Below are 56,434 nucleotides of genomic sequence, written 5' to 3' on the forward strand. Positions count from 1 at the left end.
GGCGACCGCCTGGCCCAGGCGTACTCGCGGGCCCTGCAGTACACCGTGTCCCGGGAGGACCTGGCCGCCATGGAAGACGTCCAGCGCGGCCTCGAGTCGGGTGCCATCAGTGACGTCTACCTCTCCCTCCAGGAGTTCGCGCTCCAGCACCGCTACGGACTCATCGACGAACTGATCGGAGACATTGATGAGACATCGAGAAAGGTATGTGGATGCCGTTCATCGGACTGACCGGGCGGGTCGCCGTGGTGACGGGCGCCGGCAGCGGCATCGGGGCCGCGACAGCTCGCCGACTGGCCGCTGAAGGATGCCTGGTGGCTCTCGTGGACCGTGACGATTGCGCGGCCCGCGCCGTGGCGAAGAGGTGTGAGGGGAAGCCCTTCGTGCTGCGCGCGGATGTCTCGAACGAGGTGGACACGTCCGCGTACATGGAAGCAGTGGCGGCCCACTTCGGCCGGATAGATCTGATCCATCTCAATGCGGGGATCCTCGGTTCCTTCGGTTCCTTCGAGGCAACAGAGGCGACGGAATACGACCGGGTCATCGCGGTCAACCAACGCGGCGTCTTCCTGGGCCTCCGCGAAGCGTTGCGCTACTTCCGGCAGGCGGGCCGTCGCGGTTCGCTGGTCGTCACGAGTTCCCTCGCGGGACTGCGGGCCAGCGCGGCCATCGTTCCGTACACCGCGAGCAAGCACGCCGTGATCGGCCTGGCCCGGAGCGCCGCCATCGAAGGCGCGCCTGCCGGAGTACGCGTGAACGTCGTAGCCCCGGGGTTCATCGAGGCCCCGCTCCAGAGCCATGCCCTGGACTTTCTCGGCGATCCGGACGCCGCCCGGGCGCTGCGCGCGCACAGCCCCGTCGGCCGCATGGGCACGGCAGACGAGGTGGCCGCCCTGGTCGCCTTCCTGCTGAGCGAAGAGGCACCGTTCATTACGGGCGGGGTGCATGTCATCGACGGCGGTGTCGATGTCAGCGACCCCATGCGAAGAGAGGCGTGAACGAGCCGTCCGTCCCGACCACACGCCACGAAAGGACCATCACCACGGACGTTTCGACGTGCGCAACGTCGTCAAGGCCCCCGACGCCTTGCTCGCGGTGACCGAGAACCCCCGTCATCGCGCGATCCTGCTGAACTTCCGTCGCCATGCGCTCCTGGAGCTGACGGGCCGCTGCCGCGAGGTCCTGCAGCCCCGACATGGTCGTGGACGACCCCTACTACCGGATCAACGAGAACGGCATCTCTCTGCACCTGCGCGGCGAGGGGCGGATCGGCCGCTTCTACGCGGGACTCACGGAAGCGGGACTCAACGTCTTCGGCCCCATCAGCGAGAACATCGCCGTGGCCGACTGGGGCCTGGCCATCGAGTCCTGCTTCGGAAATCACATACCGGGACGGGTTCTCGCCGAGCAGGGCGAGGACATCGACGATCCGGGCGCCTACTACCAGTTGACCCACTATGTGGCGTCCTTCCGGCCCTACGACGCCGACGCCCGCCTGATCGGGGAGCACATCTACGAGGACTCGGCCAGCAGACACATCGAGAAGATGGACCCCGCCGACGTCATCACCCCGGAGAGGTCCCGGGAACTGCTCACTCCACTGCTCGGCGCACAGCCGTGGGTGCTGTAGACACGGGCGCCGCGGCCGTCCGCCCGATGAGCAGAACAGTGCTGGTCGTAGAGGTGCCCTCGGCCTGGTGGCGCTGGGCCCGGCGGCGCCCCACGAGGCTGCCGGCCCAGCCAAGCAGGAAGGCGGCCGGGACGGAGACCAGAACAGGGGTGGGGTGATCGAACCAGGCGATGTCGGAGTTCGGCAGGAATGCCTGCGGGCCGCCCGAGGCGGAAGGCGAGGAGACCTGCAGACCCACGCTCAGGATGATTCCGCCGTACACGGTCCACAGTAGACCGGTTCGGTTGAAGCGGTCCCAGTAGAACGTGTAGATCAGAACCGGGGCCACGGTCGACGCGGCCACGGACGTGGCGAACTGGGCGAGGAGAGCGGCAGAGTGTCCCTGCGAGACTACGGTGAGAAGGATGCCGAGGCTGCCGAAGAGCAGGACGGCGACACGCGCCACCATCAGTTCACGCGCCGGATCCGACCGTCTGTGCTGGACGAGGTGGTGGTACGCGTCCCGGGCGAGGGTGCCGGCCGCCGCCAGCGTGATGCTTCCGACGACGGCGAGCACGCTGAGAAAGATCGCGCAGGCGAGCGCGGTGAACAGCAGGCGGCCCAGTCCAGCTCCCAGGCCGCCTTCGAGGCTGCCGGCCAGGAGCATCAGGGAGTCGTCCGCGTTCGACTGGGCACCGAGGATGGTGTGAGCGCCGACTCGCGCGGAAGCACCGAAGCCCAGAATGACCACCGTCACGCACACGAAGGCGACGACTCCGGCTGCGTAACGGACGGAGCGGCGTGCCGTGGCGGTGTCCTTCGCCGCGGCGACGCGGTTGAGAACGTGAGGCATGCAGGCTCCGCCGAGGATGGTCATGACCTGGCCGGCTGCGAAGTCCAGATGCGGTGTTCCGCCAGTGTTGAAGAGACCGCCCGAATTCAGGTACCGGCCTGGGCGGGTGCTGTGTGCGTCCGCGGAGGCGATGAGGGAGTCGACATCCCCGTGGAAGAGTCGGAGCACGGCCACGGACGCGAAAATCATGGCTGTGAGCGTGATGACTGCGGCGAGTACCTGTACGACGGTGATCCCCTTGGCGCCGCTCAGCATGCCGCAGGTGACCACCAGGCCTCCGATCAGCACGGCGCACATCTGTTGTATGCCGAGGCCGGAGAACCCGAGCAGAGCGGCGGTGACGCTGCCGGCGGCGATGAGCTGCGCCACGAGAAGGGGAGCGGTGACCACGAGAACGGTCACCGCGGCGGCCACCCGAGGGGCGATGCCCGGTGCCCGGAGCGTGAACAGGTCGCCGAGCGTGAGGGCGCCGCTGAGCTGAACGGGCCGGACCAGCAGCAGGAGCACACCCAGCGACAGAAGCACGTTGGTCGTGGTGGTGATGCCGTCGAAGCCGATGGTTGCCACGACACCGGTCACGCTGAGGAGAAGGGATGTGGAGACATAACATCCCGCCAACGCCAGACCGTTCTTCCATGCCGAACTCTGCCGGTCGCCGATGTAGAACTCCTTCGGGGCATCTCCGTTCAGGCCCGCGAAGACCGAGCCGAAGAGTGCGACAACCATGAAGAGCATGAAGGAGCTCAGGACCAGGGCATGGTGGTCTCCTGCTGCCGCGAGGACGGCGCGCTTGTCGTTCATCTCCGTCCCCGGATCTGCCCGACGGGCATGGTAGGCGCGTCCGCTTCCGCGGGTACGTGCTGCAGCGGGTCCAGCAGGCGTGCAGAGCCGCGGTCGAATCGGCGGGCCGTCGCCAGCAGGACCACGGCCTGGAGCAGGTAGAGCGACAGCCCGAGGGTTGCGTCGGTGCCGAAAAGCCGCGTGGCGAGTGGGTCGCCGGGAACCGCTCCCAGGACGACCGCAGTGCCGAAGCACGCGGCGTTGGGGGCGAGGAAGGTCCGGTCCAGGCGGACCGCCCGTCGGTGCGCTTCGGACAGCGGCGAGGGAGCGGGGCGATCGGTAAGGCCGTGGTGCTGCGGGGGCTGAGCGGAGCGTTGCATGCGCCACCTTCACGTGCTGGTCGGGGAGTGAGTCGGCAGGCGGCCGCTCTGGACGCGGACCCCGGACCGCGGGGCAGCGCTTTTCCAGGAGGGCGTCAGCGCGCGGCGGCCGGGCGTGGGGAGAGCGCTGTCGTCGTCGATCAGCTGGAGCGGCAGGCACGAGCATCACGGCGCCGCCGACGATGCTGCCGACGCAGACGTAGACGATACCGGAAGTCGTCCCATCGTGTCCTCTCATGTGAAACTTGAGTTCTGCTAGGCCGGACATTACGGTTCGGTAGATGTAGAGGGGGACGATCACTGCCCCATGAGAGTCCGGCACTCTCCGGCTGGGAACGGCGGCTACTGGCCGCAGTGCCCTGATCAGTTCCCTGCGTTCCTGACTCTCTTCAGTTCTGGCTTTCCTCCCTCCGACCTCCCATCCGGCTCGGTGAAAGTCGTGTCCTGTTCGCGATCAGCCCGTTGGAGCCGCACCCCCGTGTCCCTTCTCGCCTGATCCACCGGCCGGGAGCGGAGCGACCTCCCGTCCGGAGTCGGAGCCGCGAACGTGCTCAGGTCAATTTCTGTGTCAATGCCAGCAGAAAGTAGGTGTCCGCATGCCTTACCAGTGGAAGCTCGCCCCGGAGGACCTGTTCGCAGAGCGGTACCGGCAGATGGTGAGCAGCGGTCTGCCGGCCGAGGATGTCGACACCGTCCGATCCGCGGTCGCCGATATGTGGCTCGACCAGCCGGGGGGATGGGTGTACGAGTGGTCGCGACTCGCCGCCGGGTATGCCCGGCACCATCGGCACCAACGTGCGGCGCTGGCCTACGGATGGGCGAAGTTCCCCGCCTTGACGGACGACGCGAGGCGCACGGCGCTGGAGCGGCAGCTTGAGCAGTACGTGCTTGCCGTTCCCGGTTTCAAGGTCGGGTTCGAGCGCCGTATGGTCCAGGTGCTGGGTGAGCATGGGGGCACCGTCGTACCCGTGCACCTTCTGACACCGCCCGGCTGGTCCGGTGACGCCCCCATCCTGCTTGCCAGCGGTGGAGTGGACACCTGGAAAATGGACTTCCACGGGCTCTTCGAGGAGGTCGCCCTGCGCACCGGCATGGGCGTGCTGACCTTCGACATCCCCGGCACCGGTGAGTGCGCCGGGCCCATGGACTCGGAGGACGGCGCCGACATGGTACGCGCACTGGCCGCCGATGCGCGGGCGCTGGGCAATGGGCGCGTACTGCATCTGGGCATCTCCATGGGCGGGCATTTCTCGGCCTGTTCGGGCCTGGCCGGCGATGTCGACGCAGCGGTCGTCATCGGGGGTCCGGTCGAGGCGGCGTTCGCCCGGGGCCGGACCTTCGCGCACGGCATGGACGGCATCGTCGGCAACGCGTTGGGATTCGACCACGAACCGACCCACGCCGAACTGGCCCAGAGTTGGCCGTCGTTCGCACTGCGCCCGCTACTCGACCTCGACGTCAACGTTCCGATGCTTGTGATGAACGGTGCCGAGGACGTTCACGTCCCCCAGCACGACACTCTCGTTTTCGAGGGCCGCCGGGACACGGAAGTCCACTTGCTACCGGACACGGGACACTGTGCCGTTTCCAAGCTGCCCCAGGTACTCCAGTTGATGTTCGAATGGATGGAGCGCCACAAGGCCAGCCCCCGCTGATGCGCGACGACTGCGGCTCGCCTCGGCAGGCTGAGGGCCTTGCTCGCGTCGCGCCGCGAACGACGGGCCGCGCCTGAAACCCCTCGTGAACCACCCGTAGTCAGACGCAGACTCCGGGGGGGCATCGCGGTGACGGAGGCACCGAGAGCAAGCGGGGTTTACCGTTCACGTCGGCCTCGACGCAGAGCCGTCAAGGCGCTGGAGGCCAGCAGGGACACCGCCACGCTGAAGCCGATCCCGGCTGTCCGAAGGCCCACCACGTCGGCCATCACCCCGACGCCCACCACGGGCAGGGAGATCGCGACGTAGAGCACGATGAAGTACGTCGAAGCGATCTCCGCCCGCTGTCCACTGGGCGCTTCGGCGTTGATCGCGGTGAGTCCGGCGCGAAAGCTCACTCCTTGCCCGAGCCCGGCCGTCACGGCGGCGCCCACCAGGAGCACCAGCGACCCCGCGGCGAGTCCCGCGATCAGCAGGGCCATGCCTCCGATCAGCAGACCGCACCCGACGGGCAGGGCTGCTGGGCCCAACGGTCGTACGAGCGTGACCTGACCGATGGCCGAAGCAGCGAATACCGCGCAGACCACGGAGCCGGACAACGCGGCATTGTGCAAGTGCAGGAGATGCCCCAGGAAGGACGGTGCGACAGCCGTGAACAGCCCGAGCACCGAGAAGCCGGCGAAACCGGCGATCGATGCCCGCACGAAGGTGGCCCGCGCCTCCTCGGGCACCCGCGGTCGGGTCATGCTCAGCCGCAGCTGTCCGGTGACCTTGACCGGCTCCGGCATGAGCCACACCCCGACCGTCACCAGGGTGAGCATCCCGAGGTGCACCTCGAACGGCAAGCGCAACGGCATGGGGGCGAGTTGGGCGAGCAGCCCGGACAGCAGAGGTCCTGCACCCAGTCCGCCCATGTTCGCTGCCGTGGCCACCAGGGTGGCGCGTTCCTTGTCGTCCGCGTCGGCGAGGTCGACCAGTGTCGCGGTGGCGGTGCCGGTGAAGATGCCTGCGGAGAGTCCCGAGAGCACGCGTCCGGCGATCAGCAGCGGCAGGTTGTCCGCGCCCAGGAACAGCAGCCCGCTGAGTGCGGCGCAGGCGAGTCCGGGGAGCAGCGTGCGCCGTCGTCCGACGACATCCGAGGCACGTCCGAACAGCACCAGAGCGGTCAGAACCCCCACCGCGTACGCGGCGAAGATCACTGTGGTCATGGCGGTCGAGAAGCCCAGGCGATGCTGGTAGAGCACGTACAGCGGGGTCGGCAAAGTGGTGCCCAGCATCGTCACGGCGAAGGCCAGGGCCACCAGCCAGAACGCCGCCCCGCGTGGTGGGGCCGGTCGGCGTGGACGCTCGCCGAAGCGCGGCGGCCCGGATGTCTCGGGCAGCCGAGGACGAGTTCTCACGCTGCGCCCATCGCGTGGAGGAGCCGTTGGCCCGAATCCAGGAGCCGGTCCTTGACCTCGGCGATGTCCGGGTGAAGCAGGACGTGGTCACGCTTGCGCCAGCGTCCGGCGATCATGACCGCCTCGATGTTCGCGATGTCCGAGTGCAGGACAGCAGCAATCGGGTTGTGGGCGGGCCAGAGGTTGAGGGCACGGCTGTCGACGGCTACCAGATCGGCCTGCATGCCCGACTCGACGCGGCCGACCCGGTCGGCCAGGCCGAGCGCCTTCGCCCCTTCGACGGTGGCCCACTCCAGAGCCTGCTTGGCGGTGACCGACGGCCTGTCGGCGAAGGTGCCGGTGGTCTGGCGGTGCTGAGCGTGATCGAGGCTGCGCTGGTGGGCAAGGGCGACGCGGGCGGCGGTGAGGACCTTGCCGGGTACGACGGTGTCGACGTCGGTGCCGAGCGAAGGAGCCCCCCCGTGGCGCAGCAGGGAGCCGGTGACGGGGGTGCCGTGGCCCTGGCCGAGTTCGTTCTCGGGTGTGCTGGTGAAGGTGACGCCGGCCTCGACCAGCGTCCTCACCCAGCCGTCGGGCAGGTCCGAGCCGTGCACCACGTTGGTATGAGGGCTGAACAACCCGGCATCGCGTACGGCTTCCCAGCCGGGCGCGGGGCCCCCACCGCTCTGGTGGAGGGACACGACGAGACCGCGTTCGGCCGCGGCCCGGAAATCGGCCACCGCGGTGCTGGGGGAGGAGTATTGCGGGCCCTGGACGGCCATGCCGAGCGTGAGCAGGGCATGGCCGCGGACGGGGCCGTCAAGGAGGCGGTCCGTCTCGGCGAGCGGATGGGGCAGGTCCGGGTCCCGGTAGGGGGTGCCGTGCAGGAAGACGGCGCGTATGCCGGCTCGCACGAGCCCTTCGACGGCTGCGTCGGCGTGCTCGGGCGTCAGGCTGTTGTGGCACCAGTCGCCGAGAGTGGTAGTGCCGCAGTTGATCTGGTTCAGGGCACCGGCGAGATTGCTGACGTACATGTCGTCGGGCCTGTAGTGCTGGACGGCGCCTCCGTGCAGATGGGTGAGGTACTCCATGAGCGTCCAGTCGGCACCCACGGACCGCAGCCCGGTCTGCCAGGTGTGCAGGTGGGCGTTGACCAGGCCGGGGATGACCACCCGTCCGGTGAGGTCCACGGGTTCGGCATCGGGTGCGTCCAGATCCTCGCCGATCATGGCGATGCGGTCGCCTTCGACGAGGATGTCGACGCATTCGGCGTCGGGGCGGCCTGGCGCCATGGTGATGACCTGTGCACCGCGCAGCAAGGTGCGGCTCATTCGGCGACTCCTGTACGGGAGGAGGATTCCGACACGATGCGACTCCTTGCGGGAGGTGTCATCGCCTCGATGGCGGTGCGGGTACCGGTGAGGAAGTCCTGGGTCGCGATGTGGCCGATGTAACCGTCGGGGCGGACGAGCAGCAGGGCCTCCCCGGCGATCCCGTGCACCTGCCCGAGTGTCCCCGCGGAGTCGGTGAGGAAGTGGTCCGCGCTGTCGGCGGGGGAGCCTACGGCGATCCGCTTCACCTCTGCGCCGGCTGCCGGCCATTCGAGCCGGTCCAGGGCGTCGGCGGCGCGGCGGCCGTGGGCGAGGGCGGTGAAGTGCGTTCCGCGGAAGATGTCGAAGAGCCTGACCTGTTCCCCGTCGCGGCCCGTCAGGACGGCGTCCGGGGCGCGGTCACCGACGCGCAGCTTTTTGGTGCGGTCGCTGTCGCGGGGCGCGAGGGGGCCGCCGAAGTAGCTGAGGGCGAGCTGCTGTTCGTCCTTTCCGCGGCTGATGCTCGACGGGTCGAGCTTGGCGATGCCCTCGTACTTCTTCGCCGACATGCCGAGCACTCCGGCGGCGATCGGCATCCGTTCGGCCTCGTAGGTGTCCAGCAGCCCGGGGGCGGTGCCCGCCAGGACCTGGGCGAGCTTCCAGCCGAGGTTGTAGGCATCTTGGATGCCGGTGTTCAGTCCCTGGGCACCGGCCGGGGGATGTACATGCGCGGCGTCGCCTGCGATGAAGACCCGTCCCTGGCCGTAGTTCTCAGCGAGGCGGATGTTGGGCCGGAACACCGACGTCCACTGAATCTCGCTCAGTGTGATACGCCGGTTGCCGGTGGCCGAGCGGATCTGGTCGTTGAGCCGCGCCATGTCGGGCGCGGGCTCCTCGTCGATCGCCGGTCGGATCATCCACTGGAAGAGGTTACTGTGCGGCAGGGGGCAGGCGCCGACGAACTTCCCCCCGGTACGTGGCCACATGTGCCATCGGTCACGGGACAGGCCCGTGGTGACGGCGTCCACGACGAGCATCCGGTCCTGTTCGTCCGTCGATCCGGCGAAGCCGATCCCGAGCTGTTTGCGGACGGTGCTCGAACCGCCGTCGGCGCCGACGACATACCGGGCGGTGATCTCCTCGATCCCTGCGGGGCTCGACACCCTGGCGCTGACGAGGTCGGTGTCCTGGTCCAGTTCGACCAGCTCCGACGCGAACTCGACGTGGTGCCCGAGCTGTGCGAGGCGGTTGTGCAGGGCGCGGTCGGTACGGTACTGCGGTATCAACCATGTGTTGGGATACGGAACGTCCGTGCTCGGCTGCCGGTTGCGCATCATCGGCCACGGGGCTGCGAAAGGGCCGAGATGAATCCCGGCGAGCGGATAGGTGCTGCCGCCGGCGATGACGTCGTCGAGCGCTCCGAGGTCCTCCAGGACCTCCAGGGTGCGGGGCTGGATGCCCTTGGCCCGTGAGCCGTCGAAGGCGTGATCCGACTTGTCGACGATGCGGATGTCGAGGCCGCGGCGTGCGAGGTCGATCGCCAGCGTCGTCCCGGCAGGCCCGGCACCGATGATCAGGATGTCGAGAGGTTTGTGGTATTTCATGAGCCCTGCCTTTCCGTGCGCGTTGCCGTGAACGACGCGATCCGTTCGGCGACTTCCCGGGGCTGTTCATAGGGGGCCATGTGGCCGCAGTCCTGGATGACATGGCACTGCTGCGGCTTCAGCAGGGAGCGCGCGGCAGCGAGTTGACCGATGGGCGTGACTTTGTCGTCCTCGCCCCAGAGCAGCAACGTCGGTATCTCCAGCGTTCCCACGCGCTGGAACAGCTCGGTGCGGCCGGACAGCGGCAGGTGCTGGAGTGTGTCGAAGAACGCGTACAGCGAACCTTCGTAGCTGTAGGCTTCGAGAACCATCGCCGTCAGCTCGGCGGACCGCTCCGGATCACGCACGTTGTGGCCCAGGTGGCTCTCCAACAGCCGGCGCCCGAACCGCCGGGCCACGAAACCGGCCGGCAGGTCACTGGCGAGCAGTCGGTGCGGCGGCAGCTTCTGCCGGATGAGTCCCGCAGGTCCCGCCAATGTCAGGGTCGCCAGGGACTCCCGATGCCGCGTGGCGTACTGCATCGCGACAAGGGCGCCCATGGAGGTGCCGACGAGGTGCACCGGCTGGCCGATGCCGAGCCGGTCCGTCAGTTCGGCGAGCTGGCGGACGAACAGCGTTTCGTCGTACGTCGCCCGCACCCGGTCGGAGTAGCCGCGCCCGTAGGCGCTGCAGGCCAGGGTACGCAGCCCCCTGGTATGCAGTTCCGCCGCCAGGCCGTCCCAATAGAACAGCGGAACCGTCAGCCCGCCGGCAAGCAGGACCACCTCGCCGCCGTCGGGCCCGGCCAGCGCATAGTGGGTGACACCGTCGGACAGCTCGACGAAGCTACCGCGCAGGTCCTGCCGCGAGACCGGGTCGAGGCGGTGGTCCTCGCCGTCGGCTATGAAGTACTTCACGCTCGTTCTCCTTGTTCCTCGATGCCCTCACGGGAGTCGAGGAACTTCGCTATCGCGCCGCCGACCCATTGCGGGTCTTCTTCCGGCAACAGATGGCCCCCTTCGCTGTGGACCATTTCCTGAGCGCCCCGGATGTCACGGGCGAAGTGCTGGCCGTCGACGCTCGCGCTGCGCAGCACCAGCGTCGGCACCGCGATGCATGGGATGTCCGCACTGCGGTCGGGCTGGTCCGTATTGACGAAGTCGATGAAAGCCGACCGGTTTCCGGGTCGGCTCATGAGCTGGTGCGCCCGCTCCACCATCTCCTCGTCGACGATGTCCGAGTGCGGGCCGACGGCCGAGCGCAGGTTCCGCTCGATCACGCGGCGAGGCATTGCCAGGCGCAGCAGGGGACGCAGCAGCGGGTTGCGTGCCAGTCGCAGACCGGCCGGGACCGACTTCTCCGGGTAGCCGGTGGCGTTCACGAGCACCAGGCCGCTGACCCGATGCGGATGCTCCAGTGCGTAGTTCCAGGCGATGTTGCCGCCCAGCGAGTTGCCGACCACAGCACTGCTGCGCACGCCCAGCGCGTCCAGAAAACGGGCGACCGTCGCCGCGTACGTCGGGATGCGGTAGTCCCGGTCGGCGCGTGGTCCGGTGAGGCCCCACCCCGGCAGATCGGGACGGATGACGTCGAACGACGACGCCAGCGCGGCCGCCACGTCTTCGAAATGGTGCAAGGACGAGGCGCTGCCGTGCAGCAGCACGACCGTCGGCCCGTGTCCTGCGCGTTTGTAGTGGACCCGCAGATCGTCGACGACCACGAATCGCGAGTCGGATTGGGGTTCGGCCCAGAGCTTCATAATGGCTACAGTGTTGCCATTATTTTCGGCCCGGGTCAAGTGACAGGCAGCACAGGGCGAACTTGCGGATCCGGACGTGACGGGGGGCGACGAGTACGCCGACGGTTCGAGGTGGGGAGCCCGGGCCGGTCGGAGTCGCTCGGTGAGCTTGAGGACGGCGACGATCGCTGTGGGGTCCGCCGGCCCGTTCCTGCCTGGAGCGCGCGGAAGGGATCGTCCGGGCGCCGTCACGCAGACGGTCATGGGCGAGATCATGACCGGGAAGCCGCAGACGCTGCCCGGCATCCTCGGGTTCGTATGCATATGCCCTCGATCGGCGTAACGTCGTTGCCGTGGAGCCCACAGTGGACAGCGTTGTGTCCAGTGCCGTGCACGCGCTCAGCCTGGGAGCGGAGCGGTTGATTCACGACGTGGAGCGATGCCTGCAACGTGAGGTGCCCGAACTTTGGGAGGATCCGGACGTAGCGCGGCTGACCAGGGAAAACATAGTCAAGTACTTTGCTGCCGCGTTGCCCGGCCTTGAGCAGGGCAACGACCCGAGCGAGATCCCACTGCCGGCTATCGACGGGGAGGGTGCGCGTCGACTGGCCCAGCGGGGGAAGTCGGTCAGCTCGACGTTGCGGGGACTCCGGCTCGCGCAGAGCTGCGTCGTCGACAGGCTGCTCGAAGAGATCGCTCGACTCACCGACGACACGGAACTTGCCGGCGCGGCGATGCGCAAACTGGTCGCGCTCGTGGCCGCGTACGTGGACCGCTTCTCGGAGCAAGAGGTCATAATGTTCCACGAGGAGCGAGATCGCCACCTTCGGCAGCGGATGTCCGTGGTGAACGAGGCGGGCATGCGCGTCGGCACCACCCTGGACATCGTCCGTACCTCCCAGGAGCTGGCTGACCTGGCTACCGGGTATTTCGCCGACGCCGTCACCGTCGACATGCTTGACTCGGCCCTTGGAAACTGCCCCCAGCGGGGCGGGGTACCGGTCGTGCGCCGGGTGGCGCAGCAGTCGGTGATGGAAAACGGTCCGGAGCCTTCCATACCGCCGCAGCAGCTCCATAGTTTTCCGGACGGATCACCACTGGCTCTCGCCCTCGATTCCGGCCGGCCTTCGCGTCACATCCATGCGTCCCTGCTTGAGGACCGCCAGGCGGCGCGGTCGGCCCACGGCCCTGACACCGATGCTCAGCGGATCCACTCGACACTGGTGGTGCCGCTGCGTGCCCGTGGTAGCACGCTGGGTGTCGCACAGTTTTTCCGCCACCGCACCCCCGACCTCTACGACGAGCAGGATCTCCTCCTCGCTCAGGAGATCGCAGCCCGAGCAGCGGTAGCCATCGACAACGCCCGCCGTTACACGCAAGCCCATAGCACAGCTTTGACGCTGCAGCGCAGCCTTCTCCCAAGGGTGACGCCGTCGCAGTCCGCCGTGGAGGTGGCCTGCCGCTATCTTCCTGCGGCCGCTCAACTCGGCGTCGGCGGCGACTGGTATGACGTGATCCCGCTGTCCGGTGCCCGCGTCGCCCTGGTGGTGGGTGACGTGGTCGGCCACGGTGTCCATGCCGCCGCCACCATGGGCCGCCTGCGGACCGCCGTACGCACGCTGGCGGACATAGACCTGCCGCCCGACGAACTCCTCACGCACCTTGACGACGTCGTGCTCCGCCTGTCTGCCGAAGCCATGGCCGAACCGGACGTCGCATCAACGGGGGATATCGGCGCCACCTGCCTGTACGCCGTTTTTGATCCCATCGCCAGCTGCTGCACCCTCGCCCGTGCGGGGCACGTGCTCCCCGCCGTAGTCAGCCCAGACGGAATCGTGACCCTTCTTGACCTGCCGGCCGGCCCGCCGCTGGGCCTGGGGGGCATGCCGTTCGAGGCAGTGGAAGTCGACCTGCCGGAGGGCAGCCTCCTGGCCCTGTACACCGACGGCCTGATCGAGTCCGCGGACCACGACATCGAAGCGGGTCTCACCCGGCTGCGCCACGCCCTCGCCCAGCGCACCCCCTCGCTGGAAGCCGCCTGTGACACCGTCCTCGAAGCCTTGCTGTCCGCCGATCGACCGCGCGACGACGTAGCCCTCTTGCTGGCCCGCACCCAAACGCTCGGGGAGCGCCAGGTCGCCACCTGGTCCGTTGACGCTGATCCGGCCGCGGTCGCTCTCACTCGGGCGGACGTTTCCAAGCAGCTGTCCGTTTGGGGGCTGGAAGACCTGGACTTCACGGCAGAACTGATCGTCAGCGAATTGGTCACCAACGCCATTCGCTACGGTCGTCCCCCCATCCGTTTGCGGCTCATCCACGATCGCACCCTCACCTGCGAGGTCTCTGACGCGAGCAGTACCAGCCCACACCTGCGCAGGGCCCGTATCTTCGACGAAGGGGGACGCGGTCTGCTACTCGTCGCCCAACTCGCCGAACACTGGGGAACACGTCACGCCCGACAGGGCAAGACGGTGTGGGCCGAGTGTGCCCTGAGCCCGCCGGACATCTTCCCCAGCACACTTGGGCTGGATGTGTAGGGGCACCTCGGCTCAGCGAATCCAGGTGTGCAACAACCTGGTGGCCCCCGCTTCGGAGCGTTGGCGCACTGACATGACCGGAGAGACGCTCGCTTGCCACCTTCCGCGTTGTCGAGCTCAGGCGCTGTCGACGCGAGGTTCGAAACTGTCTCGTTTCCTCTGTGCCGGCATCGCTGAGATCCCGGCGTCACGGCACGGACGACCTGCCGATCCTCCAGGTGAGGTCGCCCCGTCGCGCCCGGGGTACCAGCGGATCGAGTACTCCCGCTCCTGGTCAGTCGACTCCTTCGGAGGCAATGGCCGCAAAGAACTGCACGCCAGAGGCCTCATGAATCTTCATCTCCCACGCAACGATGGCAGCACACGCAATCCGCGCCGACTCCCAGGGCCGGTAGCCCTGTTGCGGGGCCACGAAGGCGGTCGTGGGGAGCCGCAGCCGGATCCGGTAGCAAAGACCCCTTGTCGGGACAGATGGCCGGATGGAATTGCCTGGGCTCTTTGTGGCGTAGCACTATGTCGACGCACTGCTGGCCGGAGAGTCCACCGTCGTTGCCGCTGGTGATGGAGGCCGGCACCTCTCCGTGCGGGTCGGTGGCCACCACCAGGACGCCGGAGAGAGCTTCGCCGTCGCCGCCGCGCACAGTACTGGTCAGCACCCCCATGCTGGGTCGATCACGCGGTTGTGCGAGACCGGCGCGCCGCTGAGGGCCAGGGTGGAGACGTGTGGCTGGCGGCCGGGCGCCGAGCCGATGACGACCAAGCCGCCGCGCGCCGGTGTCCACGGTGCAGGAGCCGTCCTCGCGGGAGGTGGAGTGGGCCACCCGGCGGTCGGCCGTGTGCAGAAGGGTGATCGCCGCGTGTGGCACAGGCGCACCCGCTCAGTCCCGTATCCGTCCGCGGACGGCGGCTGCATCCGCCCAGCCCGAGTCTTCGGCTCCGGCGGACGAGAGGGTGGCCACGGGGTTGGTCTGTCCGACTGTATCCGCCTCGGGTGTGGCCGTGGCCTGGGAATCCTCTGTAGGCGCGCTTGCGCGCCTCTTGCGGCGGAACATCAGTACGGTGACGATCAAGGCGACGGCGAAAAAGCCGGCAGACCACCAGTAGACGACGGCGTAACTGTGCAGCGCCGCCTTCTCCTGGACCAGCGGGTCGGCGAGGTGGCCTTTCGCGTAGTCGGCGACAGCGCTTGCGGCCAGGGTGTTGAGCAGCGCGGTACTGATCGCGCCGCCCACCTGCTGCGTGGTGCTGACGGCCGCTGAGGCCACGCCCTGATCGTCCGCGCGCACGCCCAGGGTGGCGTAGCTCATCGCCGTGGGCGTCACCAGACCGAGCCCCGCGCCCAACAGCAGCATCGGCGGCAGCACGTGTGCCGCGTAGCCGCTGTGCAGTTCGAGGCGGGTCAGCCAGACCAAGCCGCTCGCGGCCGACAACGTACCGAACGGCACGACCATCTTAGGGCCGAGCCTGGGCACCAGCCAACGGGTTGCCGACTGCGACATCACCATCAGCGTGCCCACCAGAGGCAGGAAGGCCACGCCGCTCTTCACCGGCGAGTAGCCCAGCGTCGACTGCAAGTAGTACGTGAGGAAGAGGAAGACGCCGAACATCCCCGCATTCGAGATGAGAAGAGCCGCCAGGGAGGCGGCGCGGTCGCGGTCGGCCAGCAGGCGCAGCGGCAGGACAGGGTTCTTCGCCCGGGTCTGCCAGACGAAGAACGCCAGGAGCAGGGCGGCACCTGTGGTGAGGAACCCCCAGGTCATCCGGTCTCCCCAGCCGCGTGTCTCCGCGTTGGCGAAGCCGTAGACGATGCTGAACAGGCCGCCGGACACCAGGACCACTCCCGGAATGTCCAGCCGGGGCTGCTTGGCCGGGACGGACTGGCGGATCAAGAGAATCGCACCGATCAGCGCCGGAGCAGCGAGGACGTCGTTGACGTACAGCGTCCAGCGCCAGTTCAGGTACTCGGTGAGCATGCCTCCGAGGACAAGGCCTATGGCGGCGCCTGAGCCGGAGAGGGCACCGAAAACGCCGAACGCCTTGGCGCGTTCCTTGGGGTCGGTGAACGTCGTGGTGAGCACGGAGAGTGCCGACGGTGCCAGCAGTGCGGCGAACAGCCCCTGCACCGCGCGGGCGATGACCAGCATGGTCAAGCCGTTGGCCGCGCCGCCTACCGCCGAGGCGGCGGCGAAGCCGGCGACGCCGATGATGAAGGTCGTCCTGCGGCCGAAGAGGTCGGCGAGTCGGCCGCCCAGCAGTAGCAGACTACCGAAGGCCAGGGAGTACGCGGTGACGACCCACTGCCGCCCGTTGTTGTCGAACTCCAGCGCCTTCTGCGCGGATGGCAGCGCGATGTTCACGATCGTGGCATCGAGCACCACCATGAGCTGGGCGAGGCTGATCACGGCCAGTGCCCACCATCGGTGCTTGGATTGCGCGGGGTTCTGGCCGGACGGCCTGGTCTGGACTGTGCCGACCGAGGTGGATGACATGGCAGGACCTGCCCCTCAGGGGTTCGGGTATCGGTTGCGGGTCCGCACCGGCAGGACGGCGTTGTCCGAACAGCGCGTATGAGACGACACGTCGGTGTCGACTCGGTTGTGGCTCACACTCCCGCCGAGGTCTGACCCAGGCGTCGACAGGGTCCTCGTGGCGAGAACGGGGGCGCAGCCGCCAGCTGGGCCGCCCTGCGTCTCCTCCACGGCATGGCGACTGCGCGTGCAGGTCACAGCCGCAGCCCGGTGTCGTCTCCGGCAGGGATCAGTTCCGACGCGCTGCGGCGTCGAGATCAACGGCCGACGCCCAGTTCCCGGGGAAGCCCTGCGGCGTCCGGTGGTTGAGCTTGATTCGCGCGATCGGTCTGCCAGTGAAGTCCTGGGCGTGTTGGACGATCACTTCGCCGCGGTCGATGGCCGGGGTCGTACCGGTTGGACAGGGCCCAGCCGTCATCCTCGCTCGTGGCCCCCTCGCAGGGCACGAACACTGCTTCGCTGGGGCAGGTCAGACCGGGATGGTCTGTGTTTCGGTGCGGTCGGCCCGGAAGTCGTGCTTGGCAAGGACATAGGTGTACCAGGGGCCCCGGCCGGACGTGGCGTAGTAGCCGAATCGGTGAGCGCTCCCTTGAAGTCGTACCGTTCGCTTACGGTCTCCAGGGTGTGGGGGCGAAGCTCGTGCGGGACATCCGGCTCGGCGAAGACCAGCAGTCGGCCGTCGAACAGGACAACGTTGGTGTTGGCGCCATCCTTGCAGGGCGGGCGGCCTGATGGCATGGCCGGAGGGTTGGAGCCGCCGTTCATCAACGCTCCGAAGAGGGCCCGGCCTTCCGCCATCTCCGGCTTCAGCCCGGCTGCGGCCGGCCACGTGTCGCTTGCGAAAACTCGCGCGCCCGTCCCACAGGTAGACGCCGCACACCATGCCGTCACCATCCAACCAGTGATGGCGGTCTGGCTCGATCGGACGGCAATACGGGCCGGCGCTCGTCTGGAACAGAGCACCGCTCAGCTCGTTGGGCAGCCCACCCTCGATCTCCAGGTCGAACGCCACGCCCTCCTGGCCCCAGGGCGCGAACGGGCCGTTGAGGAACATGCTGTCGGTACCCCACATCTGACTGGCCTTCCTGCCGGGCGTCGATGGCTTGTGTGGTGAGCTCCGTGACCGCGGCGAACCTCTCGCTGAGTTCGGGCCCCAGCTTTTCGAGGGCCCTCGCGTCGGCGGGCAGGGCCTCCTGTTCGCCGGTTCCCGGGGCTTCGGCGGCAGCGACTGGCGCAACGGGTGACACCTGTGCGCTCATGCCCACTCGATGGCTTCACGGAAGTCCGCACACCTATATATTTGCATCAAATGCAAGTTGCATCAACTGCAAAACGAAAGCCGGTCAACTTTGGCGCGGACCGATGCCGATGTCAGTCCCGTACGACCTCAGGCCTGACGGCTGCCGGATGGACCGGTCACCTCGCGAGACGACCGGTCCCGGGCAGATCAGGGTTGCCGGACCCCTTCTTGCTGCATGCCGCCGACCAGGGTGAGTTCGCCGAGAAGCGCGAAGGCCTCCTCGACGTACACGCCTGCCGGACGCCGCTGCCCGTCGGCGATCCACTGGCGGGTGCCGGCGCGGAGGGCGATCATGGCGGCGCCGGCGATCAGCTCTGCCTGCATCCGTGCGGAGGGTCCGTCGTCCAGGCGGGCGGCGACGGCCTCTGCGAGCACCGCCTCGAACTGCATGAAGCGTCCGTGCTGCCGAGCGACAAGCGCGGGGGTGCGCTCCTGCAGTTGCAGCAGCCGCGGCAGCTCGGTGATCTCCTGGGTGGTGCGCTCCGCAGCGTCGGCGAACAACTTGCCGAGCTCGGTCCACAGGCCCTGGCCCGAGGGCGCGGCGCTGAGCGTGTGCAGATCCTGCTTCTCGATGCCAGGCGCGTCGATGAGCGCGGCATCCTCCTTCGTCTCGAAGTAGTTGAAGAAGGTGCGCGGGGATACCCCGGCGCGCGCCGTGATCTCGTTGATGTGGACCGAGTCCAGTCCTCGTTCCAAGGCGAGGTCGAGTGTGGCGGAACGCAGCGCCCGGCGTGTGGCCCGCTTCTTGCGCTCCCGCCCGTCGAGTATGTCCGGAGGTCTAGTCACGTCGCAATCGTCGCACGGCCGGGCCTTCGCCTGATCGTGCGACGATCAGGCACGCGCCGACAAGGCTGCAGATCGCGGCCTCAGGGAAGGCCGCGGCCGTGCTGCTGGGCGGCGCCCCTGCGGACCAGCCGCTTGCGAACGGACAGGACCTGTAGTCCTGTCAGCAGTCGGGGTCAGGGCGGTCGGCTTGGCGGCCCGGGACGGCCATCCGTCGGTGGCGGCCCGTTCGGCAGCGGTCGGTCCGGGAGGCGGGGAGCTCTCGGGTGCCGTACTGGACGCGAGGTGGCGCGCGGTATGGATCTCAAGGTGCATTTCGGTGATCGGCGGGGGCGGCAGCTCCTCGATGCGGCGCATCCGGTAGACGATCGTGTTGCGGTGCACGTGCTGCTCCTCGGCGCAGCGCACCGGACTCCGGCCGGTTTCCAGGTCCCGCTCCCGGTCGCCGGAGGCCGCGGTTCAGCCAGGACCACAGTCGGTCGCCATCTGCGGTGACCGCGAACAGGGTGGCGTCAGGCAGGCGGTCGGCCAACTGGTTGGTAACACGTTTTAGCCATGGGCCGGAGGCCCGTCCGAGCACCACAGCGCAAGGACAAGCAGCGCACCTTCAAACACTGCATCAATCCCCTGAAGCAATGGCGAGGTACACGACCCGCTACGAGACGACCGCAACCATCTATCGGCCCTGTCGCAGGCATCTTCCTCTGGTCCGCCCGCTGATCCGAACGAACCGCCTGGCATTTCCCCTCAGGATGCATGAAGGTGATCTGATTGGCCTATTGTCACGCAGATTTGAGCAGTAGGCTCACATGGCGTGATTCTTCCTAAGCCTCAGCGCCTCGGCCGTCACGAGCATGACGGTGCCTTCCGCCTGACCGGCACCACATCGATCCGCTTCGACGCCGCTTCGGCCCCCGCAGCCGACGCTCTCCGCCGTGCGCTGCGACCCGCGACCGGGTTTGCCCTGCCGGATGCCGATGGCGGGCAGGCCGCGATCACTCTGTCCGTCGCCCCGAGGGCCCTCGACGCCGAGGCGTACGAACTGACCGTCACGTCCGACCACATCACCATCACCGGCGGCGACCCGGCAGGTGTGTTTTACGGCGTCCAGTCGCTGCGGCAGCTCCTTCCGGCCGAGGTCTTCTCGGCGACGGCCGTCGAACGCGACTGGACGGTGCCGGCCGTCAGCGTCACCGACGGGCCCCAGCTCGGCTGGCGCGGCATGATGCTCGATGCCGCGCGGCACTTCATGCCAAAGGAGTTCATTCTCCGGCTGATCGACCTCCTTGCTCTCCACAAGCTCAACGTCCTCCACCTTCACCTCACGGAGGATCAGGGCTGGCGGCTCGCGATCGAGAAGTACCCACGCCTCACCGAAGTCGGCGCTTGGCGACCGGAGACGCTCGTCGGCCATGCCGACCGGCCGGAGGATGAGTACACCTTCGACGGCACGCCGCACGGCGGTTTCTACACCCAGGACGACATCCGCGAGATCGTGGCGTACGCAGCGGAACGTTTCATCACTGTCATCCCCGAGATCGACATGCCTGGCCACATGCTCGCCGCCATCACGGCCTATCCCGAACTGGGCAACGGCCTGAGACCGCCCCAGGTCTGGACCATATGGGGGATCAGTGAGCAGGTGCTGAACGTCGACGACCTTGCGCTCGACTTCTGCCGCGACGTTCTCACCGAGGTGATGAGCCTGTTCCCGAGTCGGCTCATCCACTGCGGCGGCGATGAATGCCCCAAGGAGGAGTGGCGGGCCAGCCCAGCCGCACAGGCGCGGATGCGATCGCTCGGCCTCACCGACGAGGACGCCCTGCAGGCGTGGTTCACCGGCCAGATGGCGACGTTCCTCTCGGACAACGGCCGACGCTTCATCGGTTGGGACGAGGTACTCGAAGGCGGCGGGCCGGCCAACCTCCCCAAGGACATCGTGGTCATGTCATGGCGCGGCGAGGAGGCCGGCATCGAGGCGGCACGCGGTGGACTCGACGTGGTGATGGCGCCGTGCGAGTACCTCTACTTCGACCGCTACCAGAGTGAGGATCACGACAGGGAGCCGCTCGCGATCAGTGGCTTCGTCCCGCTGTCCAAGGTGTACGACTACCGCCCCGTGCCCGCAGCGCTCGCCGACGAGCCCGAAGCGGCGCGGCATGTCCTGGGCGCGCAGTGCCAGCTGTGGACGGAGTACGTTCCGACGCCCAAGCACGCGGAGTACATGCTGTTCCCGCGTCTGTGCGCGTTCGCCGAGGCGGTGTGGCGGAACGACGGCAACGGCGTCGACGACTTCGCGGACTTCGTCACCGACCGGCTGCGTCCGCACCTGGAGCGTCTCAATGCCCTCGGCGTCAGCCATCGCGCCCTCGACTGAGAGCGTGACACCTCCACCGATCCCCGGGCGCTTCAACCGCGTTCCGGCACGAGATCCGGCGGTAGATCTGACCCTGTCGGTAAATGCGACAAGGCGCCTACCCGGTAGGGAGTGGATGGGAGGCTGGCGCTTTCCGGGATCCATCGGGGTGGTTCACTGCTTGAGGAGATGGTGCTGTCCCTGCTGCCCGACCTTGACCGCGATGTCCCTGATGCTCCGGTCCGCCCTCCGGCCGCCCGGATCGCATGACGACTCGACCGCTGATGAGGAGCTGCGAGCTCACGGGTATCGCTGAGTAGGTCCATGTCGGCAGGTCGGCCGGATGCGCGGAGTATGCCGAACGACCGGAGGAGCCTCATGGCCCGGCACTGGGCGGGTGCCGACATCGGCAAGGCCCGCCACCACACCGTCGAACTGGTCGCCGAGCGCGCTCACAACGACGTCGACCACGCCGCCAAACATCGCCAACGACTCCGACTACGGGCCGGGCGGTGCCGTCTGGACCGCCGGCCCTGACCCCGCCGTACCATTCGGCGGGGTCAGGGTCGGCGGCCTGGGCCGTGAGCTCGGCCCCGAAGGCCTTGCCGGGTACCTGCACTGCAGTCCGTCTATCTCTGATCCAGTGCCGACGAACGACGTATGGGGGGGCGCCCATTGGCGCCCCCCTGTGGCGGCACTTGTGCTCACTCCTTCGCCGCCGTGATGGACCCTTGTGGGGCAGACGCGGCATTGTCGGTGTCTACACCCGGGCGAGACCGCCTGGACGCTTGAAAGGGGCCGGGATGCCGCGGAACCGCCAACAGATCCCCCGCGAGGAACGGGAAGGCGATCTGCTGGCCGCGGCTACAGAGCTTTTTCTTGCCAAGGGCTAAGCGGGATCCACGATGGCCGACATCAGCACTGCTGCCGGCGTGGCCAGAGGCAACATCTACTGGTACTTCAACTCGAAGGACGACATCTTTGCCGCGGTCATGGACCGGATGCTCAGTCGCGAGATCCGGATCCTCGGGGAGGAACCGGCGCACGCCGATCCACTGAGCCGATTGGTGCGCGGGCTGTCCGACATGCGCCTGTACAGGCCGCCCCACCAGGCCATGCACGACCGGCTTCCACACTCCGACGCGGTTCGCACCACCCACAACACCTTCCTGGCCTGGATCGTCGGGATGGTCGATGAGGTCATGGCCGAGCACGGTCTCGACGGTGGTGCGGTTGCCGATGCCGCGCTGGTCCGCGACATCCCCGCCGCTGTATTCGAAGGTGCGAACGTGCCCAACGACCGGAACCGACCGGCGCACGAGATGATCCGTTTCCTGATGGAGTCCATTCTGGCCGGGCGCGGATCGCTCGAGAGGCGCGATCACTGAACGGGGCACTTCAGACCTGGTGCGTGTCGAGTCTCCCTGATGCCTGCGGCATCATGCGTGGACCAGTCGCGTGACGACTGCCCTCTGCCCCGCGCAGCCGGTCCGGCACCGCGTCCGGGTCGGCAGGAGCCTGCTCGCCCCGCCACCCGACGTGTCCATCGGGGCGGACCAGCACCAGCGGCCGCTCGTATGCTCTCGCCGCGGCTGAATCGGTAAGGCGCAGCACCATAAAGGGGACGCTACAGCGGTAAGCGGCCTCCACCAGCGCGGAGGGGTCCGCCGAGCCCGAGACCACCAGCACGAAACCGCGGCCGAAGTGGTCGAGTATGGAGGTGCCGTCGGGCAACCAGAAGTGTGGTGCCCGGCCACCCGGCCAGGTCGACGGGACATAGTCGTCCGGCTCATAGGGCGGCTCCGGGCTGCCGTCCGGCATGCAGACCGGGGAACCGCTGTAACGGTATCCGAGCTGAACGCCGATGCTGCGGAACTCCTTGCCTCTCGACCGGCGGATCAGGTCGCCCATGTCACTTCGGACCCGTTCGCCCTCTGCGCCTGCGCTGCAGAGCACGGCGTCGGCCACGAGACGGGAGTCGGCCTTCCAATTGCTCGACGCTTCCGTGACGTTGTGAACGGCGATCGGTCGCCGCTCCAGCTCGTAGCTGTCCAGTAGCGCCGGGCCGCCCCAGCCCTGGAGGGTTGCGGCGAGCTTCCAGCCGAGATCGACGGCGTCGCCGATTCCGGTGTTGGCGCCGAAGCCCCCCTTGGGCCACAGAAGGTGCGCGGAATCGCCCGCGAGGAACACCCGTCCTGACCGGTAGCTGCGAGCCACGACGCAGTGTCCGCTCCAAGGCTGCGCGGCGAGGATCTCCACGTCGATCGGCGCACCGACGGCTTCGTGCACCCAGGCGACCGCGTCCCCGGGCTCCGGCTCTTCCTCCAGGTAGACCGAGAGCCGCCACTCGTCCACCCCGTTGACCACAGTGATGTATGGCCTGCGCTCCGACGACAGGGTCTGTATCTGCGCCGCCGGGCCACCCAGTCGCTGCCGGAGCAGACCCAGTAGTTGCGGGGAACGAAAATGCACCGCGAAGTTCTGGCCCTGCGCGAACATGCCTCGAACCCGATGTCCAGTGCCCGCCGGACACCACTACGGCCCCCGTCACACGCCACGAGATACGCGTCGGCCAATGTCTCGGCAGCGCCGCTTCCCAGGTCACGCACCACAGCAGAGACTCCCTCGGAGTCCTGCTCGAACGTCTCGAGGCGGGTGGCGAACCGGATCTCGACGCTGGGCAGGTCTCGTGCCGTCCGTTCGAGCAACGGCAGGAACGAGAACTCGGAAAGGAACGCGGGGCCCTCCGGCGTCAGCGGACCGTACTCGCCGGGGGAGCGGTTCGTGACCCCGTATCGGCCTGGCGAGCCTGGGGCGGATATCCCAGCGAACCGACGCAGACTCGCGGCCTCCTTGGTTGCATCATGTGCAAGGTTGCATCGACTGCAATGTTGGGGGTACCGTCGCGGTGTACGAAACGGTTTCGTTTGGATCCGTGGTCTGGGCTCCCCGCTGTCGGGCTGTCCGGACCGGTTTCTCGTGAGAGGTGAGGGGAGTGTGGGATGACTGAGACCGCAACGGCGCGAAGCAGTCGACTCACGCCCGAGCGTGAGGCGGATCTGTACAGGGCCGTGCTCGACCGGCTCCGGCAAGTCGGTTACGAGGCCCTGACCATGGACGCCGTCGCCGCCCTCACCCGCTCCAGCAAGGCCACCCTCTACCGTCAGTGGGGCGGCAAGGCCGAACTGGTGGCGAAGGCGATGCGGTTCAGCAGGCCGGGCGGCATCGCCGACGTCGACACTGGCTCGTTGCGGGGTGATCTCCACGCGCTCGCCCAGCGCGAGGACGACTCCGCAATGGAACAGCACTCCGCGCTGATGCGGGGCCTGTTCATGGTGGTGCACACGAATCCCGAACTCCTCCGGGCGTTCCGGGAGTTCCTAGTCGATCCGGAGACGGCGGACTTCCGCCAGGTGGTGCAGCGTGCCATCGACCGCGGAGAGGTCCGTGCGGACAACCCGGCGATCGAGTACGTGCTGCACATGATGGTCGGTTCTTGCGTCACCCGGATGCTGCTCGACGAGTTGCCACCGACGCGGGAGTTCCTCCTTTCGTACATCGACGCCGTGGTCCTCCCCGCCCTCGGCGTGCCAACACGGTGAAAGACAGCACAGTCGCTGCCTGACCGGCAGCTGAGCACCACCTGACGCGACTGCTCACGTCGTCGGGCGGACCAGTTTCTTGTACGGAGCGCCGATCGACCCCGCCTCCCCGTGGGCCGATCTGTCCTGCCCTTGTACGGGCTGGTCCATCCTGCCTTGCTCATCCTCGACCTGATCGGGAGTACGTCCCGTGGCAACCTTCCTTTACAAACTGGGCCGATTCGCCTTCCGGCGACGGCATTTCATTGCCCTGTTCTGGGCGGCGTTGTTGGCCGCCATTTGTGTCGCTGCTGTCAATGCGCCCTCGGCGGGATCGTCGTCCTTCTCGATCCCGGGCACCGAGGCTCAGAAGGCCTACGACCTGCTGGAGCAGCGCTCGCCCGGATCGAGCGCGGACGGGGGAAGCGCGAACGTCGTTTTCGAGGCGCCTTCGGGTGAGAAGATGACGGATTCCGACAACAAGGCGGTTGTCGAGAAGACGGTCAAGGAGCTCGGCGGTGGTGCCGAGGTCAGTTCCGTCGCGGACCCGTTCACGCAGCACAACGCGGTGAGCAGGGACGGGAGGATCGCGTATGTACAGGTGAAGTACACGGCACCGGCCAAGGAGCTGAAGGACTCGACGAAGGACTTCATCAAGAAGACGGTGGAGGAGGCCCGGCGCTCCGGCCTGACCGTGGAGATCGGTGGCGACGTGCTCGACGAGTCGCCCGGGATGGGTGCCGGCGAGGTCATTGGTGTGGCTGTCGCTGCAGTGGTCCTGGTCGTCACCCTGGGCTCGCTCGTCGCGGCGGGGCTGCCGTTGCTGACCGCGCTCATCGGGGTGGGTATCGGCGTCGCGGGCATCACGACCGTCGCCAAGGCACTCGACCTCGGCTCCACCACTTCCATTCTGGCGATGATGATCGGGCTTGCCGTCGGTATCGATTACGCGCTGTTCATTCTCTCCCGCTATCGGGCCGAGCTGGCCGAGGGCCGTGAGCGTGAGGAGGCGGTCGGGCGGTCCACGGGGACGGCGGGTTCGGCGGTGATCTTCGCTGGGCTGACGGTGGTGATCGCGCTCGTCGGTCTGTCGGTCGTCGGCGTCCCGGTGTTGACGAAGATGGGTCTCGCGGCGGCGTGCACGGTTGCGATCGCGGTGCTGATCGCCCTCACGATGATTCCGGCGTTGATCGGTTACGCGGGCGGGAAGATCCGGCCGGCGGGCAAGAAGAGCAAGAAGCGGTCCGGTGACGGGAAGGCGGCCGTGCACGCCGAGGACAAGCCGAACACGGGGGCCCGCTGGGCGAGTTTCGTCGTCCGGCGTCCGGCCGGTGTCCTGGCGCTGGGCGTGGCTGCTCTGGCTGTGGTGGCTCTTCCAGCGACCCAGCTGCAACTCGGCCTGGGCGATGACAGTACGAAGCCGAAGTCCACGACGCAGCGGCAGGCCTACGACATGCTGTCGGAAGGTTTCGGTGCCGGTTTCAACGGTCCGCTGATGGTCGTCGTCGACACGAAGCACAGCGGTGATCCGCAGGCGGCTGCGACCACGGTGACTGGTGAGGTCAAGGGTCTGAAGGACGTCGCGATGGTCACTCCGGCGTCGTTCAACAAGGCCGGTGACACGGCGACGATCACGGTCATACCGGACTCCAAGCCGGGTTCGACGCGGACCGAGGACCTGGTGCACTCCATCCGTGGCAAGGCCGATGGCATCAAGGCCGACACGGACGCGCGGGTGCTGGTCACCGGCACGACTGCGATGAACATCGACTTCTCGCAGAAGTTGTCCGACGCGCTGGTCCCCTATCTGGCCCTGGTGATAGGCCTGGCCTTCCTGCTCCTGATGGTGGTTTTCCGTTCGGTCCTGGTTCCGCTGAAGGCTGCTCTGGGGTTCTTGCTGTCGGTGCTGGCTGCTCTGGGGGCCCTGGTTGCGGTCTTCCAGTGGGGCTGGCTGGGAGGTCTGGTCGGTGTCGAGGAGACGAGCCCGATCATGTCGTTGGTGCCGATCTTCACGATCGGTGTGGTCTTCGGTCTGGCGATGGACTACGAGGTGTTCCTCGTGACCCGGATGCGTGAGGCATTCGTCCATGGCGAGCGGCCCAAGCAGGCTGTGGTGACCGGTTTCACGCATAACGCGAGGGTGGTCACGGCCGCGGCCATCATCATGATGTCGGTCTTCGCCGGCTTCATCGCTTCCAGTGAGTCCATGATCAAGATGATGGGCTTCGGTCTGGCCGCCGCGGTCTTCTTCGACGCGTTCATCGTCCGGATGGCGATCGTCCCGGCGGTCCTGGCCCTGCTGGGCAAGAAGGCCTGGTGGCTCCCGAAGTGGCTGGACCGTGTCCTGCCCAACCTGGACGTCGAGGGCGCGGGTCTGCACACACAGGGCAACGACAGCGGCACGGATCCGGACGAGGAGCGGGCGCTGGCCCGCGTCTGACACGACGGCGTCGAAGCAGACCAGCCGGTGAGGGTTCCGTGGGAACGGCGTGCCCTCACCGGCTTCCTTCGTGCCGGAGCCGCGGCCGGCGGACCGGAGAGTGTGCGCCGCCGTAGGGAAGAGGCCGGCTCCGAATCAGCGACACCGAGCCGTGCGAGCATCAAGAGCAGAGCTCCCCGCCACCAGAAGCGCGGCGACCGACACGAGTCGTCGCAGCCAGGGTCGCGGTCGGTGGAGGAGGTGGCGAACCGCCGACATCCTGCTCATCGCCCCGGCGGAGGGGGCGCATGCTCCAGGTGAGCGAGCACTCGACGGCGTGACGGGGGCAGGATGAAGAAGCCGGGACATGCGGTTCGGCAGGAAGTAGTGCCAGGTGCGTAGACGTACTCCCAGCGGCTCCGGAGGAGTTCGAGCCGGATCCGATTGCCTTGACGTGCTCCTCCGACAAGACGATCACCGAGGTCGCACAGGATCTGGAATGAGTCCGGAGGGCTTGCGGGTGGTCGGAGCGTGACCGGATCGACCGGGGCGGGGGCGCGTTGGGCGAGCCGACGAGCGCGGGGATCCGAAGCGGCTGCGCGGGCAGAACACCAAGCAGGAGAAGACGGTCGGATCTTGAAAGAGTCGCGGCCTTCTTCGCGAAGGACAACGACCGGTGAGCGAGGTCTACCGGTTCATCGGTGCGGAGAAGACCGGGCTTCGCCCAGGGAAGTGCTGGGCTTCATGGCGACACCGTAGGGTCGCCGGGCGGCAGGGTGCCGCGGCCCGCGCCGTTCATACGCACGTCGACGACGTGGTCGTGCTCCTCGCCGAGGGGGACCTCAGCGACGTCGTGCTCGTCGGCCACAGTTACGCGGGCCTGGTGATCTCCTCCGCGGCCAACCGGAGCCCCGAACGCATTGCGCACCTGGTCTACCTCGACGCGATGGTCCCGGAGGACGGCGAGTCTGCGCTCGACGCCCAACCTGTCACGCGGCAGCTGATCGAGCTCGCCGAGAAGTCAGAGAGCGGCTGGCGCGTGCCGCCGATGCCCGAGCAGCCCGCGCCTTTCGGCGTGTTCGGCGTCACCGACCCGGCGGACGTCGCCTGGCTGCGCGGGATGCTCTCGGACCATCCGGTGCGCTGTCTGCAGCAGCCGGTGCGGTTGGACAACCCGGCCGTGAACGCGATCCCGCGTACGCACATCCACAATGTCGGCGCCGCGCCGGCGGGCGTCACCCGGCGTCCTGTCCTCCCGATCCAACCCAATGGCACTGCCGCGCGGTCTGGGAGCTGACGACCGGCCACGACTGCATGATCACCATGCCGAGGGAACTCAGCGAGCTGCTGCGCAAGCTCTCCTAGCCAGGGGCTGTCGTCTATGTGTCACGCCCATATCAGAAGCGGTGCGAGGGTGATGGTGGCCTGGTTGGACTCGGCGGTCTTGGCGTATGTCAACGGCCATCGAGATACCCCGTCGCCGCTGGTCGTCTCGATCGAGGCGAGCATGGTGCATGAGACGGTCGGTGCTGGCGCCGGCGAGGATCTTGGGCATGATCGTGTCGAAGCCTGACGGGTGGATGCTGCTGGGTCAGGAGTGGACGGCCGCCGCGGAGGCAGCCGCCGACCCGGTCATGCTGACCACGGTCCTGGTGTCCGACGCGAGTGACACACCGGCGTGCGTCAGGAATGGCGGGGAACCCGTCACGCCGGGCAGAGTCGGCGATCCCCCCGACTGCCGCGGTCACCCGCCTGCCGTTCACCTCAACCGTCGGTGTCAGCCCCCGACGGCGATCAGCCGCTCGCTGATCTTCTGCGCTGTCTCTTGAACCTTCCGGGCGAACTCCGCCTCGGCCTCGGGGAACACCCGGGAGGCCAGGGCCGCGACACTCACCGCTGCCACGACCTGTTGCCGCTCGTCACGGACGGGAGCGGCGATGCCCATCACGTCGGGGTCGAGCTCGCCCCGGGTGACCGAGTAGCCGGCGCGCCGGATGTGGTCCAGTCGCTTCATGAGGATGTCGACATCCGTAAGAGTGGCAGGCGTGAAACGGTGCAGGCTTGCGGATTCCAGAAGCCGCCTGGCTTCCTCCTGGGGAAGCCAGGCCAGCAGCACCAACGCCGACGCGCCGGCGTTGAGGGGGAGGGTGCTGCCCCGCTCGTAGGAGATGCGCACGGCACGCGTGCCGGTCTGGGCCATGTCGACGCACACGACGAGCTCTCCGGTTCGCCTGGTGAGCAGAACCGTCTCGTGCACGTCCTCGGCGAGCTCCGTCATCACCGGGAGAGCTACCTCGGACAGGCCGTAGCTGCGTCGTGCCAGTCGGGCGATCTCCATGACGCGCAGTCCGAGACGGAATCCTCCTCCGGGCGCTTCTTCGAGGAAGCGGCTGCTCACGAGGCTCTGTAGATACCGGTAGGCGGTCGAGCGCGCCACGCCCAGCCGCTCGGCGACCGCACTACCGGAAACGACGAGCTGTGTGTCCGTGAACATGAGAAGGATGTCCAGGGCCCGGTCGGCCGTGGAATTGCGCTCGCGATAGCTGGGGGACGCGGATCCTGACATGTGAGACACCTTAGCGCGTTGGGTGGCCGTAAGAGATGCCAGGAGTCACAACTGGTCCTTGACGATCGTATTGCGAATCTCACCAGCCCCTTCAATGGTCGTGACGAGTTCCTGCCCTGGGCGGAGGAAGACCTTCGGATCACGGCCGGCACCGACACCTCCTGGGGTACCCGTGGCGATCAGGTCGCCGGGCAGGAGTGTGATGATGGTGCTGACATAGGCGATGATCGACGCGACATCGAAGAGCAGGTCCACGGTGTTGGACTTCTGCATGGTGTGACCGTCCACGCTGCAACTGATCGTCAGGCCGGAGGCGCCGGGTGGCAGTTCGTCCGGTGTGACGAGCGAGGGTCCCACCGGAGTGGTGGCCTCGAAGGTCTTGCCGGACAGGAACTCGCGGGTGCGGTGCTGCCAGTCCCGGACGGTGACGTCGTTGACGACGGTGTACCCGGCGACGTGCGCCAGCGCTCGGTCCTTGGACACATGACGTGCGCGGCGCCCGATCACCACCCCCAGCTCCGCCTTCCAGTCCAGGTCATCGCTCACCGGCGGCATGTGGACGTCGTCGTACGCGCCGACGAGCGAGCCGTCGTACTTGGCGAACAGGGTCGGGTGGGCCGGGGTCGGACGGCCCATCTCCTTGATGTGCGTGGCGTAGTTGAGGCCCAGGCACACGATCTAGTTGGGGTGGGGGACGACGGGGGCGAGGGAAGCCGTCCCGACCGGGAAGCGATGACCCCCTTCAGCGGCTGCGCGCTCCGGCCAGTCGTCGCCGCTCGACAGCAGCTTCCCGACGTCGGAGTAGGGCAACAGAACGAGTTCGTCTCCTTCCTGGCGCGCGGCGGCCGTGCCGCGGCTGTCCTGTAGGCGGATGGTGCTGAGCCTCATCGGGGTCCCCCTTGAATCTTGGCAGCGTCGTGGGTGAGGGAGTGCGTGGTCCGGGCGGCCGACGGTCTGCCGTCCTGCAGGTTGCTCTCTGCCGGGCTTTCCGCGTCCGGAACGGAGACACCATGGCTTGAGCCGGGTGCGAACCGTTGGAGGCCTTGGGAAACCAGGTCGATCTGGCCGGGCTCGAACACAGCCGCAATCAGCCGGTCCGGGCGAACGAGCACGAAGCGCCCGGTGTGCCTCTCGAAGAGGGCCTGGAGCCGGCCGTCGGCGTCGGCGACACGACGCGCCCCGGATGGTCGCGGGCGGAGCGGTCGTCGAGGACCACGTCGACCCGCGTGCCTGCGGGGAGGTTGGCGCGTTCCGCGGCGTCCCAGTCGGCTTCGGCGACCCGTACGCCGAGCAGGCTCCAGCCGCGGCCGAGTACGTCGTCGAACGGGGTGCCCCGGTGCTGTGGGCCGTAGAGGACGCGCGGCTGCGGAAGCACCGTACTCACTGGCGACTTGGCCTTGGCGTCAAGAGACACGATCGCGCCCGACCGTACGCGGGTGTTCGGGCGGTAGCGCATCTCGGTGAGGTAGCGGCGCCCGGGCGACGTTCGCATGGCGGTGCGCACCAGCGGGTCCCGCAGCCGCGCCCGGCCACGGCTGGTGGTCATCACGATGCGGCCAAGCCGGACAGAAGGGTTGATCACAGCTTGGGCGTGCGGGCGACGCTCGACGTCGTACGTGTCGAGCAGCGCTTCTCCGGCTCGCCCGCTACGACTTCGGCGATCTTCCAGCAGAGGTTGGCCGCGTCCCGGACACCGGAGTTGAGGCCCTGGCCGGCGAAAGGCGGCATCATGTGTGCGGCGTCGCCCAGGAGGAAGCAGCGTCCGTCGCGCAACCGGTCGGCCGGCAGAGCATGGGATGCGTACGCCACAGCGCGCTCGACCTGGTCCGGAGTGATCGCTCGGTACGGGCGCAGCAGTTCGCGCACCAGCTCGAAGGGCGGGGGAACACCGGGTGTGCCCTCTCCGGGGCGCAGCAGGAACTCGTATCGGCATTGCCGTCCGATCGAGCCAGACCGCCACCACTGGTTGGATGGTGACGGCATGGTGCGCGGCGTCTACCTGCGGGACGGGCGCGCGAGTTTTCGCAAGCGACACGTGGCCGGCCGCAGCCGGGCTGAAGCTGGCCGAATCGCTGGGGCAGCGTGGAGGAGCCGGGCTGCTCTGTCTGCTCTGCAGGAGAGGGGTCGGTCATCGAGTCACTCCAGAGAGGTGAGGTCGCGGTGGCGGCCTAGGCGGCGCGACCCGACGAGGGGCCATGCCGGGGTCAGGGGCCGAGGAGGGCGTGGACCAGGGTCATCACGCGCTCCACGTGCGGCAGCGTGTTGTCGTCCTTGTCCTGCAGGCCCTCGGCCACCCAGCCCTCGATGCTGGTCCTGAGGACGGTCATCGCCAGAGCGGCGATCAGGCGCGGCGCGTCTTCCTCCGGCCGCTCTCCTGTGCGGGCTGCCACGACGCCGGCCAGGAACTGCTCGAACTCCGCGAAACTGGCCAGCACGGCGGCCAGCACGGACGGGTGCTCGCGGGTCAACAAGAAGGTGGCAGCGAACTCGTCTCGCTGCGGTGGACGCTCAGCCGCGCCCCGTAGGAGCAGCTCGGTCAGGTCTGCCAGGATCTTGCGGGGATGCGCGGGTCCGGCGGAGGTGAATGCCTCGACCTCCTCGTCCGCCAGTTGTGGCGGCGGGGGGAGGACGGCTGCCTCTTTGTTCGGGAAGTAGTTGAAGAAGGTCCGATGGGAGACGTCGGCTTCGGCCGTGATCATCTCGATGGTGATCTTGTCGTAACCATGTTCTCCGGCCAGTCGCAGTGCGGCGGCCCGGATCTCTTGCCGCGTCTCACGGCGCCTGCGCTCACGCAGGCCTCCTGTCTTCTGAGTCATATAAACATGATTGCACTCCGTGCAAGATTACTCAATGTGCAAGTTTTGCACAATATGCAACTTAAAGGGGTCTCCGCGTGAGCGCGGCAGAGCTCCCGATGCTGACGAGACGTTGTGTGAGGGACGACCTTGTCGTCATGGTCGGCACCTCGATTAGGTCATACTTTCCGTGTGACAGCGCAGCGCAGGGATATGCAGGCGGGTGGGGCCTCGCCTCGGCGCTCGCCGGGGCGACCGCCCGTCCCGTTGGAGCGGATCATCGCCGCGGCGGTGGAGATCGTGGACCAGGACGGGGCCGAGGCGCTGTCCATGCGGACCCTGGCTCAGCGTTTGGGATCTGGTACGGCGACCCTCTACCGGCACTTCGACAACCGTGCAGCGCTCGTTGCCCACGTCGTGGACCGCATGTTCGGCGCCGTCGAGCTCTCGGTGGACGAATTCGCCGCAATGGGCTGGCAGCAGGCCTGCCGGACGATTGCAAACGGGATGTTTGACACCCTGCGTCGGCACCGGAACGCGACCCCGCTGCTCGCGGAGCAGGATCCGATGGGCCCCAACGCCATGGCGCTGCGCGAACGCTGCATCGCGGTACTGCTCGACAATGGTTTTCCTCCGCGGACGGCGGCACGCGCCTACGCGACCCTGGCTCACTACGTCCTGGGCTTCGCAATCCAGCTCAAGGGGTATGACGGCACAGATCGCGACGACGCGCGGGTGGCTGCCGCCTTCCGTGAGGTGGACCCACATGTCTACCCTGCGACCGCAGCGGTCGCCGACTCCTTGCCGGTGCGGCTGGAGGACGAGTTCTCTTTCGGTCTCGACCTCGTCCTGCGCGGACTGGATCAGCTGCGAAACTGCGAGTGACGATTTGGCACGGCCGGTCGGGAGGGGCCTCTTGGCGGGACTGCCGCGGGTGGTCGGTGAGTGGCAGCGCGATTGGATCGCCGCTTTGACGAGCATGCCAGGGCGATGATCGGCATGCCCGAGGTGGGCGCGATTGTCGGCACCAGCACCAACCGAGGAGGGTACTGGCAAGTTCGTGCGGGGGGTCCGGAGTCATGGGTTGGTGATCGCAGGCCCCGTCTGGCGGCACAGCTCCCTGTCATGATTCATGGGTGGTTGCACGCGTCGTGGCTTGACCGACGGCGACGATGCGATCTGCTTACGTGCCGCAGCGAGTGCCGTGGGTTTCCCCAAGCGCCTGGGCCGGTTCTCCATCATCGGTCTCAGTCGGGCGCGAATGTCTGATCGGCCGGCCTCGGCCACTCGCACCAGTTCGAGGCAGATGCGGACGAGACCGGTGGCCGACGTGGTGTGAGCGCACCCTTGAACTCCGTGGCGGAGACCAGCCGGTGATCTCCCCGGCGAAGACCTGAAGCGCCGCGAAGGTTCGTCCGATGTCGCTGTGCGAGACACCTTTGTCCAAGGCGTGGGGAGCGAAACTTGACGCGTGGTGCCTTCTCGACTTCACTTGTCCTGCTAATCGAGAGTACAGTTCGATTATGCAGGACATTGTGGCGTGCTTGACAAGGAGGTCGTGCGCACATGAGAGACCTTGCAGGCAAGGTTGCCTTCACCGCCGGAGCTGGTAGTGGTATTGGTCCGGGGACGGCGTCGGCGCGGACATCAGGGACGACCGTCTGGCAGGGGCTGAAGAAGCCCTGGCGGTGTGAGGAGCTGAGTTCTGGCCCGTCAAACCGGATGCGGTCGACCACGAGGCCTGGTCCTGTGCGGCCGATGAGGCCGGGCGGGCCTTCTCCCGGTTCCACGTGTTGTGCGCCAACGCGGCCCCAGCTGTTCCTCGGTGAAAGGCCTGACGGGGAGGGGGTGTGCGACAGGCAGTGTCACGCCGAGCATTGTCTGCCCGAGACCAAGAGCTGGCCTGCGGTCCGCAGAATCGGCGTGAACGCTACGGAATCCTCGGCTCTCCTCAGCGGTTCGGGGTCGCGATGACGACGTTCGGGTTGGATCGGGCAAGCGGGCTTGATGGGACGTTGTTCCGGGCAGAAGCGATCACACCGGAAACTGCCGATTTCAACCTGCAGCTTCGCGAACGGCTGAAGGGCCTGCATGGTCCCGTGGCGGGCGGGCGTGGCGGCCTTCCAGTGCCTCCCACGCCGCCTTCGGAACGTGCGCGCACCATCCGGATAACGGGAAAGGGCGGCCACGAACTGGCTCTGCGAGTCATCGCTCCGGACCGCCCCAAGGGTGTCTATCTGCACTTCCACGGCGGCGGTTTCGTCGGAGGCAGCGCGGCGCAGTCGGATCAGGTGATGGAGCGGATAGCGCGGAACACCGACCTCGCCTGCATCGACGTGGACTACCGACTGGCCCCCACGCACCCTCACCCGGCGGCATGGGATGACGCCGAGGCCGCGGCGATATGGCTTATCGAGAACGCTCAGTCGGTATTCGGAACGAATGCGCTCGCGATCGGCGGCGAATCGGCAGGTGCGACCCTCGCGGCCGCCGTCCTGGTCCGGCTGCGCGCACGGCGTGGGTGCACCGGCTTCCAAGCGGCGAACCTGGTCTTCGGGAACTTCGATCTCTCGATGACTCCGAGCCAGACGCTGCTGGGCGTTGGCGCGGTACCGGTTTCAATCGATATCATCCGAGCGTGTACCGATGCGGTCGCGCCCCGCAGCGAACAACGCCAGGACCCGGATCTGTCCCCCCTGTTCGCGGATCTGCGGGATCTCCCGGCGGCGCTGTTCACGGTGGGCACCCTGGACCCGTTCCTGGACGACTCGTTGTTCATGCACGCCCGCTGGATCGCGGCCGGCAGCCCGGCCGGGCTGGCCATCTACCCCGGCGGCGTACATGGCTTCACCTCATTCCCTCTCTCGCTTGCGGATCAGGCGAACGATCGCATCGATGCCTTTCTCCGCCAGGTCGGGCAGGCAGCGACCGAGCCTTTGGCGGGACTGCGTTCCAAGTGATCAAGTTCTCCTGCCGACGAGTCTGAAACGGTCAACGACGAGCGTTATCGGCGCACACGGCGTTGGACAGCAGCCATGGACACGCGGCCAGGGCGAGCTTGTGCATGTGCGCGAAGGCCTGGCCCGCGTGGTGGAGGCCGTCGCCGTGCTGTCGGCAGTCATGGAGGATCTTGTAGTTCTTCAGACGACCGATCCCGTGCTCGACCCGCGCGCGGACACGGCGATGTTCCGCGCGGTCCGGTTCCTCGCCGGTCAGCAGAGGCCGGCCGGGTCGTTGGCGGTGCGGGACGACCAGGCCGGTGTTGATGTAGGCACCGTCGCCGAGCACGGTGAGGCCCCGGCACTGCTCTGGCAGGACGGAGCTGCGCCAGACATGGGCGTCTGCCTTGTTGCCCGGGGCCGGCCGGGCGGTCGCCACGACCAGGCGTGTGTCGGCGTCGATGATGACCTGCACGTTCGCCGAGAACCATCAGCTTGATTTATGCGCTGTTGAACTGTCCGCGGGATAGAGTCCGGCGCCATGTCGATCACGGGATGGCGGGTGCACTTCACTCGCCGGGAGCTGGCACGGCCACGCGAAGTGACGCCGTTCATCGGGAGTTCGGCCTCGCTGTTCGCCGGACTCGATGGATGGTTGGACGAACGGGGCGTGCCGGAGGGGCAGCCGTTCCTGCTCAGCCCGAAGGGCGAGTACGACGTCGAACTGAACCGATACTTCTCGGTGTGGCTGGCGTCATCGCCGTGGAACACGCAGGCTGCCCACGCTCGTGATCTGCGTACGTTCTTCGACTTCCTGTGGTTTGCGCGAGACGAGTGAGCATCACTCGCGAGACCGGCATGCACGTGGACACGGTCCGCTGCTGGCGCGGCCGGTTCGCCGCGCACGGGCTCGGCGGTCTGAGTGACCGCGAGCGGTCGGGTGCGATGAAGGTGGCCGAGTTGGTGCGTTCCGCTGGCCGACCCTGACCGAGGCCGCCACGCGCTGGCGCGGCTCCTTCGGCTAATTCGCGTCCCTGGTCGGCCCGGACGACCGACAAGAACGCATCCGCCGTGCCGCATCGAGTACCTCGACGGGGACCGCTGGGACTCGCCCGCTACGGTCCCGCCTCTGACTCATACACGCCTCAGTTGCTGCACACCGGCCAGGGGGAGGGCAGCCCCGACGACGCCTCGAGACCGCCGCCCTCGTCCACCTCGCCGACTACGAAGCGTGAGCAAACACGGGACGCTCTCGGAAGACGGGGCCGGCAAGGGCACAGAACCGGCCTGAGCGAAGGCCTTGCAGTTCGGAGGTGCTCTTGCCGTGTGCCGAGAAGACAAGCTGGACCGGGGAGCGGCGCAGCCGAGTCCTACGAGGAAGCTGCTGAGGTGAGCCGAACACGGGCATCCGCGGGCCGCGGTGTGCTTCGTCACTCGATCGGCCCACTCGATCGCCGCGCCTCAGGCGGTGCAGAGAACAGGGCGGCGTCGGGCTCGGCAGCGTCCGGCCAGTTGCCGTGAATCTCAGGGGGACACGATGGTTCAGCTTGATCCGGCGACCGGGGCGGCCGTGGGTGGGGCGTCCACTGACCGGCGGGAAGCTTCGTCGCTCCGCCAGGCAGTGGATGCCTGGGACTCAGGAGCCGCGTATGGCGGCGTCGAGATCAGCTGCGTCCGACCAACTGCCGTGGGTTGTCAGGGGAACTCGGTGGTTGAGCTTGATCCGGGCGATGGGCGCGGCTGTGAAGTCCTGGGCCTCCTGAACGATGACCTCGCTGCGGTCAGTGGTGGGGTCCCACCAAGTCGACAGCAGCCAGCCGTCGTCCTCGGCCGTGGCTCCGGGGCGGGGCACGAACTCAGGTTCGCTGGGGGAGGTCAGCACACCGTCGGCTGTCTGCATCGACGTCTCGCCCGTGAGGTAGTCGTGCTTGGCCAGGCCGTCGATGAACCAGTCGCCGGTTCCCCGTGTCGTCGCGTAGTAGCCGTATCGGTGGCGCTGGCCGGTCCGCTGATCGTTGATCCGGGGGAACTCACCGAGGATGTCGTTGACCTGGCTGTCCTTCGTCTTCCCGGTGGCGAGGTCGAGTTCCCAGCGCCAGGGGGTGGCGACAATGTTCTTGAACCAATAGTTCCAGTCCCCACCCGGCGGCGGTGACTCCAACTCCCTCCAGGTGGGGCCGAAACGGGGGGTGCGGTGCCCGTCGACGACGATCTTGGAGCCGTCCTGGTAGGCGTTGAGGAAGTGGGTCTCCGTGAAGGAGCCGGGCGCCTCGATCCACGTTACCTCGCCTGTCCTGCGATGCAGGACAGCCCAGCGGCACGTGTCCAGTGTTTCCGGCTCCCAAACCGTGGACGGGACACCCTTGAGATAGTGCTCGAAGCGGACCATCGCCGGATTCACCAGGAAGATCGCGTAGTCGGTGGTGACGGCGTAGTCATGGGTGAAGGTGGGGACGCCCAGGTCGACCGTGTGAAGGTCGAGGACCTGCCCGCGGCGGTCGGCCCGGAACCAGGTGACCGTGCCCCCCCTGTTGCCGAAGGTGAGGATGTCGCCGTTGGCTGGATCGATCTTGTGGTGGGCCGTCAGGGGGGGTCCGCTGCGTGCGGAACGTCAGCCTCGCAGAAGACCAGCAGGCGGTTGTCGAAGAGGGGCACGTGCGTGTTGGCGAGGTTTTTCGGAAAGGTACCGGGCGGCAGGGGGAATTCACTGGGGTTCATGAAACCGCCGTAGAGGGACCGGCCCTCCTGCCTCTCCCGCTGCAGGCCGACGGTCTCCACGTAGCGGTTGCGGTAGCTCGCCCTGCCGTCGCGCAGGAAGAGGGCGTGGACCATGCCGTCACCCTCGAACCAGTGGTAGCGGCTCGGATCCTTAGGCCGGTACATAGGGTTCGCGCCCACCCGGTACAGCGCACCGTTCAGCTCGTCCGGGAGCCGGCCATCGATCTCCAGATCGAATGCCTCACCCTCTTCTCGCCAGGGTGCGTAAGGCCCGTTGAGAAACATGTTGTTGGGGTCCCACATGGACACCCCTCCTTGTCATGAACGATGTGATCCTGAATTTCAGAACACGATCCCTATATTTAGGACTAGAGGTGAGCGTATGACTGGTGGTTCGAAAAGGTCAATCCTGCGCAGCCACAAGGTTCGAGGCGGAGTGAGTAACTCCTATGAATGTGAACCGAGTGGCCGCGTCTATGGTCAGGTGCCGCTTTCTGGGGCTACCGTCCCTCTTTGCAGGACCATCGTCCTAATCTGTGGATTACCTATGGCTGGGAGTATCACAACGCAGCCATTGAGATGAATTGTGGTCGCTCGTCGAGTCGTTGCTGCCTGAGCCGGCGCCGAAGGTGGTCGAGGGTCGGCCGCGGGTGCCGGACCGGCAGGCGTTGTGCGGGATTCTGTTCGTGCTGCATACCGGCATCCAGTGGGAGTACCTGCCGCAGGAGCTGGGCTTCGGTTCGGGGATGACGTGCTGGGGGCGTCTGGCCGCCTGGAACGAGGCCGGCGTGTGGGACGCACTGCACCTGGTGCTGCTGAACAAGCTGCGGGCCGCGAAGAAGTTGGACTGGTCACGGGCGGTGATCGACTCCTCCCACGTCCGGGCCGCCCGACCCGGCCCAAAAGCGGACCCAGCCCGGTCGATCGCGCACGGCCGGGCAGCAAGCACCACGTCGTCACCGACGCCCAGGGCATCCCGCTCGCGGTGTCGCTGACCGGCGGAAACCGCAACGACGTCACCCGGCTCCTGCCCCTGCTCCACAAGATCCCGGCCGTCGCCGGAGTCGTGGGCCGGCCCAGACACCGGCCCGACGCGCTCCTTGCCGACCGCGGCTACGACCACGACAAGTACCACCACCGACGTGCACCGCCTGGACCAGGTGCCGGTCACCCATCCCTGGGTGATCGACACCCCCCAGGCAGTGCTCGACCAGGCGAGTCTGCGGCAGGCCGCGACCGGCCTCCACCTCCACCACTCGACCCTGCAAGAACGCCTGTCCTGGCTGTCGACCCAGCTCGGCTACGCGGTCACGAAGCCCGGCGGACGCCAACGCGCCGCAGTCGCCGTGCTCCTGTGGCGGATCGCCCGCAGCGAGGACGAAAGCGCCGACGGCGACGGCTGAGAGAACCGACACGGCCCGCTCGTGCACGGCTCCGGCATGGCCGTTCCGGTGGATTTGCAAAGCCGGGTGATGCGCAGCCCGTGCGCGATGGCTCCGCAAGCGAGGCATCCGCCACCGCATCGCCCGCAAAGGCATCGAAGAGCAAGATCCAGAGAACGAGCCGTTGCGGTTCGTGTCCTTCGAGGACAACCTGTTGTGGCAGAACGTGGGACTGCGCGGGGAGGTACCGGAAGGCGGGGCTGACCCGGCGTGGCGGGGACGGCACGGCGAGCGCAACGCCCTGTTCGCCGATGGTCTTGTTCACAGCGGGATGCGGCTGGGTGAGGGGTCCCTGCTGGTGCCCGAGATGCCCCCGCCGGGCGGGCTGGGGGAGTTCAGGGTGGCGGGGGCGGCGGCCAAGCGGCGCAGGGCCGCCGGGTGTTCCTGCCGCCGCGCAAGGTGCACCAGTTTCACCAGTTCCTGTCCGTGTCCCAGTCACCCACGTGCGCCCCTCATGTAGTGAAAGCCGGACCGTCCACGACGTGACAGCGCAACGTGCCGACGCTCATCGGCGCCAAGTCGGTCGGGTCTCTGACGCGCGCCTGTGTCGAAAACGGGTCCGAGGTCTGCCCTCGGAAGGCATTGAGAGCGCACGTCGTGGGATGCGGGGGTGGTGCCTGTCAGAGACGATCCGGGAGGTGCCCCCCTTCCTCGGGCTTTACCTGGGCGCCGAGACCTGGCCCCCGGGCGAGCGCATAGCTGTGGACGGAGGCTCGAATGCGCCCTGCTCCGAACTGAGCCCGTCCAGCAGGAGGTCACCGAGCTCGGAGAACGCGTCGCCGGCGGTCAGGCCGGTCCTCTCCAGGAGGACACCCGACTGGACCGCGTCGATGGTGACCGCCACGACCTGGGCGGCGAAATGGCCATTGAGCGCGCGGAAAGCGCCGGTCTGCACGCCCTCCTCGATCAGTTCGTGAACCCGGCGCGCCGCTGCGGCGGAGTTCGTCCGGTAGATCTGCGCCGTCGGTTCGTAGCCCACCATGTCGTCGTAGAAGGCGTTGGAGTGGCGGCGCATGGCCGTGCCGACGCCGGCGAGATAGACCCGGATGCGCTGCCTGGGGTCGGGCTCGGCCTGGACAGCCCGTTCGATTTCGGCGGTCGCATCCCGGAAGAAAGCACGGGTGACCGCCAGGACCAGCTGTTCCTTCGTGGAGGCGAGGCTGTACAGCGTCGCCTTGGAGCACCCCAGTCGCTGGGCGAGCTCATCCATGGTCACCGCGGTGAAGCCTTCGGTCAGGATGATCGTCTCGGCCTGGCGCAGCAGTTCGTCCCGCCGGCGGGTGTCGACGACCCGCCTGCGCGCACTTCGGCGCGGGCGTCGGTCACGCGAGTCAGTTTGGGCCGTCACCGCAGCAGTCCCCCATGAGCTTCTCCGCCGGAAGCGGCGGGTGGTCGTCCAGGCCGGAAGGCTTCCGACCCTTCCAAATGGGTACTATCGTACCGTCTAACGTACCGTACCCGCCCGGAGTGCCCCCGTGAGCGACGTTCAGACAAGGGTGTCGGAACAGGCGATGTCCGCAGCAGCGGACCGCAGTCCCATCGATGAGGACCTGGCCCTCTTGAGCCTCCGGATCCGCAAGCTCTCGTACCACCAGGGTCCAGGACCCTCGAACGCGGTGACGAGTACACCCTGCATCAGTACCTCCGGTCCCATTGTCACTACGGCCCGGTCAGCGTGGCTGGGCCGGACGACGACGGCTCATGCAGCGGTTGATCGCCTGCTCGTCCGCCCTGTTCGCGCTTACCGGATGGAGGATCCGATGGAGATGCCGCCGTCCACGTCCAGGACGACACCGGTGATGTAGCCGGCGGCTTCGCTGGCGAGGAAGGCCGCGGCTTCGGCGATGTCCTCGGGCTTGCCTGTGTGGCGCATGGGGATCTTGTTGGTGAGTTTGTCGCGTGCGGGGCCGTTCATGGAGGCGAGCATGGGGGTCTCGATGAGGCCGGGGGCGATGGCGTTGGCGGTGATGCCGTGGCGGGCGCCTTCGAGTGCGAGGGTGCGGGTCATGCCGACGATGCCGGCCTTGGCTGCCACGTAGTTGGTCTGGCCGAAGTTCCCGCGCCATGACATGGAGGAGAAGCTGACGATGCGGCCGTAGCCCTGGCGTTTCATGGGGCCGAACGCGGCCCGGGCGCAGTGGAAGCCGCCTGTGAGGCTGACGCCGACGACTGCGTGCCAGTCCTCGTCACTGATGTCCTCAACGCGGTTGTCGCGGATGATGCCCGCGTTGTTGACCAGCACGTCGAGGCGGCCGAGTTCGGCGGTGACGCCGTCGATCCAGGCGTTGACGCGGGCGGAGTCGGTCACGTCCACCACGTCGGTGCGGAGTTTCGTGTCGTGGGCGTCGGTGATGGTTTCGGCGGCGGCGGTGAGGGCCTGTTCGTTGACGTCGGCGAGCGCGACGGTGGCGCCTTCAGCGGCGAACCGGGCTGCCATGGCGAGGCCGAGACCCTGTGCGGCCCCGGTGATGGCGACGACGCGTTCCTGGTAGCGGTTCACTTGGTGTCTGCTTTCGTGGTGGGGGGAGTGAGGAAGTCACGCAGGGCGTCGGCCACCGAGCTCGCCGGCCAGTTGTCGGCGAAGACGGCCAGTTCCTCGCGCAGGGCCTGCTCGGGGGGCATGCCGTCGATCCGGTGCAGCAGTGTCTTGAGGTGTTGCTGGGCGGGGCTGTGGCGGTCGGCCAGCTGGTGGCAGACGCGGGTGGCGGTGGCGTCGAGGTCGGCCGCGGGCACGATCGCGTGGATCCAGCCGGTGTGGGCGAAGGCGGTCGCGGGGAGCAGTTCGCCGGTGAGCAGGAGCCAGCGGGACAGGCCCCGTCCGACCGCGTCCGGCAGCCGGACGCTGGATCCGCCGGCCGGTACCAGGCGCCGGTTGAGGTGGCCGTCGCCGATGAGGGTGGTGTCGGCGGCGACGACGACATCGCAGGCCAGGGCGAGTTCGAGGCCCCCGGCGACGGCGTGACCGTGGAGCACGGCGACCCATGGTTTCGGGCTGGCCGCGATACGGCTGAAGCAGGCCGACACGTCGGTCAGGAAGTCGACCGGGTTGTCGCCGCGGTCGTGCAGTTGGAGGAACTGGTGGAAGTCTCCGCCGGCGCAGAAGCTCGGCCCCCTCCCCGCCACCGCGACGACCGCCGTATCGGGATCGGCCTCGGCGCTGGTGATCTGCTTGTCCAGGGCTTCTACGAGGGTGATGTCGAGGGCGTTGCGCCGCTCGGGGCGGTTGAGCAGCAGCCATCGGACGGGGCCGCGTTGCTCGACGATGAGGGGATCGGTGTCGGTCACTGTGCCTCTCGGCTGGAAAGTTCGGTGCGTCGGCGGTTGCGCAGCAGGTAGCGCTGGGTCTTGCCGCTGGGCGTCTTGGGCAGGGCGTCGATGAAGTGGATCGTGCGTGGGTAGGCGTGGGCGGCGTAACGGGTCTTGACCAACTGCTTGAGCTCGGTGGCCAGTTCCGGTGAGGCGTCGTGGCCGTCGCGGAGGACGACGTACGCCTCGATGACCTCGCCGCGGACGTCGTCGGGTGCGCCGATCACGCTGCACTCGGCGACCGCAGGATGCTGGGCGAGGACGCTCTCGATCTCGAACGGCCCGATCCGGTAACCGGCCATGATGATGACGTCGTCGTCGCGTGAGGAGAAGAAGAAGTCTCCGTCCGCGTCGACCCGTCCGGCGTCGCCCGTGAGGTAATAGCGGCCGTCGGGGGTGAACTTGGAGCCACTCTGCCCGGGGATCTGGTAGTCGCGGAAGGTCATCAGCGGGCTTTCGGCGACGTCTATCGCGACCCGGCCGAGCACGCCCGGTCCGGCCGGCTCGTCCTTCTCGTCGGCCAGGACGGTGAGGCTCCAGCCGGGTACCGGCCGACCCATCGATCCCGTCTTGAGGGGACGGGCGAGTTCGGGGTGGTGGTGGTTGGCTAGGGGCATGCCGACCTCGGTCTGGCCGAAGTGGTCGTGCACGGCCAGGCCGAGCGCGGTGCCGGCCCACTCGTTGACCTCGGGGGTCAATGGCTCCCCCGCGCTGGATGCCCGTTCCAGGCGCAGCCCTTGCGGTACGGGTATCGATGAGGAGCGCAGACCCCGGTAGACGGTGGGGGCGGCGGTGAAGTCGGTGACCTGGTGGTCGGCGAGGGTGCGCCAGGTCGTCTCGGCGGAGAACCCGCCGGACAGCAGCAGGCTGGGGATGCCGGCGGCCAGCGGCGCGACGATGGCGGAGTACAGTCCGTAGGCCCAGCCGGGGTCGGCGGCGCACCAGTAGCTGCTGTCCGGGGTGACGCCGAGACCGTATTCCAGGTAGATCTGCCAGCCCGCGATGTAGGAGACGGGGTGGATGACGCCCTTGGGCTTGCCGGTGGTGCCGGAGGTGAACATGTGCACCAGCGGTCCTTCCCCGCTCGTGGTGACGGCGGGGACCGGCTCGGGGGACGCGGCCGCGACGAGGTCGGCCAGCGACAGGTCACCGCGCGACGTGCCAGTTCCGGTGACGACGATGCGGCGCTGGGGGTCGCCCGGCATGTCGGGGCCCGGGTCGAGCTTGTGGCGCTGGTCCGGGTCGACGACGACTACATGCGCACCCGCGCCCTCCAGACGCAGGGCGATGGCCTGGGGCGCGAACGCGGTGAACAGCGGGACGTAGACCGCGCCGAGCCGCCAGATCGCGAGGATGACGGTGACCAGGTCGGTGCTCTTGCCCATCAGGGTCGCCACCCTGTCACCCGGACCGACGCCAAGCCCCTGCAGCGCCCGGGCGTACCGGTGCGAGTTTGCGGCGAGATCGCCGTACGGCAGCGTCGAAGCCTTGCCGCCGCCGTCGACCACGGTGAACGCTGTGCGGTCGGCGGGGTGCCGGTCGCACAGCAGCCCAGCCACGTCGAGGGACGGAGCCGCGAAGACCGCGGTCAGCTCGGAGACCCGGTCGGCGGCGCTCACGACTGGTCCTTTTATCTCGTACAGGTGCTGCATCGGTGCTCCTCGTCGAGCTGGCGGCATTGCCCCGGATGTGGGTACGTTAGGAGGTACGTCCGTACCCTGTCAATTACCACGTGAACGCTGACCTCTGGTGATTCGCCGTAGGCAACGGTGTCGGCGACGGGGGCCGGTCGCTGTCGACGCCCTCCCCGGGCCGTGAGGGAAGGGCAAGCAACGGGTCATGTTCGCACTGCCGCGGACATGACTCGACAGCCTGATCGAGGAGCGGGCCTCGGTCGCGGCCGTGGTCCGGGCGACGGCAGTGCTGGCGGGATGCCCCGCCGGCCTACACGACACCGACCGGGGGATCACCCGTCGCTACGACTCCCAGGGGCACCCGCTGCCCGAGGCGGAGAGTCGATCCTGGGCACGGGTGGCGTGCAGTCGGACGCTGGACCCGCCGGGATGTACCAGGCGGCGGTTGAGGTGGCTGTCGCCAATGAGGGTGGTGTCGTCGGCGACGACGACGTCGCAGGCCAGGGCGAGTTCGAGGCCGCCGGCGACGGCGTGCCCGTGCCGATGACCCTGCCAGCAGAAACCGTACCCGGGCCCGGGCCTTGGCGACCTTCGCCAGGATCATGTCGTCGACCGCGGTCAGGGTCCGGTGGAGCGTGGAGTCCGAGGCCGGCGTCCCGAACCCGGTCGGCTGGTGCGCCCACAACCGTTCGGCGTCGGCCGGGTTCACCGCCCCCAGGACGATCCCGATCGCGGTGCCGACCAGCGTGACACCCCGATCCCGCCAACCCGCCGTGGTGCTGGACGGCATGGCCTGCGACAACGCCGCCGTCAGCCCGGTCCGGTCCGCGCAGGCCCGCAGCAGCACCGCCTCCGCATGACCGACCGGGTTCTTCGCGCTTGCGGACACGGCCGGCCGCCGGTCCCGTCCGACAGTCTTCGACGCCGAAAGGGTGCACCCGATTCTGCAGGGATCCTGACGTAGACACTCAGATCCTTGCAGGCCGGGCGCACCCTTTCTCGATCTTCGACAAGATCACTCGGTGACAGCTGAATCACCGAGGCCGGGTCACTGGGGGATCACCGGCAAGATGATGTGGGACGGTCGCACGTGGTCGCGGAAGATCCGCTGGTGGGCGGTGCGGAAGGTGGTCGCCTCGTGGGCGGGTTCGCCGGTGTTGGGGTTGCGGTCCCACCGTGGGAAGTTGCTCGAGGTGACGTGCACCCGGATGCGGTGCCCGGCGAGGAAGACATTGCTGGTGGACCACAGGTCTACGTCGTAGGCGCCGACGGAATCGGGTTCCGCCTGGATTCGGATGATGCCGTCGGCGAGATTGCGTGACACGCCCTTCTCGTCGACGTCGCACAGCCGCACGACCCAGTCCGTGGACGGGGCGTCGGTGGCGGCGTACAGCCGCATGCGGATTCGGCCCGTGACCTCGAGGTCGGTGGTGAGCGGTTCGCTGGTGTACACCAGGACATCGTCCCGGGCCTCCGCTGCGGCCTGGTCGAACGGTCCCGCCGGGAACTCGGGGGACATGAACAGGTTGCCGCCGCGCGTGATCACCGGATCGGCGGGGTCGTAGGTGTAGTCGTCGGGCGTCTCGCCCAGTTCGGGCGCCGGTTCATTGGTCGCGAGGCCGCCGCCGGGCTGCAGGAACCACGGCGTGTCCACGGCCCGGCTGAGCGGCCATTCGTTCTCATCGCGCCACACGTTCGTGCCCATCACGAAGATCTTGACCGGTGGCTCCTCGAGCATGCCGGTGTCATGGCCCTTCAGCCAGTGGTCGAACCACCGCACCTCCAGGTCGGTGAGGGATGTGCCGAACATGCTCGTCGGTGCGGTGCCCAGGCCGTAGTTGACCTCACCGGTCACGCCGCCGCCCGAGGTGTGCAGGCCGGTGTGCTGCGAGGGCCCGATCACCAACTTGGCGGTGTTGCCCGCTGCCAGGTTGTCGACGTGGTTGTCGAGCGTGCCCTGCAGGAAGACGTCGTACCAGCCGGCGACGCTGAGCGAGGGAACAGCGATGTCATGATGCTTGCCGCGGACGCGGTGCGGAAAATCCGCGCCGGGATCGGCTACGGCGGCCTGGGTGCCGATATCCGGACCGCCGTAGCGGTCGATGAGCGGCAGTTTTCCGGTGGGGAGTTCCCAATAGCCGCGATCCCGCAGCCCGTCGAAGTCGGTGACGAGTGAGTGGAACGCCGCCCCCAATTCCATACCGGAATGCAGGCGCGGCAGGTGACTCGCACCGGTCATCAGCGTCCAGACCGCGTTGAGCCCCAACTCGGCCGCGCCGCCTCGCCGGTGGATGCCGTCCAGGGGTTCCGACCACGTCATCACGGGCGTGATGGCCCGCAGCGCGGGTGCGCCGGAGATCGCGGCGGTCCACTGTGTGCTGCCGGTGTAGCTCATCCCGAACATGCCGACGAGCCCAATACTGCCGGGAATCTTCGCGGCCCATTCGACGGTGTCGCGGCCATCGGAGACCTCGAAGTCAAACGGCTTCCAGGCGCCCTCCGATGCGAAGCGGCCGCGGGTGTCCTGCAGCACCACGATGTAGCCGTGTGCCGCGACGCTGAGCACGTCGATGAAATCCTTGGTGATGAACCCACGTTTGCCGTAGGGGCTGCGCTGCACCAGGACGGGCCAGGGGCCTTGGCCTGTTCCGGGCCGGTACACGTCCGCGCGCAGGATCGTGCCGTCGGACATGGGCACGTCGACGTCGTAGTCGATGAGGATATCGGACATTTCACTTCCTTCAGGGTGCTGAGGGTGGAGGTGGCGAGGCCGGTTGACGCCGCAGAGTCGCCGGCGGTCTGCCATCGGCATCGTCGACGGCACGAGACAGCCCGCGCGCGACGACGCTTCGGCCTCCTCACCGCCCCGGAAGACGATATCGGGTACGTTGGAAGGCGCGTTCGTACCCTGTAAGTTACCGCGAGAAGGCTTCCGCGAGAAGGCCCACCTCTTGTGATTCGCCGTGGGCGAGGGTGTCGCCGACGGGCGCTGGTCGCCGCCGACGTCTTACCGGGGCTGTCAGGGCAGGGCGCGGCCGGAACTGTTCTACGGGCTGGGCGCCGAGGGCTACACCGACTACCCCTTCCTCGAAGCGGCTTGAGGCCCACTCTCACGCCTGTCCATGCGGCAGCCCCACTCACCCATGGACAGGCGTCCGACCGGCGACACCGTGCCCGCCCCGTTGAGCCCGCGGTCGGAGCCGGGGGGTGTACCGAAGAGCGCCATCGCTCAAGATCAATCTCGGGCGCCAACCTCGGTTCCGTTGATCAAGACCAAGCGACCGCCTCATGATGGCGTCGCTGCGCGTCGCTGATCGCGAGTCTGCGGTGCTGCTGTCCGGTCCGGAGTAGTTGCCGGTGCGCTTCGTCGGGCACCGCCCTCGTCGTCCGGGCCGCGCATCCGCCCCGGCGTCGGTCGCTCAGGCGGCGAGGGCGGTGCGGCCTGCGGCGTAGACGCGGGCGACCTCGACGACGCGCTTGCCGAGTTCGGCGGCGGTGGCGAGGTCGGCCTTGTGTACGCCCTCGGCTCCCTGGTCCTGGTTGCTCTGGGCGGCGGCGCCGACGCCGCCAGGTCCCGCGCGAGCATCCAGCCCGCCCCCGCCGGTTGTTGGAGCCGGGCCGGGGGTTGTGGAGCACCTCGGTCGGCCCGGCCGTCTTCGCGAGAGGGCGGTGCCGAACGGTCCCGTGGCGTGGTCAGGCGACAGAGATCTCGTTCAGGTCGATGGTGATCAGCGTCGGCTCCGGCAGGACCCGCCCGTCCGCCGCCAGGGGCAGCACGTACCGGTGGGTCGGGAAGACCAGCCCCGACACGGTCTCGTGCTTCTCCGACAGATGCGCCGCCGGCGGGCTGCCGAGCACCTCGGCAGCGTAGTCATGGCGTCGCAGCAGGCCTGCGGCGTCGTAGTGGAAGATCTGCTCTGTGGCGTGGGTTGCGAGGGTGTCGGGGAACGTCGCCCGCAACCGTCGCAGATCCCGGCCGGCCTCGGTCCAGGGCTCCAGTTCCTCCACCACGACGCCGGGGAGCGTCAGCAGGTAGGGGGCGGTGAGGTAGTTCCACATGGCGTAGCCCGCGAAGTACAGCACGTGGAGATCGTCCCAGGGGGTGTCCTGGTCCTGGGAGGTGAAGGCATCCCGTGGAGAGGTGCGCTCAGCGACGACCTCTCCGTCCCTCCGCTCGATCGTGACGCGCTCGGGGGTGAAGACGCCCCGCAGGTCCGGGCCGGTGAAGCCTTCGAACACCAAGCGCTGCTGCTGCACATCGGCCGCCATGTCCGCCGTGGCGAGGATGCCCGGCCGGCCGCGGAGGTCCCACAGGACGCCGCCGATGGCCCCGCGGGCGCGGATCGTGCGCGCCTGTCGCCACTGGTCCAGGCCGCCATGGGCCTCGACAACAAGATCCAGCAAGGTGGTCAAAGCGAATCCTCATTCTGATCGATGTTCATGATGCCTCCGCGTGCCGGTGGCCCACAGTGGACCGGCACAGCGTCCGCCGGCCCGGCACGGCGAGGGTCGAGCCCCTCGCCGTCATGGCCCGCGCGGCGCGTGCCGCCCGCCTCGCCGGTCCGGTGCCTCAGGCCCGGCCGGCCTGCGGGTTGGTGAACATGTGGTTGCCCGCCACCGTGTCCTTCGCGGGCACTTCGTCCTGCAGGACGTCCCAGTGCTCCACCACCAGGCCCTCCTCGAAGCGGAAGATGTCGACCGCCAGGAGGGGCGTCTCGGTGCTGCCGGAGTACCTGCCGTGGATCATGACCAGGTCTCCCTCGGCGATGATCGCTCCCGGCTCGTACCGGCTGGCGTCGGGCAGGTCCGCGATGAACGTGCGCAGCCCGGCCCTGGCCGGCGGGATGAACGGGTTGTGCTGGAGGTGGTCGGGGTGCAGGTACCGGTCCAGCGCGGTGAAGTCCTTCGAGTTGAACGCGGTCGTCAGGAATTCGAGGACGGCGGCCTTGTTCCGCTCCGTCTCCGTCTTCGTTCGGCTCTGAGTCATCAGTCCTCCACAGGTTTGCCGACTGACGCGGCTTTGTTGACCGACTGGACCACAACGGAACCATGAAGTGGTCCAGTCGGTCAACAAAACGAGGAGCGTCAGGCGATCCCTCCGTGCCGGCATGGAGGGCTGGGTTGCCGACCATTGTGGTCCACCTGGACCACAATGAGGTATTGTGAGGTCATGGGGCGAAACCGAGGCTTCGACGAGACCACCGTGCTCGATGTCGTCCGCGACCGGTTCTGGACCACCGGATTCGACGGCACGTCCACCTACGACCTCATGGAAGCGACCGGCCTGGGCAAGGGCAGCATCTACAAGGCGTTCGGCAACAAGCACTCCCTTTATGTGCGCGTCTTCTCCGACTACTGCCAGGGCCTCGTCGCCCAGGCCCGCGAGGAGCTGCGGGAGGGCCCGCACGCGGTGCTCACCTCGCCGATGGCCCGCCTGGAGCGCTACGTCGCCTCACTCGTCGACGCCTTCGCGACCGAGTCGCCCCGCCGGGGATGCTTCCTCAGCAAGGTCACCGCGGACCGCGCCGGAGAGGATGACACGGTGGCGGCCACGGCCCGTCGCGCGTTCGAGGATCTCGCCGGCGCCCTCGCGTCCGCGATACGCGACGCCCAGGACGCGGGAGAAGTGGCCGAGCATGCCGACGCCACGGCCCTGGGATATCTGCTGCTGAGCGTGATCAGGGGCATCGACAACATGGCCAAGGCGGGTGTCGACGGCACGACGCTCCGGCAGACGGCCCGGTCGGCGCTGGAGCTGATCCCCAGGGCGGACGCACCGTACGTGCGGCGCTGACATTCCCCCCTCTCGTCCGACGACGGACATGCCGCGGCGGACATAAGCAAAATGTGCATTTTGACTGTGGCGAAGAGCTCGCCGCCTCTCACCGGGAAGGGAGTCCCTATGCGTGCCGTCCAGATCACCCAGTTCGGAAAGCCGGAGGACGTCGTACGCGTCGTCGATCTCCAGGAGCCGAACGCTCCCGGCGCCGGCGAGGTCAAGGTCGCGGTCGAGTTCTCACCGCTGAACCTGCACGACCTCAAGGTCGTCAGGGGCGAGCTCGGGCGGCCACCGCTCCCGCTGGTCCTCGGCAACGAGGGTGTCGGCCGGGTTGTCGAGGCGGGCCCCGGCGTCGACACGCTCGCGGCGGGCGACCTGGTGGTTCTGCCGCTGTTCGCCGGTGCCTGGCGCGAGCGGCTGCTGCTGCCCGCCGACGGGCTGTTCCGACTGCCGGAAGGCAGCGTCGAGCAGTTCTCGATGCTGGGCAGCAATCCGCCCACGGCCGGTCTGATCCTGAGCGAGTACGCCGACCTGAGGCCCGGGGACTGGATCGTGCAGAACGCCGCGAACTCCGGCGTCGGACGTTCCCTGATCGCCCTGGCGAAGGCCCGCGGATTCCGGACGATCAACTTCGTCCGGGACGAGTCCGTGTTCGCCGAACTGACCGCGGCCGGCGCGGACATCGTCCGCCTCGACGGCGCGACGGCGGTCGAAGAGGTTCGCACGGCGATCGGCGATGCCCGGGTCGGGCTCGCCGTCGACTCGGTGGGCGGCGACGCTCCCGCCCGCCTGCTCGACCTGCTGTCCGAGGGCGGTGCGCTCGTCAGCTACGCCTCGGCGACCGGACAGCCGATGTCCGTCGACGCACTGACCCTGATCGGCAAGCGCGCGACGGTACACGGATTCTTCGCCGGCCATTTCGACTACGCGACAAAGGTGCTCCCCGTCATCCGCGAGGCCACGCCCCTGGTAGCGAGCGGAGCCCTGTTCGTTCCGCCAGGCGCCGTGTTCGACCTCGATGACATCCATACGGCGATCGAGCAGGTCGTCCGCGGCGGAAAGACCCTGCTCAAGGTGGCCCGGTCATGACGATCTCCGGAGGAACTCGCACCGTCGCGGGTCCCGCGCGGACGCGAGCCGAGCCGTAGCAGGGCGTTCGAAGCGGCATCAGGGCCATTCCGCCGGGGACGATGACAACCCGGCGCCTGGCCTGACCTGCCGGAACTCTCCAGACCACCGCGTGCACGCCGGCAACGCGCGCCACGGGTTTCCACCGTGGGATGTAGATCCACTGATCAATAGTGCTCACCCTCGCCAGGCAAACCGCCGCTCATTCGCGCGTTCGGTGAGGGGCAGCCCCCGCCACGAGAGAAGTATCGCGATGCCCGAACTGTCCTACGAAGTCCTCGTCTCTGACGGCGTTCCCCGGAAGATCGATCTTCAGCTGCCGAACGGCGACGGGATCGTGTCCTCGCCGATCTCATCCACCCTGATCACCGGAGAACGCGACGCGGTCCTGGTGGACCCGCCGCTGACTCACACCCAGATCGCGCAGGTCGCCGAGGGCTTGGCGCGCTCAGGGAAGCGTCTGGCGTACGTCTACGTCACCCACGGCCACCCCGACCACTGGTTCGGCACCGCGACGCTGCTGGAACAGTTCGGCGACGCCGACAGCGTGGTGTACGCCACCGAGGGCACCATCCGGCAGATGCGCAGCCAACTGGAGAGCAAGGACAAGGGGTTCGCGAAGACCTTCCCCGGAGTCCCGGAGAACACCCCGGTCCTCGCCGTGCCCGTGCCGACCGAGGGATTCCGGCTGGAGGGCCAAGTCCTCCGGGCCGTCGATACCGGTCACACCGACACCGACGACTCCAGCGTCCTGCACGTGCCGTCGATCGGTCTCGTCGTCGCCGGGGACGTGGTCTACAACGGCGTGCACCTAATGATGCTCGAAGGCGGTGACGGCGGCCTTCAGGCGTGGCTGGACGGCATCGACCGGCTCGCCGCACTCGATCCGCGCCACGTGGTCGCCGGCCACAAGAAGGCAGACCTGCCCGACGACCCGAAGATCCTGGACGAGACCCGGCAGTACCTGCGCGACGCGATCCGGCTCCTGGCCGGCAAGCCGGAGCCGCTGGAGTTCTTCGAGGAGATGTCGAAGCTCCACGGTGACCGGCTCAACCCGGGACCCCTTTGGTACAGCGCCCTGGGCCTGCTCGCCTGAGCCACGCCGCGTCGCCACCCCGCGAAGACAGGCGCATCACCTCGACGAAATACGGAGGTTGCCGACATGGCCACCCGCATGAAGATCGCGATCCTCGACGACTATCAGAACGTCGCGACGAGCCTGGCCGACTGGGGATCGCTCGTTGCCGAGGTCGTCGTTTTCACCGAGCCGTTCGCCGATGCCGACGAGGTGGTCCGTAGCCTCGCCGGGTTCGACGTGCTCGTGGCCATGCGGGAGCGCACGCGATTCCCGGCCGAGGTCCTGGAGCGGCTGCCCGACCTTCGGCTCCTGGTCAGCACCGGCCCGGCCAATGCCGCCATCGACCTTACGGCCGCCCACAGACTCGGCATCACGGTGTGCGGGACCCGCTATGAGTCCCACCCCACCATCGAGCACACCTGGGCGCTGATCCTCGGTGCCACGAGAAACCTGGTCGTCGAGGCGGAGTCGATGCGCGCCGGCGGCTGGCAGGTATCGGTCGGCGAGGGGCTGCACGGCAGGACTCTCGGCATTCTGGGCCTCGGTCGCGTCGGCTCCGGAGTAGCACGGATCGGACAGGCCTTCGGAATGGACACCATCGCATGGAGTCGGAACCTGACCCCCGAAACAGCCGCCGAGCACGGCGTGCGGGCGGTGACGAAGGAGCGACTCTTCACCGAAAGCGATGTGCTCTCGATCCACGTACTGCTCAGCAAGCGAACACGCGGGCTGGTCGGCGCGGCGGAACTCCGGTCGATGAAGCCCTCGGCCGTCCTGGTCAACACCTCACGCGGACCGGTCGTCGACGAGGTCGCCCTGATCGACGTCCTGCGTGAGGGCGCGATCCGAGCGGCCGCCCTCGACGTGTACGACACCGAGCCGCTACCCGCGGACCACCCGTTGCGGGCGCTGCCGAACGCGCTGCTCACGGGGCACGTCGGATTCGTGAACCGCGACTTGTACGAGATTTTCTATCAGGACTCCGTCGAGGACATCGCCGCGTTCCAGGCGGGTTCTCCCGTGCGGCTGATGAAGTAGGAGCCGAAGACGACGACCCGACCGACTCACACACCGCCTCTCTCCCGTGTGACGGCTCCGACGCGGTTCGTCACGGCGAACGGGATTCGGTACGCCTACCGGCGCTTCGGCGCCGAGACCGGCACACCGCTGATGTTCCTGCAGCATTTCCGTGGCGGCATGGATCACTGGGATCCTGCGGTGACGGACGGACTGGCCGCGAACCGTCCGGTCATTCTGTTCGACAACACAGGCGTCGCAAGCTCCAGTGGCCAGACCCCGGACACCGTGGAAGCGCAGGCCGATGACGCGGCGGCGCTCTCTGCCAGTACGCGGCCTGGGAAAGGTGCTGTTCTGTCACGCCACCCCTCGGGACGACGAGGAGGTCGTTCTGGTCGACTCACGCCTCGACCGTTGGCGAGAAGTCCTCAGCGGGCTTGACACCGGCATTCGCACGGTGGTCTGCGGGCACACACATGCCGTTCGTCCGCCTCGCCCACGGCCGACTTGTGATCAACCCCGGCAGCATCGGCATGCCCTACGGACGGGCCTGCGCCCACTGGGCGCTCCTGGGCCCCGGCGTCGAACTACGCTCCAGAGCCTTCGACATCGAGGCAGCCATCACGCAGGTCACCCAGGACTCAGCAGAGATTGTTCGGTCTCGACCAAGATGCCACGCCCGGTCAGCCGCTTGAGTTTCGGGCGGGTCTTGTTGATGTTGTTGGGCGCGATCTCCACGTCCATCGCCTCGCGGACCTGCCGTGCCCGCAGCGGGGCGTCGGCCGCGGCGAACTGACGGATATCGGCGAAGGACTGCCTTACGGAAGGCGGACCTGGTGGATGGGCCGCCGCCGGAGAAATGTCACAGGCGTCAGCTGTGGCCGAAGGCCGCCGCGGTGGCCACGCACGAGAGCGATGTGCTCGGCGAGGTCACCGAACGCAGGCTGCTGACCAGGAACCTGCGGACCGTCAACGCCCTGACGGATCCGACGGTCCTGGAGCCGGTGACCGCCGGTGTGAGCGCGGGCTCAAAGGGGCGGGCACGGTGTCGCCGGTCGGGCGCCTGTCCATGGGTGAGTGGGGCTGCCGCATGGACAGGCGTGACCGTGGGCCTCAAGCCGCTTCGAGGAAGGGGTAGTCGGTGTAGCCCTCGGCGCCCGGCCCGTAGAACAGTTCCGGCCGCGGCTCGTTCTCCGGGTGGCCACCCTGCCAGCGCTCGACCAGGTCGGGGTTGGCGATGAGAGCCCGGCCCACGACCACGGCGTCGGCGTGGCCGGCCTCGATCTGCTGGAGCGCCTGCTCGCGGTTGGTCTGCCCCCCGAAGGGGCCGTTGTTGACGATCAGCTTGCCGTCGAAGCGCCGCCGCAGCTCCTGTGCCAGGTCGCCGCCCGGCTCGGTGTGCAGTACGGAGAGGTAGGCCAGGCCCAGCGGGCGCAGTTGGTCCATCAGGGTGCCGTAGGTGGCCAGGACGTCGTCCCGGTCGGTCTCGAAGACGTCCCCGAGGACGACCTCCGGCGAGATCCGCAGCCCGACCCGCTCGGCGCCGACGGCCTGGGCGACCGCCGTGACGACCTCGACGACGAAGCGGGCGCGGTTCTGCGGCGAGCCGCCGTATCCATCGGTGCGCTGGTTGGCCGCCGGGGAGAGGAACTGGTGGAGCAGGTAGCCGTTGGCGCCGTGGATTTCCACGCCGTCCGCTCCCGCCTCGATGGCCCGGCGGGCCGCGGTGACGAAGTCCTCCAGGGCTGCCCGGATCTCTGCGGTGGTCATCGCTTCCGGTACGGGGTAGGGCTGCTCGCCCTTCTCGGTGAACGTCTTGTTGTCGATGGCGATCGCGCTGGGGGCGAGGATGCGGCGGCCGCCGTTGATGTCGGGGTGGGTGCCGCGGCCGGCGTGCATGATCTGCAGGACGATGCGGCCGCCCTCGGCGTGCACCGCCTCGAACACCCGCTGCCAGCCGGCCGCCTGCTCGTCGGTGGCGATGCCCGGCTCACCGACATACCCCTGCGACGCGTGGTCGGGGTAGGTGCCCTCGGTGATGATCATTCCGACGCTCGCCCGCTGCCGGTAGTACTCGACCATCAGGTCCCCGGGAATGCCGGAGGAACCGGCCCGGACCCGGGTCAGCGGTGCCATGACGACGCGGTTGGCGAGCTCGATCTTCCCGAGAGAGACGGGGGAGAAAAGTGACGGGACGGGCGAAACTTCTGAAGTGTTGACAGGCATGGGTTTCTTTCTCTCTGCAATAGGGAGGAAAACGGGATGAGGGTCTGCGGCGCAGGGGGGCCACGCTGTCCCGGCGGATCGGGGTGTGGGTGGTGTCGGCAGAACGCGCGAGGCTAGCTGAGCGGGACGTCCGCGACACCCTTGAGGTGGCTGAACGTCTCGAGGGAGTACCGGCCGTGGTAGCGGCCCATGCCGCTTTCGCCGACACCGCCGAAAGGCAGGCCAGTCATGAGCAGTTGCATCACCGGCTGGCCCCAGGCGACGCCGCCGGAGGACGTCTCGTTCACCAGGCGCGACTTGGTGGCCTCGGACTCGGTGAAGGCGTAGAGGGCGAGGGGCTTGTCGCGTTCGTTGATGAAGGCGATGGCGGCATCGAGGTCTTCGACTTCGACGACGGCGAGGATCGGGCCGAAGATCTCCTCCTGCATGACCGGTGATGCGGGGTCGACATCGGTGAGCACGGTCGGTGCGATGAACAGGTCGTCGCGGTCGTGCTGGCCTCCCACCGCCGGCCGGCCGGAGTCCAGCAGACGCGTGAGCCGGTCGAAGTGCCGCTCGTTGATGATCCGGCCGAAGTCGGCCGAGGTCTGCGGGCTGGTGCCGAACTGGGCTTCGACCGCCGCACGCAGGGCGGGGGCCAGTGCGGCGGCGGTGGCAGGATCGGCCAGAACGTAGTCGGGGGCTATGCACTGCTGACCGGCGTTGCCGAACTTGGCGCCGACCAGCCGCTTGGCGGTCTCCTCCACATCGGCGTCGGGCGCCACGAAGACGGGCGACTTGCCTCCGAGTTCGAGCGTGACGGGGGTGAGGTTCTTGGCTGCTGCGGCCATGACGATCCGGCCGACCGTGCCGTTGCCGGTGTAGAAGATGTGGTCGAAACGCTGTGCCAGGAGGGCCGTGGTCTCCTCGGCGCCCCCCTCGACCACGGTGAGCACGTCAGGGTCGAAGTACTCGCGCAGGAGGCGTGAGGCGACTGCCGAGGTGTGCACCGAGATCTCGCTCGGCTTGGCCACCA

The 56,434-nt window shown here is 68.0% G+C and carries 50 protein-coding genes and 8 pseudogenes (1 of these 58 cut by a window edge); 25 read left to right on the forward strand and 33 right to left on the reverse strand.

What is annotated here, in order from left to right; genetic code table 11:
• From ACFY6U_RS51205 to ACFY6U_RS51215, 3 genes are all read left to right on the forward strand, one after another.
• The coding region (locus ACFY6U_RS51205; protein ID WP_390049917.1) for an SRPBCC family protein at positions 1-231 on the forward strand (231 nt) is incomplete at its 5' end.
• Complete coding sequence (locus ACFY6U_RS51210; protein WP_390049919.1) at positions 213-998, forward strand: SDR family NAD(P)-dependent oxidoreductase; 786 nt, start codon at positions 213-215, stop codon at positions 996-998. The genes ACFY6U_RS51205 and ACFY6U_RS51210, both read left to right, overlap by 19 nt.
• Before the next feature lie 197 nt (positions 999-1,195).
• Complete coding sequence (locus ACFY6U_RS51215; RefSeq protein WP_390049921.1) at positions 1,196-1,630, forward strand: hypothetical protein; 435 nt, start codon at positions 1,196-1,198, stop codon at positions 1,628-1,630.
• On the opposite strand, the gene ACFY6U_RS51220 is transcribed toward ACFY6U_RS51215, so the two are convergent.
• Together ACFY6U_RS51220 and ACFY6U_RS51225 are read right to left on the reverse strand one after the other, a co-directional pair.
• Positions 1,593-3,263, reverse strand: coding sequence for a hypothetical protein (locus ACFY6U_RS51220; protein WP_390049922.1), 1,671 nt, complete (start codon positions 3,261-3,263; stop codon positions 1,593-1,595). The genes ACFY6U_RS51215 and ACFY6U_RS51220 overlap by 38 nt on opposite strands.
• Positions 3,260-3,622, reverse strand: coding sequence for a hypothetical protein (locus tag ACFY6U_RS51225; protein WP_390049924.1), 363 nt, complete (start codon positions 3,620-3,622; stop codon positions 3,260-3,262). Before ACFY6U_RS51225 ends, ACFY6U_RS51220 begins: the two co-directional genes overlap by 4 nt.
• A 596-nt stretch (positions 3,623-4,218) precedes the next feature.
• Here ACFY6U_RS51225 and ACFY6U_RS51230 point away from each other — a divergent pair.
• On the forward strand, positions 4,219-5,277 hold the full coding sequence (locus tag ACFY6U_RS51230) for an alpha/beta hydrolase (protein ID WP_390049926.1): 1,059 nt from the start codon (positions 4,219-4,221) through the stop codon (positions 5,275-5,277).
• Between the two features lie 158 nt (positions 5,278-5,435).
• Here ACFY6U_RS51230 and ACFY6U_RS51235 read toward each other — a convergent pair whose 3' ends face one another.
• The 5 genes from ACFY6U_RS51235 to ACFY6U_RS51255 are packed head-to-tail and all read right to left on the reverse strand — an operon-like array spanning position 5,436 to position 11,308.
• Positions 5,436-6,677: an MFS transporter gene (locus tag ACFY6U_RS51235; protein WP_390049928.1), complete on the reverse strand. Its 1,242-nt coding sequence runs from the start codon at positions 6,675-6,677 to the stop codon at positions 5,436-5,438.
• Positions 6,674-7,987: an amidohydrolase family protein gene (locus tag ACFY6U_RS51240; protein WP_390049929.1), complete on the reverse strand. Its 1,314-nt coding sequence runs from the start codon at positions 7,985-7,987 to the stop codon at positions 6,674-6,676. Before ACFY6U_RS51240 ends, ACFY6U_RS51235 begins: the two co-directional genes overlap by 4 nt.
• Positions 7,984-9,570, reverse strand: coding sequence for an FAD-dependent oxidoreductase (locus ACFY6U_RS51245; protein WP_390049931.1), 1,587 nt, complete (start codon positions 9,568-9,570; stop codon positions 7,984-7,986). Before ACFY6U_RS51245 ends, ACFY6U_RS51240 begins: the two co-directional genes overlap by 4 nt.
• Positions 9,567-10,466 carry an alpha/beta fold hydrolase gene (locus tag ACFY6U_RS51250; RefSeq protein ID WP_390049933.1) on the reverse strand — a complete coding sequence of 300 codons (900 nt, stop codon included), beginning with the start codon at positions 10,464-10,466 and terminating at the stop codon, positions 9,567-9,569. Before ACFY6U_RS51250 ends, ACFY6U_RS51245 begins: the two co-directional genes overlap by 4 nt.
• Positions 10,463-11,308 carry an alpha/beta fold hydrolase gene (locus ACFY6U_RS51255; protein WP_390050005.1) on the reverse strand — a complete coding sequence of 282 codons (846 nt, stop codon included), beginning with the start codon at positions 11,306-11,308 and terminating at the stop codon, positions 10,463-10,465. The genes ACFY6U_RS51250 and ACFY6U_RS51255 overlap by 4 nt, the downstream gene beginning before the upstream one ends.
• Before the next feature lie 332 nt (positions 11,309-11,640).
• On the opposite strand from ACFY6U_RS51255, the gene ACFY6U_RS51260 reads away from it, so the two are divergent.
• Positions 11,641-13,824 (forward strand): SpoIIE family protein phosphatase, encoded by a 2,184-nt coding sequence (locus ACFY6U_RS51260; RefSeq protein ID WP_390049935.1) that lies wholly within the window; start codon positions 11,641-11,643, stop codon positions 13,822-13,824.
• An 878-nt stretch (positions 13,825-14,702) separates the two neighbouring features.
• Here the strand turns inward: ACFY6U_RS51260 and ACFY6U_RS51265 are convergent.
• From ACFY6U_RS51265 to ACFY6U_RS51285, 5 genes and pseudogenes are all read right to left on the reverse strand, one after another.
• Complete coding sequence (locus tag ACFY6U_RS51265) at positions 14,703-16,313, reverse strand: MFS transporter (RefSeq protein ID WP_390049937.1); 1,611 nt, start codon at positions 16,311-16,313, stop codon at positions 14,703-14,705.
• 453 nt (positions 16,314-16,766) lie between these two features.
• Entirely contained in the window at positions 16,767-17,246 is a 480-nt protein-coding gene (locus ACFY6U_RS51270; protein ID WP_390050007.1) for a carotenoid oxygenase family protein, read from the reverse strand.
• Positions 17,179-17,424 (reverse strand): annotated as a pseudogene (locus ACFY6U_RS51275) (carotenoid oxygenase family protein); the annotation flags it as partial. The pseudogene ACFY6U_RS51275 and the gene ACFY6U_RS51270, both read right to left, overlap by 68 nt.
• Positions 17,425-17,799: 375 nt before the next feature.
• The gene (locus ACFY6U_RS51280; RefSeq protein WP_390049939.1) at positions 17,800-18,438 is read right to left on the reverse strand and encodes a TetR/AcrR family transcriptional regulator; all 639 of its coding nucleotides are present in this window, start codon (positions 18,436-18,438) and stop codon (positions 17,800-17,802) included.
• Between the two features lie 45 nt (positions 18,439-18,483).
• Positions 18,484-18,864, reverse strand: coding sequence for a helix-turn-helix domain-containing protein (locus ACFY6U_RS51285; RefSeq protein ID WP_390050009.1), 381 nt, complete (start codon positions 18,862-18,864; stop codon positions 18,484-18,486).
• A 385-nt stretch (positions 18,865-19,249) separates the two neighbouring features.
• Here ACFY6U_RS51285 and ACFY6U_RS51290 point away from each other — a divergent pair, with 385 nt between their 5' ends.
• From ACFY6U_RS51290 to ACFY6U_RS51300, 3 genes are all read left to right on the forward strand, one after another.
• Positions 19,250-20,812 (forward strand): beta-N-acetylhexosaminidase, encoded by a 1,563-nt coding sequence (locus ACFY6U_RS51290; protein ID WP_390049940.1) that lies wholly within the window; start codon positions 19,250-19,252, stop codon positions 20,810-20,812.
• Between the two features lie 357 nt (positions 20,813-21,169).
• The gene (locus ACFY6U_RS51295; protein WP_390049942.1) at positions 21,170-21,328 is read left to right on the forward strand and encodes a hypothetical protein; all 159 of its coding nucleotides are present in this window, start codon (positions 21,170-21,172) and stop codon (positions 21,326-21,328) included.
• A 368-nt stretch (positions 21,329-21,696) separates the two neighbouring features.
• Positions 21,697-22,179, forward strand: coding sequence for a TetR/AcrR family transcriptional regulator (locus ACFY6U_RS51300; RefSeq protein ID WP_390049944.1), 483 nt, complete (start codon positions 21,697-21,699; stop codon positions 22,177-22,179).
• 10 nt (positions 22,180-22,189) lie between these two features.
• On the opposite strand, the gene ACFY6U_RS51305 is transcribed toward ACFY6U_RS51300, so the two are convergent.
• Both ACFY6U_RS51305 and ACFY6U_RS51310 read right to left on the reverse strand, forming a co-directional pair.
• Entirely contained in the window at positions 22,190-23,290 is a 1,101-nt protein-coding gene (locus ACFY6U_RS51305) for an FAD-dependent monooxygenase (protein WP_390049946.1), read from the reverse strand.
• A 50-nt stretch (positions 23,291-23,340) separates the two neighbouring features.
• Positions 23,341-23,883: pseudogene (locus ACFY6U_RS51310) on the reverse strand (FAD-dependent monooxygenase); the annotation flags it as partial.
• Here ACFY6U_RS51310 and ACFY6U_RS51315 point away from each other — a divergent pair.
• The 3 genes and pseudogenes from ACFY6U_RS51315 (at position 23,794) to ACFY6U_RS51325 (ending at position 28,156) form a co-directional block, all read left to right on the forward strand.
• Positions 23,794-24,393 carry a TetR/AcrR family transcriptional regulator gene (locus tag ACFY6U_RS51315; RefSeq protein WP_390049948.1) on the forward strand — a complete coding sequence of 200 codons (600 nt, stop codon included), beginning with the start codon at positions 23,794-23,796 and terminating at the stop codon, positions 24,391-24,393. The pseudogene ACFY6U_RS51310 and the gene ACFY6U_RS51315 overlap by 90 nt on opposite strands.
• A gap of 190 nt (positions 24,394-24,583) precedes the next feature.
• The gene (locus ACFY6U_RS51320) at positions 24,584-26,812 is read left to right on the forward strand and encodes an MMPL family transporter (protein ID WP_390049950.1); all 2,229 of its coding nucleotides are present in this window, start codon (positions 24,584-24,586) and stop codon (positions 26,810-26,812) included.
• A 676-nt stretch (positions 26,813-27,488) separates the two neighbouring features.
• A pseudogene (locus ACFY6U_RS51325) lies at positions 27,489-28,156 on the forward strand (alpha/beta fold hydrolase).
• Between the two features lie 21 nt (positions 28,157-28,177).
• Here ACFY6U_RS51325 and ACFY6U_RS51330 read toward each other — a convergent pair.
• From ACFY6U_RS51330 to ACFY6U_RS51355, 6 genes and pseudogenes are all read right to left on the reverse strand, one after another.
• Positions 28,178-28,300 carry a hypothetical protein gene (locus tag ACFY6U_RS51330; RefSeq protein WP_390049952.1) on the reverse strand — a complete coding sequence of 41 codons (123 nt, stop codon included), beginning with the start codon at positions 28,298-28,300 and terminating at the stop codon, positions 28,178-28,180.
• Positions 28,301-28,568: 268 nt separating this feature from the next.
• Positions 28,569-29,357, reverse strand: a complete 789-nt coding sequence (locus ACFY6U_RS51335; protein ID WP_390049954.1) for an IclR family transcriptional regulator — start codon at positions 29,355-29,357, stop codon at positions 28,569-28,571.
• A 45-nt stretch (positions 29,358-29,402) separates the two neighbouring features.
• Entirely contained in the window at positions 29,403-30,032 is a 630-nt protein-coding gene (locus ACFY6U_RS51340) for a fumarylacetoacetate hydrolase family protein (protein WP_390049956.1), read from the reverse strand.
• 3 nt (positions 30,033-30,035) lie between these two features.
• The gene (locus ACFY6U_RS51345; protein WP_390049957.1) at positions 30,036-30,245 is read right to left on the reverse strand and encodes a hypothetical protein; all 210 of its coding nucleotides are present in this window, start codon (positions 30,243-30,245) and stop codon (positions 30,036-30,038) included.
• Between the two features lie 199 nt (positions 30,246-30,444).
• Positions 30,445-30,903 carry a hypothetical protein gene (locus ACFY6U_RS51350; RefSeq protein WP_390049958.1) on the reverse strand — a complete coding sequence of 153 codons (459 nt, stop codon included), beginning with the start codon at positions 30,901-30,903 and terminating at the stop codon, positions 30,445-30,447.
• 107 nt (positions 30,904-31,010) lie between these two features.
• A pseudogene (locus ACFY6U_RS51355) lies at positions 31,011-31,340 on the reverse strand (FAD-dependent monooxygenase); the annotation flags it as partial.
• On the opposite strand from ACFY6U_RS51355, the gene ACFY6U_RS51360 reads away from it, so the two are divergent.
• Positions 31,339-31,674 (forward strand): hypothetical protein, encoded by a 336-nt coding sequence (locus ACFY6U_RS51360; RefSeq protein WP_390049959.1) that lies wholly within the window; start codon positions 31,339-31,341, stop codon positions 31,672-31,674. The pseudogene ACFY6U_RS51355 and the gene ACFY6U_RS51360 overlap by 2 nt on opposite strands.
• On the opposite strand, the gene ACFY6U_RS51365 is transcribed toward ACFY6U_RS51360, so the two are convergent.
• Positions 31,562-32,173: a TetR/AcrR family transcriptional regulator gene (locus ACFY6U_RS51365; protein WP_390049961.1), complete on the reverse strand. Its 612-nt coding sequence runs from the start codon at positions 32,171-32,173 to the stop codon at positions 31,562-31,564. The two genes, ACFY6U_RS51360 and ACFY6U_RS51365, sit on opposite strands and share 113 nt — an antisense overlap.
• Positions 32,174-32,365: 192 nt before the next feature.
• Between ACFY6U_RS51365 and ACFY6U_RS51370 the strand changes: the two genes are divergently transcribed.
• Together ACFY6U_RS51370 and ACFY6U_RS51375 are read left to right on the forward strand one after the other, a co-directional pair.
• On the forward strand, positions 32,366-33,037 hold the full coding sequence (locus tag ACFY6U_RS51370) for a TetR/AcrR family transcriptional regulator C-terminal domain-containing protein (RefSeq protein ID WP_390050011.1): 672 nt from the start codon (positions 32,366-32,368) through the stop codon (positions 33,035-33,037).
• Between the two features lie 1,085 nt (positions 33,038-34,122).
• Positions 34,123-35,112 (forward strand): alpha/beta hydrolase, encoded by a 990-nt coding sequence (locus tag ACFY6U_RS51375; RefSeq protein ID WP_390049963.1) that lies wholly within the window; start codon positions 34,123-34,125, stop codon positions 35,110-35,112.
• A 31-nt stretch (positions 35,113-35,143) separates the two neighbouring features.
• Here ACFY6U_RS51375 and ACFY6U_RS51380 read toward each other — a convergent pair.
• Positions 35,144-35,578: pseudogene (locus tag ACFY6U_RS51380) on the reverse strand (transposase family protein); the annotation flags it as partial.
• Between the two features lie 54 nt (positions 35,579-35,632).
• Here ACFY6U_RS51380 and ACFY6U_RS51385 point away from each other — a divergent pair.
• Both ACFY6U_RS51385 and ACFY6U_RS51390 read left to right on the forward strand, forming a co-directional pair.
• Positions 35,633-35,929, forward strand: a complete 297-nt coding sequence (locus ACFY6U_RS51385) for a hypothetical protein (RefSeq protein ID WP_390049964.1) — start codon at positions 35,633-35,635, stop codon at positions 35,927-35,929.
• Positions 35,930-35,949: 20 nt separating this feature from the next.
• Positions 35,950-36,078, forward strand: a complete 129-nt coding sequence (locus tag ACFY6U_RS51390; RefSeq protein ID WP_390050013.1) for a helix-turn-helix domain-containing protein — start codon at positions 35,950-35,952, stop codon at positions 36,076-36,078.
• 649 nt (positions 36,079-36,727) lie between these two features.
• Here ACFY6U_RS51390 and ACFY6U_RS51395 read toward each other — a convergent pair.
• Positions 36,728-38,112: pseudogene (locus tag ACFY6U_RS51395) on the reverse strand (carotenoid oxygenase family protein).
• A gap of 281 nt (positions 38,113-38,393) precedes the next feature.
• Here ACFY6U_RS51395 and ACFY6U_RS51400 point away from each other — a divergent pair.
• Positions 38,394-38,950: pseudogene (locus ACFY6U_RS51400) on the forward strand (IS5 family transposase); the annotation flags it as partial.
• A gap of 1 nt (position 38,951) precedes the next feature.
• Positions 38,952-39,212, forward strand: coding sequence for a helix-turn-helix domain-containing protein (locus tag ACFY6U_RS51405; protein WP_390049966.1), 261 nt, complete (start codon positions 38,952-38,954; stop codon positions 39,210-39,212).
• 300 nt (positions 39,213-39,512) lie between these two features.
• Here the strand turns inward: ACFY6U_RS51405 and ACFY6U_RS51410 are convergent, their stop codons facing one another.
• The 5 genes from ACFY6U_RS51410 to ACFY6U_RS51430 form a co-directional block, all read right to left on the reverse strand.
• A complete protein-coding gene (locus tag ACFY6U_RS51410) occupies positions 39,513-39,665 on the reverse strand; it encodes a hypothetical protein (RefSeq protein WP_390049968.1) in 153 nt (50 codons plus the stop codon).
• A 244-nt stretch (positions 39,666-39,909) separates the two neighbouring features.
• Entirely contained in the window at positions 39,910-40,599 is a 690-nt protein-coding gene (locus ACFY6U_RS51415; RefSeq protein ID WP_390049970.1) for a TetR/AcrR family transcriptional regulator, read from the reverse strand.
• Between the two features lie 393 nt (positions 40,600-40,992).
• Positions 40,993-41,751 (reverse strand): SDR family oxidoreductase, encoded by a 759-nt coding sequence (locus tag ACFY6U_RS51420; RefSeq protein ID WP_390049972.1) that lies wholly within the window; start codon positions 41,749-41,751, stop codon positions 40,993-40,995.
• Positions 41,748-42,536, reverse strand: a complete 789-nt coding sequence (locus tag ACFY6U_RS51425) for an enoyl-CoA hydratase/isomerase family protein (RefSeq protein WP_390049974.1) — start codon at positions 42,534-42,536, stop codon at positions 41,748-41,750. The genes ACFY6U_RS51420 and ACFY6U_RS51425 overlap by 4 nt, the downstream gene beginning before the upstream one ends.
• Entirely contained in the window at positions 42,533-44,176 is a 1,644-nt protein-coding gene (locus ACFY6U_RS51430) for an AMP-binding protein (RefSeq protein ID WP_390049975.1), read from the reverse strand. The genes ACFY6U_RS51425 and ACFY6U_RS51430 overlap by 4 nt, the downstream gene beginning before the upstream one ends.
• 617 nt (positions 44,177-44,793) lie before the next feature.
• Here ACFY6U_RS51430 and ACFY6U_RS51435 point away from each other — a divergent pair.
• Positions 44,794-45,051: a hypothetical protein gene (locus ACFY6U_RS51435; RefSeq protein ID WP_390049977.1), complete on the forward strand. Its 258-nt coding sequence runs from the start codon at positions 44,794-44,796 to the stop codon at positions 45,049-45,051.
• 188 nt (positions 45,052-45,239) lie between these two features.
• Here ACFY6U_RS51435 and ACFY6U_RS51440 read toward each other — a convergent pair whose 3' ends face one another.
• Positions 45,240-46,883: a CocE/NonD family hydrolase gene (locus tag ACFY6U_RS51440; protein ID WP_390049978.1), complete on the reverse strand. Its 1,644-nt coding sequence runs from the start codon at positions 46,881-46,883 to the stop codon at positions 45,240-45,242.
• Positions 46,884-47,154: 271 nt separating this feature from the next.
• On the opposite strand from ACFY6U_RS51440, the gene ACFY6U_RS51445 reads away from it, so the two are divergent.
• Complete coding sequence (locus ACFY6U_RS51445) at positions 47,155-47,292, forward strand: hypothetical protein (RefSeq protein WP_390049979.1); 138 nt, start codon at positions 47,155-47,157, stop codon at positions 47,290-47,292.
• A 592-nt stretch (positions 47,293-47,884) separates the two neighbouring features.
• On the opposite strand, the gene ACFY6U_RS51450 is transcribed toward ACFY6U_RS51445, so the two are convergent.
• Together ACFY6U_RS51450 and ACFY6U_RS51455 are read right to left on the reverse strand one after the other, a co-directional pair.
• The gene (locus ACFY6U_RS51450; protein ID WP_390049980.1) at positions 47,885-48,604 is read right to left on the reverse strand and encodes a hypothetical protein; all 720 of its coding nucleotides are present in this window, start codon (positions 48,602-48,604) and stop codon (positions 47,885-47,887) included.
• A 157-nt stretch (positions 48,605-48,761) separates the two neighbouring features.
• Complete coding sequence (locus ACFY6U_RS51455; protein ID WP_390049982.1) at positions 48,762-49,178, reverse strand: nuclear transport factor 2 family protein; 417 nt, start codon at positions 49,176-49,178, stop codon at positions 48,762-48,764.
• A 183-nt stretch (positions 49,179-49,361) separates the two neighbouring features.
• Between ACFY6U_RS51455 and ACFY6U_RS51460 the strand changes: the two genes are divergently transcribed.
• From ACFY6U_RS51460 to ACFY6U_RS51480, 5 genes and pseudogenes are all read left to right on the forward strand, one after another.
• A complete protein-coding gene (locus ACFY6U_RS51460; protein ID WP_390049984.1) occupies positions 49,362-49,985 on the forward strand; it encodes a TetR/AcrR family transcriptional regulator in 624 nt (207 codons plus the stop codon).
• Between the two features lie 108 nt (positions 49,986-50,093).
• Positions 50,094-51,059, forward strand: coding sequence for a zinc-dependent alcohol dehydrogenase family protein (locus ACFY6U_RS51465; protein ID WP_390049986.1), 966 nt, complete (start codon positions 50,094-50,096; stop codon positions 51,057-51,059).
• Positions 51,060-51,351: 292 nt separating this feature from the next.
• Complete coding sequence (locus tag ACFY6U_RS51470; protein WP_390049988.1) at positions 51,352-52,194, forward strand: MBL fold metallo-hydrolase; 843 nt, start codon at positions 51,352-51,354, stop codon at positions 52,192-52,194.
• A gap of 66 nt (positions 52,195-52,260) precedes the next feature.
• Entirely contained in the window at positions 52,261-53,214 is a 954-nt protein-coding gene (locus ACFY6U_RS51475) for a D-2-hydroxyacid dehydrogenase family protein (RefSeq protein WP_390049990.1), read from the forward strand.
• A gap of 295 nt (positions 53,215-53,509) precedes the next feature.
• Positions 53,510-53,837, forward strand: a pseudogene (locus ACFY6U_RS51480) (metallophosphoesterase family protein); the annotation flags it as partial.
• 469 nt (positions 53,838-54,306) lie between these two features.
• On the opposite strand, the gene ACFY6U_RS51485 reads toward ACFY6U_RS51480, so the two are convergent.
• The gene (locus ACFY6U_RS51485; protein ID WP_390049992.1) at positions 54,307-55,419 is read right to left on the reverse strand and encodes an alkene reductase; all 1,113 of its coding nucleotides are present in this window, start codon (positions 55,417-55,419) and stop codon (positions 54,307-54,309) included.
• Between the two features lie 113 nt (positions 55,420-55,532).
• Positions 55,533-56,434: the 3' portion of an aldehyde dehydrogenase family protein gene (locus ACFY6U_RS51490; RefSeq protein WP_390049994.1), read on the reverse strand. 445 nt of this gene lie beyond the right edge of the window; 902 of the gene's 1,347 nt are visible here — the last part of the coding sequence; its start codon lies off the right edge, out of view; the stop codon is at positions 55,533-55,535.

The sequence above is a fragment of the Streptomyces sp. NPDC013157 genome (assembly GCF_042899865.1).
GTDB lineage: Bacteria > Actinomycetota > Actinomycetes > Streptomycetales > Streptomycetaceae > Streptomyces.

Bases quoted from the DNA above. Each gene is read 5' to 3' on its own strand.
- ACFY6U_RS51210 (WP_390049919.1), top strand. From the start codon at position 213: ATGCCGTTCATCGGACTGACCGGGCGGGTCGCCGTGGTGACGGGCGCC.
- ACFY6U_RS51215 (WP_390049921.1), top strand. From the start codon at position 1,196: ATGGTCGTGGACGACCCCTACTACCGGATCAACGAGAACGGCATCTCT.
- ACFY6U_RS51220 (WP_390049922.1), bottom strand. From the start codon at position 3,263: ATGAACGACAAGCGCGCCGTCCTCGCGGCAGCAGGAGACCACCATGCC.
- ACFY6U_RS51225 (WP_390049924.1), bottom strand. From the start codon at position 3,622: ATGCAACGCTCCGCTCAGCCCCCGCAGCACCACGGCCTTACCGATCGC.
- ACFY6U_RS51230 (WP_390049926.1), top strand. From the start codon at position 4,219: ATGCCTTACCAGTGGAAGCTCGCCCCGGAGGACCTGTTCGCAGAGCGG.
- ACFY6U_RS51240 (WP_390049929.1), bottom strand. From the start codon at position 7,987: ATGAGCCGCACCTTGCTGCGCGGTGCACAGGTCATCACCATGGCGCCA.
- ACFY6U_RS51245 (WP_390049931.1), bottom strand. From the start codon at position 9,570: ATGAAATACCACAAACCTCTCGACATCCTGATCATCGGTGCCGGGCCT.
- ACFY6U_RS51255 (WP_390050005.1), bottom strand. From the start codon at position 11,308: ATGAAGCTCTGGGCCGAACCCCAATCCGACTCGCGATTCGTGGTCGTC.
- ACFY6U_RS51265 (WP_390049937.1), bottom strand. From the start codon at position 16,313: ATGTCATCCACCTCGGTCGGCACAGTCCAGACCAGGCCGTCCGGCCAG.
- ACFY6U_RS51270 (WP_390050007.1), bottom strand. From the start codon at position 17,246: ATGGTGACGGCATGGTGTGCGGCGTCTACCTGTGGGACGGGCGCGCGA.
- ACFY6U_RS51295 (WP_390049942.1), top strand. From the start codon at position 21,170: ATGGCCCGGCACTGGGCGGGTGCCGACATCGGCAAGGCCCGCCACCAC.
- ACFY6U_RS51300 (WP_390049944.1), top strand. From the start codon at position 21,697: ATGGCCGACATCAGCACTGCTGCCGGCGTGGCCAGAGGCAACATCTAC.
- ACFY6U_RS51305 (WP_390049946.1), bottom strand. From the start codon at position 23,290: ATGTTCGCGCAGGGCCAGAACTTCGCGGTGCATTTTCGTTCCCCGCAA.
- ACFY6U_RS51315 (WP_390049948.1), top strand. From the start codon at position 23,794: ATGACTGAGACCGCAACGGCGCGAAGCAGTCGACTCACGCCCGAGCGT.
- ACFY6U_RS51330 (WP_390049952.1), bottom strand. From the start codon at position 28,300: ATGCTCGCCTCGATCGAGACGACCAGCGGCGACGGGGTATCTCGATGG.
- ACFY6U_RS51335 (WP_390049954.1), bottom strand. From the start codon at position 29,357: ATGTCAGGATCCGCGTCCCCCAGCTATCGCGAGCGCAATTCCACGGCC.
- ACFY6U_RS51345 (WP_390049957.1), bottom strand. From the start codon at position 30,245: ATGAGGCTCAGCACCATCCGCCTACAGGACAGCCGCGGCACGGCCGCC.
- ACFY6U_RS51350 (WP_390049958.1), bottom strand. From the start codon at position 30,903: ATGACCACCAGCCGTGGCCGGGCGCGGCTGCGGGACCCGCTGGTGCGC.
- ACFY6U_RS51360 (WP_390049959.1), top strand. From the start codon at position 31,339: ATGGTGCGCGGCGTCTACCTGCGGGACGGGCGCGCGAGTTTTCGCAAG.
- ACFY6U_RS51365 (WP_390049961.1), bottom strand. From the start codon at position 32,173: ATGACTCAGAAGACAGGAGGCCTGCGTGAGCGCAGGCGCCGTGAGACG.
- ACFY6U_RS51370 (WP_390050011.1), top strand. From the start codon at position 32,366: ATGCAGGCGGGTGGGGCCTCGCCTCGGCGCTCGCCGGGGCGACCGCCC.
- ACFY6U_RS51375 (WP_390049963.1), top strand. From the start codon at position 34,123: ATGACGACGTTCGGGTTGGATCGGGCAAGCGGGCTTGATGGGACGTTG.
- ACFY6U_RS51385 (WP_390049964.1), top strand. From the start codon at position 35,633: ATGTCGATCACGGGATGGCGGGTGCACTTCACTCGCCGGGAGCTGGCA.
- ACFY6U_RS51390 (WP_390050013.1), top strand. From the start codon at position 35,950: ATGCACGTGGACACGGTCCGCTGCTGGCGCGGCCGGTTCGCCGCGCAC.
- ACFY6U_RS51435 (WP_390049977.1), top strand. From the start codon at position 44,794: ATGTCGTCGACCGCGGTCAGGGTCCGGTGGAGCGTGGAGTCCGAGGCC.
- ACFY6U_RS51440 (WP_390049978.1), bottom strand. From the start codon at position 46,883: ATGTCCGACGGCACGATCCTGCGCGCGGACGTGTACCGGCCCGGAACA.
- ACFY6U_RS51455 (WP_390049982.1), bottom strand. From the start codon at position 49,178: ATGACTCAGAGCCGAACGAAGACGGAGACGGAGCGGAACAAGGCCGCC.
- ACFY6U_RS51460 (WP_390049984.1), top strand. From the start codon at position 49,362: ATGGGGCGAAACCGAGGCTTCGACGAGACCACCGTGCTCGATGTCGTC.
- ACFY6U_RS51465 (WP_390049986.1), top strand. From the start codon at position 50,094: ATGCGTGCCGTCCAGATCACCCAGTTCGGAAAGCCGGAGGACGTCGTA.
- ACFY6U_RS51470 (WP_390049988.1), top strand. From the start codon at position 51,352: ATGCCCGAACTGTCCTACGAAGTCCTCGTCTCTGACGGCGTTCCCCGG.
- ACFY6U_RS51475 (WP_390049990.1), top strand. From the start codon at position 52,261: ATGGCCACCCGCATGAAGATCGCGATCCTCGACGACTATCAGAACGTC.
- ACFY6U_RS51485 (WP_390049992.1), bottom strand. From the start codon at position 55,419: ATGCCTGTCAACACTTCAGAAGTTTCGCCCGTCCCGTCACTTTTCTCC.